At 64.7% G+C, this 57,671-nt stretch carries 41 protein-coding genes; 23 read left to right on the top strand and 18 right to left on the bottom strand.

Going from position 1 to position 57,671, the window contains the following annotated elements:
* Nucleotides 1-801: 801 nt before the first annotated feature.
* The 4 genes from VGR67_07195 to VGR67_07180 all read left to right on the top strand — a co-directional run bounded on the left by VGR67_07195 (nt 802) and on the right by VGR67_07180 (nt 4,018).
* Nucleotides 802-1,416 carry a hypothetical protein gene (locus VGR67_07195; GenBank protein ID HEV8336181.1) on the top strand — a complete coding sequence of 205 codons (615 nt, stop codon included), beginning with the start codon at nt 802-804 and terminating at the stop codon, nt 1,414-1,416.
* Between the two features lie 91 nt (nt 1,417-1,507).
* Nucleotides 1,508-3,145, top strand: a complete 1,638-nt coding sequence (locus tag VGR67_07190; GenBank protein ID HEV8336180.1) for a PPC domain-containing protein — start codon at nt 1,508-1,510, stop codon at nt 3,143-3,145.
* Between the two features lie 240 nt (nt 3,146-3,385).
* Complete coding sequence (locus VGR67_07185) at nt 3,386-3,616, top strand: hypothetical protein (protein ID HEV8336179.1); 231 nt, start codon at nt 3,386-3,388, stop codon at nt 3,614-3,616.
* Between the two features lie 9 nt (nt 3,617-3,625).
* Nucleotides 3,626-4,018 carry a hypothetical protein gene (locus VGR67_07180; protein ID HEV8336178.1) on the top strand — a complete coding sequence of 131 codons (393 nt, stop codon included), beginning with the start codon at nt 3,626-3,628 and terminating at the stop codon, nt 4,016-4,018.
* A 19-nt stretch (nt 4,019-4,037) separates the two neighbouring features.
* Here the strand turns inward: VGR67_07180 and VGR67_07175 are convergent, their stop codons facing one another.
* The 4 genes from VGR67_07175 to VGR67_07160 form a co-directional block, all read right to left on the bottom strand.
* The gene (locus tag VGR67_07175; GenBank protein ID HEV8336177.1) at nt 4,038-6,161 is read right to left on the bottom strand and encodes a protein kinase; all 2,124 of its coding nucleotides are present in this window, start codon (nt 6,159-6,161) and stop codon (nt 4,038-4,040) included.
* Between the two features lie 102 nt (nt 6,162-6,263).
* Nucleotides 6,264-7,046: a DUF4097 family beta strand repeat-containing protein gene (locus tag VGR67_07170; GenBank protein ID HEV8336176.1), complete on the bottom strand. Its 783-nt coding sequence runs from the start codon at nt 7,044-7,046 to the stop codon at nt 6,264-6,266.
* Nucleotides 7,043-7,741: a zf-HC2 domain-containing protein gene (locus tag VGR67_07165; GenBank protein ID HEV8336175.1), complete on the bottom strand. Its 699-nt coding sequence runs from the start codon at nt 7,739-7,741 to the stop codon at nt 7,043-7,045. Before VGR67_07165 ends, VGR67_07170 begins: the two co-directional genes overlap by 4 nt.
* Entirely contained in the window at nt 7,738-8,295 is a 558-nt protein-coding gene (locus VGR67_07160; GenBank protein ID HEV8336174.1) for an RNA polymerase sigma factor, read from the bottom strand. Before VGR67_07160 ends, VGR67_07165 begins: the two co-directional genes overlap by 4 nt.
* A 451-nt stretch (nt 8,296-8,746) precedes the next feature.
* Here VGR67_07160 and VGR67_07155 point away from each other — a divergent pair, with 451 nt between their 5' ends.
* The 11 genes from VGR67_07155 to VGR67_07105 all read left to right on the top strand — a co-directional run bounded on the left by VGR67_07155 (nt 8,747) and on the right by VGR67_07105 (nt 27,357).
* Nucleotides 8,747-10,336 (top strand): amino acid permease, encoded by a 1,590-nt coding sequence (locus VGR67_07155; protein ID HEV8336173.1) that lies wholly within the window; start codon nt 8,747-8,749, stop codon nt 10,334-10,336.
* 23 nt (nt 10,337-10,359) lie between these two features.
* Nucleotides 10,360-11,898 (top strand): amino acid permease, encoded by a 1,539-nt coding sequence (locus VGR67_07150; GenBank protein ID HEV8336172.1) that lies wholly within the window; start codon nt 10,360-10,362, stop codon nt 11,896-11,898.
* Nucleotides 11,899-12,792: 894 nt separating this feature from the next.
* Nucleotides 12,793-13,758, top strand: coding sequence for an IS630 family transposase (locus tag VGR67_07145; GenBank protein ID HEV8336171.1), 966 nt, complete (start codon nt 12,793-12,795; stop codon nt 13,756-13,758).
* 79 nt (nt 13,759-13,837) lie between these two features.
* Nucleotides 13,838-16,492 (top strand): protein kinase, encoded by a 2,655-nt coding sequence (locus VGR67_07140; GenBank protein HEV8336170.1) that lies wholly within the window; start codon nt 13,838-13,840, stop codon nt 16,490-16,492.
* 163 nt (nt 16,493-16,655) lie between these two features.
* Nucleotides 16,656-19,325 (top strand): protein kinase, encoded by a 2,670-nt coding sequence (locus VGR67_07135; GenBank protein HEV8336169.1) that lies wholly within the window; start codon nt 16,656-16,658, stop codon nt 19,323-19,325.
* A gap of 104 nt (nt 19,326-19,429) precedes the next feature.
* Nucleotides 19,430-19,663, top strand: coding sequence for a hypothetical protein (locus tag VGR67_07130; protein ID HEV8336168.1), 234 nt, complete (start codon nt 19,430-19,432; stop codon nt 19,661-19,663).
* A 185-nt stretch (nt 19,664-19,848) separates the two neighbouring features.
* Nucleotides 19,849-20,151, top strand: a complete 303-nt coding sequence (locus tag VGR67_07125) for a BrnT family toxin (GenBank protein ID HEV8336167.1) — start codon at nt 19,849-19,851, stop codon at nt 20,149-20,151.
* On the top strand, nt 20,120-20,437 hold the full coding sequence (locus tag VGR67_07120; GenBank protein HEV8336166.1) for a helix-turn-helix domain-containing protein: 318 nt from the start codon (nt 20,120-20,122) through the stop codon (nt 20,435-20,437). The genes VGR67_07125 and VGR67_07120 overlap by 32 nt, the downstream gene beginning before the upstream one ends.
* Before the next feature lie 81 nt (nt 20,438-20,518).
* Nucleotides 20,519-23,086 carry a hypothetical protein gene (locus VGR67_07115; GenBank protein ID HEV8336165.1) on the top strand — a complete coding sequence of 856 codons (2,568 nt, stop codon included), beginning with the start codon at nt 20,519-20,521 and terminating at the stop codon, nt 23,084-23,086.
* 564 nt (nt 23,087-23,650) lie between these two features.
* Nucleotides 23,651-24,025: a helix-turn-helix transcriptional regulator gene (locus VGR67_07110; GenBank protein ID HEV8336164.1), complete on the top strand. Its 375-nt coding sequence runs from the start codon at nt 23,651-23,653 to the stop codon at nt 24,023-24,025.
* Nucleotides 24,026-24,198: 173 nt separating this feature from the next.
* On the top strand, nt 24,199-27,357 hold the full coding sequence (locus tag VGR67_07105; GenBank protein ID HEV8336163.1) for a VIT domain-containing protein: 3,159 nt from the start codon (nt 24,199-24,201) through the stop codon (nt 27,355-27,357).
* Nucleotides 27,358-27,459: 102 nt separating this feature from the next.
* On the opposite strand, the gene VGR67_07100 is transcribed toward VGR67_07105, so the two are convergent.
* From VGR67_07100 to VGR67_07080, 5 genes are all read right to left on the bottom strand, one after another.
* The gene (locus VGR67_07100; GenBank protein HEV8336162.1) at nt 27,460-27,585 is read right to left on the bottom strand and encodes a hypothetical protein; all 126 of its coding nucleotides are present in this window, start codon (nt 27,583-27,585) and stop codon (nt 27,460-27,462) included.
* A 5-nt stretch (nt 27,586-27,590) separates the two neighbouring features.
* On the bottom strand, nt 27,591-30,155 hold the full coding sequence (locus tag VGR67_07095; GenBank protein ID HEV8336161.1) for a DEAD/DEAH box helicase family protein: 2,565 nt from the start codon (nt 30,153-30,155) through the stop codon (nt 27,591-27,593).
* Between the two features lie 6 nt (nt 30,156-30,161).
* Complete coding sequence (locus VGR67_07090; protein HEV8336160.1) at nt 30,162-32,252, bottom strand: site-specific DNA-methyltransferase; 2,091 nt, start codon at nt 32,250-32,252, stop codon at nt 30,162-30,164.
* A gap of 139 nt (nt 32,253-32,391) precedes the next feature.
* Entirely contained in the window at nt 32,392-33,348 is a 957-nt protein-coding gene (locus tag VGR67_07085) for a GIY-YIG nuclease family protein (GenBank protein ID HEV8336159.1), read from the bottom strand.
* A gap of 58 nt (nt 33,349-33,406) precedes the next feature.
* Entirely contained in the window at nt 33,407-34,603 is a 1,197-nt protein-coding gene (locus VGR67_07080; protein ID HEV8336158.1) for an aminotransferase class I/II-fold pyridoxal phosphate-dependent enzyme, read from the bottom strand.
* Between the two features lie 221 nt (nt 34,604-34,824).
* On the opposite strand from VGR67_07080, the gene VGR67_07075 reads away from it, so the two are divergent.
* A complete protein-coding gene (locus VGR67_07075; protein HEV8336157.1) occupies nt 34,825-37,536 on the top strand; it encodes a protein kinase in 2,712 nt (903 codons plus the stop codon).
* A gap of 220 nt (nt 37,537-37,756) precedes the next feature.
* Here the strand turns inward: VGR67_07075 and VGR67_07070 are convergent, their stop codons facing one another.
* Nucleotides 37,757-38,914, bottom strand: a complete 1,158-nt coding sequence (locus VGR67_07070; protein HEV8336156.1) for a hypothetical protein — start codon at nt 38,912-38,914, stop codon at nt 37,757-37,759.
* Between the two features lie 439 nt (nt 38,915-39,353).
* Between VGR67_07070 and VGR67_07065 the strand changes: the two genes are divergently transcribed.
* Together VGR67_07065 and VGR67_07060 are read left to right on the top strand one after the other, a co-directional pair.
* Nucleotides 39,354-39,683 carry a metalloregulator ArsR/SmtB family transcription factor gene (locus tag VGR67_07065; GenBank protein HEV8336155.1) on the top strand — a complete coding sequence of 110 codons (330 nt, stop codon included), beginning with the start codon at nt 39,354-39,356 and terminating at the stop codon, nt 39,681-39,683.
* 103 nt (nt 39,684-39,786) lie between these two features.
* Entirely contained in the window at nt 39,787-40,704 is a 918-nt protein-coding gene (locus tag VGR67_07060; GenBank protein ID HEV8336154.1) for an SRPBCC domain-containing protein, read from the top strand.
* Between the two features lie 31 nt (nt 40,705-40,735).
* On the opposite strand, the gene VGR67_07055 is transcribed toward VGR67_07060, so the two are convergent.
* The 3 genes from VGR67_07055 to VGR67_07045 form a co-directional block, all read right to left on the bottom strand.
* Entirely contained in the window at nt 40,736-41,020 is a 285-nt protein-coding gene (locus VGR67_07055) for a HigA family addiction module antitoxin (GenBank protein ID HEV8336153.1), read from the bottom strand.
* 92 nt (nt 41,021-41,112) lie between these two features.
* Nucleotides 41,113-41,760: a hypothetical protein gene (locus VGR67_07050; GenBank protein HEV8336152.1), complete on the bottom strand. Its 648-nt coding sequence runs from the start codon at nt 41,758-41,760 to the stop codon at nt 41,113-41,115.
* Nucleotides 41,761-41,948: 188 nt separating this feature from the next.
* Nucleotides 41,949-43,280: a hypothetical protein gene (locus VGR67_07045; protein HEV8336151.1), complete on the bottom strand. Its 1,332-nt coding sequence runs from the start codon at nt 43,278-43,280 to the stop codon at nt 41,949-41,951.
* 88 nt (nt 43,281-43,368) lie between these two features.
* Here VGR67_07045 and VGR67_07040 point away from each other — a divergent pair, with 88 nt between their 5' ends.
* Together VGR67_07040 and VGR67_07035 are read left to right on the top strand one after the other, a co-directional pair.
* The gene (locus tag VGR67_07040) at nt 43,369-44,025 is read left to right on the top strand and encodes a DUF2585 family protein (protein HEV8336150.1); all 657 of its coding nucleotides are present in this window, start codon (nt 43,369-43,371) and stop codon (nt 44,023-44,025) included.
* Nucleotides 44,026-44,135: 110 nt separating this feature from the next.
* On the top strand, nt 44,136-44,708 hold the full coding sequence (locus VGR67_07035; protein ID HEV8336149.1) for a DUF2585 family protein: 573 nt from the start codon (nt 44,136-44,138) through the stop codon (nt 44,706-44,708).
* Between the two features lie 32 nt (nt 44,709-44,740).
* On the opposite strand, the gene VGR67_07030 is transcribed toward VGR67_07035, so the two are convergent.
* The 3 genes from VGR67_07030 to VGR67_07020 all read right to left on the bottom strand — a co-directional run bounded on the left by VGR67_07030 (nt 44,741) and on the right by VGR67_07020 (nt 49,586).
* On the bottom strand, nt 44,741-47,404 hold the full coding sequence (locus tag VGR67_07030) for a M14 family zinc carboxypeptidase (GenBank protein ID HEV8336148.1): 2,664 nt from the start codon (nt 47,402-47,404) through the stop codon (nt 44,741-44,743).
* Nucleotides 47,405-47,607: 203 nt separating this feature from the next.
* Nucleotides 47,608-48,996: a zf-HC2 domain-containing protein gene (locus VGR67_07025; GenBank protein HEV8336147.1), complete on the bottom strand. Its 1,389-nt coding sequence runs from the start codon at nt 48,994-48,996 to the stop codon at nt 47,608-47,610.
* Complete coding sequence (locus VGR67_07020; GenBank protein HEV8336146.1) at nt 48,996-49,586, bottom strand: sigma-70 family RNA polymerase sigma factor; 591 nt, start codon at nt 49,584-49,586, stop codon at nt 48,996-48,998. Before VGR67_07020 ends, VGR67_07025 begins: the two co-directional genes overlap by 1 nt.
* A gap of 193 nt (nt 49,587-49,779) precedes the next feature.
* Here VGR67_07020 and VGR67_07015 point away from each other — a divergent pair, with 193 nt between their 5' ends.
* On the top strand, nt 49,780-52,218 hold the full coding sequence (locus tag VGR67_07015) for a VIT domain-containing protein (GenBank protein HEV8336145.1): 2,439 nt from the start codon (nt 49,780-49,782) through the stop codon (nt 52,216-52,218).
* Nucleotides 52,219-52,324: 106 nt separating this feature from the next.
* On the opposite strand, the gene VGR67_07010 is transcribed toward VGR67_07015, so the two are convergent.
* Entirely contained in the window at nt 52,325-53,299 is a 975-nt protein-coding gene (locus VGR67_07010; protein ID HEV8336144.1) for a nucleotidyl transferase AbiEii/AbiGii toxin family protein, read from the bottom strand.
* A 192-nt stretch (nt 53,300-53,491) separates the two neighbouring features.
* Between VGR67_07010 and VGR67_07005 the strand changes: the two genes are divergently transcribed.
* Complete coding sequence (locus tag VGR67_07005; protein ID HEV8336143.1) at nt 53,492-55,555, top strand: fused MFS/spermidine synthase; 2,064 nt, start codon at nt 53,492-53,494, stop codon at nt 55,553-55,555.
* Nucleotides 55,556-55,564: 9 nt separating this feature from the next.
* Here VGR67_07005 and VGR67_07000 read toward each other — a convergent pair whose 3' ends face one another.
* Nucleotides 55,565-56,677 (bottom strand): hypothetical protein, encoded by a 1,113-nt coding sequence (locus tag VGR67_07000; protein HEV8336142.1) that lies wholly within the window; start codon nt 56,675-56,677, stop codon nt 55,565-55,567.
* 266 nt (nt 56,678-56,943) lie between these two features.
* Here VGR67_07000 and VGR67_06995 point away from each other — a divergent pair, with 266 nt between their 5' ends.
* A complete protein-coding gene (locus VGR67_06995; protein HEV8336141.1) occupies nt 56,944-57,537 on the top strand; it encodes a hypothetical protein in 594 nt (197 codons plus the stop codon).
* Nucleotides 57,538-57,671: the final 134 nt, after the last annotated feature.

Below are 57,671 nucleotides of genomic sequence, written 5' to 3'. Positions count from 1 at the left end.
TCTGTCAAGGACTGCGGCGACGGCAACCTGTGCACGCAGGACCTTTGCGATCCGGCGACGGGGCAGTGCGCCAATCCGTCCGTCGACTGCAACGATGGCAACGTATGCACCGGCGATTCGTGCGATTCGGCTACCGGACAGTGCGCGCGGACCTTCCTCACGGGAAGCTGTAGCGACGGAGATTTTTGCACGTCCCTCGACTCGTGCAGCGGTGGGAATTGCTTCGGTGGCCCTCCTCCCAACTGCCAGGACCCATTTCTTTGCACCCATGACTCTTGCTCCAATGATCTCGGTGGCTGCGTCCACTCCGCCGACAACAGTCTCTGCCCTTCGAACACCGCGTGCGCCACTTGGATTTGCAATGGGTCCACAAGTCCCGGAAGTATCGGCGGTTGCGGAAACACCCACCCCCAGGGTCCGCAGGAGTGTGACGGCAATCTTTGCACGATCGATTTCTGCCAACGCGGGGCGTGCATCGCAACCAATCTGTGCAGAGACACGAATCCCTGTACGACGGAGTCCTGCGATCCCGGCACCGGCATCTGCCTGCACATCAACAACGCCAATCCTTGCGACGACGGCATCGCCTGCACGACGAGTGACCAATGCAGCGGCGGCACTTGCCAGGGAACGAGCCAGAATTGCGATGACGGGAATGCCTGCACCGCCGACTCGTGCACCGGCACCGGTTGCGCCCACATCACTGCTTCCTGCGACGACCAGAACATCTGCACCACCGACTCGTGCGCTCCCGCGTCGGGGTGCGTCCATGAGCCCTTCGCGGGCCAGACCAGCTGCGGCGTGGGTGCCTGCCGCCGAAGCGTCGACTGTGTCGATGGAATTCCGCAGACCTGCGTCCCGGGAGCCCCGACCGCCGAAGTCTGCAACGGCATCGACGACGACTGCAACGGCCTGACTGACGAGAATCGCGTGCAGGCGGACTGCGTGATCAGCCCCTCGACGATGAATCTCAGCTCGCAAGGCGGCATCGTCTCGATGACCTGCAAGCTCCTGGACGTCTGCGATCCCGCGAACCCGGTGCCGATCTCCGGCTCGACCGTGAGCCAAGTCTACGTTTCAAGGGTCGATAGCGCCAATGATCCCGGCGACGATGTGACGCTGCCCGATCCTTCCACGCTTCCCTGTCCCGATCCGGTCCTCGGCTTCCTGTACGAGCGAGGGATCTCCGAGAACCTGGCGGCGCGGGACGTCTCCAATGCCAACGTCACCTTCAAGTTCAACCTGCCGGCCGACGGCGACTGCTCCACGCTGGACGGCAACCGGCAGGATATCGCCGCGCGGCTCGCGGCCGTTCCGGACAATACCAGCGCCACGATCTGCATCTCGGGCAAGGCCGGAGCCGCGGACTTCCAATCGTGCATGCTGGTCCTGGTGAAGAACAAGGGGCTGCGCTGAGATTCGGATCGGAACACGGAGCGTCCTCCGAAGGCCGGCTTCCGGACGTGTGACGGAGATTCCGTTCCGGAGCAAGAGCTTCAGGTGAGCGGTGAAGCGGTTCCTATTCGGGTTGCTCGCAGTCTGGATCGCGTTTCCTGCGTCGGCGGATCTACGCCGGGAGAAAGAGCCGGACGATCCGGCCTCTGCGGCCCAGCCCGTCGCGCCGCCGGCGAGCGTCGGCGGGACGATCGGGACGCCGGGGGACGTTGATCTCTACGCGATCAGGCTGGAGGCGGGGCAGACGATCCAGGCGGACATCCTGGCCCGCGGCTTCCGGGCCACTTCGGCGCCCGGCTCCGCGCTCTCCGCGGTTCTGCAGATTCTCGACACCGACGGGACGACCGTCCTCGCTCAGGACCAATCCCAGGGAGATTTCGACGACCCGAGCGTGGCATTCCAAGCCTCCCGCTCCGACAAGTACTTCGTCGCGGTCCGGGACCTCGACCCTTCCGCCGGCGGGCCGGCGTATCTCTACGTTCTCTCCCTGGAGATCGGCCCGAACGACGCCTTCGAGACCGCGACGCCGATCCTGCCTCCGGTCCTTCCCTCGATCGACGCGCTGATCAATCCCCCCGGGGATCTCGATTACTACGGCGTGGCCGGTGTGGCCGGCCAGGTCCTGACCGTCGACATCGATTCGGCGGTTTTCAATCCGGACCAGCCCGCGGCCAAGATCGTCCTGACAATCTTCGATCCGGGCCGGGCCCTCCTCGCCCAGGACGCCTACACCGCGTCCGATCCGAACGATCCCTTCCTCCAGACGACGCTTCCCGCCGACGGGGTTTACACGATTCTGGTGCGCGAGCTGCGCAGCTTCGTGGGCACTTCCAACACCTTCTATCAAATGTCGGTGAGCCTCGGACCGGCTTCGGACGACGACGCCTTCGGCAACGGAGCTCCGATCCTGCTCCCGCGAGCGGTCAGCGGCGTCGTGAGCCCCTCGGCGGACGTCGATCACTTCCGGTTCTTCCTCCCCGCTGGAAGAACCGTGCAGGCCGATCTCGACGCCCGCCAGGACCTGGCCTCGTTGCTCCAGGGCACCCTGAAGTTCCACGACCCGAGCGGCCCCGCCGGAACGAACGCCTCGAGCCCGGACCCGTTCTTGAGCATGACGCTGGCGGCGGGAGACCATTCCGCAAGCGTCCAGGGGTCCTGCGCGGGCTCAGGCTGCCTTGCGGAGGACTCCTACTATCTTCTTTATCTGGACGCGGACGACGACGGCGATGGCCGGTTCCTCCCCACCGACAACTGTGCCACCGTCTACAATCCCGCGCAGATGGATGCCGACGGGGACGGCGTCGGAGATGCCTGCGACAACTGTTCTCTCTTCAATCCGGATCAGCTCGACGCGAACGGTGACGGGCGGGGCGATGCGTGCGGCCCGTGCAATCCGCCGCTCGAGGTCGCGACCAATCTCGTCTTCGTCGACAGCCAGACCCTCTCCTGGTCATCCTCGCCGGGCGTCGACTCCTACAACCTCTACATCGGATTCATCGTCGGCGCGTGGAGCTTCAATCACATTTGCCTCGCGCCGGGACTCCTTTCTCCCGGGGCGACCGACAGTTCGTTGCCGCCCGCCGGCTTCGCCTATTACTACCTCGTCTCGGGAAGCAACGTCTGCGGCGAAGGGTCTCTAGGCGTCATCTCCGCCGGTCAACCGCGTCCCAATCCATCCCCCTGTCCCTGAATATCACGAGTCAAAAGGAAGACTTGCGCATTGGCTACAAGAAACCGTGACGGCGGCGTTTGGTTCGGCCTTGGTCGGCTTCATCTCCTGTCACCGTAGGCGATTGCATATTGCAGGGTGGCGCTTTCACGCGTCGGCGCCGTGACGGCGCCACAAGGATCGGACCCGTACTTGTGAGCCGAGTCCGGGTGATCTATAAGGTGGTTTGCCGAAATGACGGCTCCGTGGGAGACAATCGGAATGACCGGTCCGAGGGCGCGCGTGGTGCTGAAGCGGGCGGCGATCGGGATCGCGGCCGTCCTGTTGCTCGTCCTCGCCATCGCGGCGTACGAGATGCTGGGGCCGCGGACGACGCCCGAAGGCCAGCCGCCGCTTCTGGAGCTGAGCGCGAAGAACCTGGCCGAGTTCCGGGAGCGCTTCAACGGCGCCGCCGGCGATCGGCGGGTCCTCGCGCTGCTGTCCCCGACGTGAGCCACCTGCGTGCGGGGGGCCTCCGCGCTTCAAGACGTTCTCGGGCAGGTGAAGGAGAAGGACGTCCGCGTCTTCGTCGTCTGGGAGCCGGTGATCGTCAGCGACGTCGCGCCGCCGATCAACCGGGTCCTCTCCCGAATCCCCGATCCCCGCGTCACGCAGTACTACGACAAGTCGCGGCTGCTTTCCAGCCTCCTCGTGAAAAACGCCCGGGAGAACAAGGGCTTCCTCCTCCACGGCGAGGAGCTCGACGCGGACGCCGTCATCTGGGATTGCGTCTTCGCCTTTCCTCCCGGCGCGCGCTGGGAGGAGGATCCGCCACGCCCCAGCTTTTCCGGCTGCACCGTCGTCGAGGCCGCCGACGCTCTGCGCGCCGCCCTCTCGGCTCATCCGACATCCTGATGTTGGGCTGGTGCAGACTTCAGGGAACCGAAGGGGGGGCGACCGAGGGCGGCGGGGTGGGAAGCGCGCCCGCCTGCGTCGTGCGCTTCTGGAAATCCGCGAGGATCGCGGCGGCGTCCTTTTCGAGGCCCAGCTCCTTGAGATGGCGGACGAGCGCGGAGACAGCCAGCGCGTCGTTGGGGTCCTGATCGACCGCCTGATGCAGGATCCGGATCGCCTCGAACCGGCTTCCTTCCTGGGCGGAACGAAGCTCCGCCTGCCAGAAGAGAGATTCCGGATCGTTCGGATAGCGTTCGGTCAGCTTTTCCAGGAGCGCCGGGGCCTTCGGGTCTTTTTGCTCATGGAACGCCGATTGGATCGCCTCCGAGAGAATCAGGTCGCGCTCCGGAAGCTTGTCACCCTGGGTGGCCGCGCGGCCTATCCATCGCACTCCCTCTTCCCGCTTTCCGGAAAGCATCAGGCTCATCCCCAGCCGGAGCTGGGACGGCGCGAAGTCGGGATCGGCCGCGAGCGATCGGCGGAACGCATCCGCCGCCTCCGGAAACTTCGTCCCCTGGTAGAACTTCATCCCTTCGCTGAAGAGCCGATAGGCGTCGGGTGAGGAGGTCGCGACGGTCGGGAAGCTCGCCTCCTTCGGACCGCCGACTTGCAGCCCCTTCTTCAAGGCCGTTCCCAGCTCATCGGCGATCTTGAAGATTTCCTTCCCTTCGGCCCGGTGGGCCGTGACGACCTGGCCCGTGGCGGTGTCGTAGGCCTGCACGTCGACCCGATAGCCTCCCTCCGTCTTGAAGATGCTGCCGTTGACGACGACGCCGGCGCCGGCGTAGCGGCCGAGCTGCGTCCTGGCGCTTTGGTCCAGATCTTTCACCTCTCCCTTGCCGGCGGCGGAGAGGAGGTCGGCGAGCCGCTGGCTGGAGATCACCTGGAGACCCGGGACCCGGGCCAGATCGGTGGTGAGCATCTCCGGAAGCCCCTGGCTCAGCCAGTCGACGCGCGGGTCGCCGCTCCGGTTGGCGAAGGGCGTCACGGCGATCCGGGATCGATCCGCGGGCGCCAGAGAGGCGCGAGACGGAGGCCCCGGCAAGAGTCCCGCCTCGATCTCCGGCTCCGGCCCGCGCGGCCGGTAGATGAAGAGGCTCGCCAGGATCAACGCGGCGCCCCCCGCGACGATTGACGCGTTGCGGATCCAGTGGCTGGGCCGGCCGGGGCGGACGGCCGCGGTCGCGGCCCCCTGCGAAACCGCCGGCGAAGGCTGCCGCCAGCTCCCCGAATCGCTGTCGCGTTTCAGGGTCCGGAGGTCGAGCGCCAGATCGGCCGCCGTCTGATAACGGTCGCGCGGATCTTTGGCGAGGCACCGGGCCGCGATCCGGTCCAGCTCCGGGGGCGCGTCGGGCCGCAGCGAGCCGATTGAAGGAGGTTGCTCGTGGACGATCGCGTGGAACGTGGCAAGGAGGTTCTTTCCCCGGAACGGCGAGACGCCCGTCGCCAGCTCGTAAAGGAGAGTCCCGAAAGAGAAAAGATCGCTGCGCGCGTCGATCGCTTCTCCCTGGATCTGCTCGGGGCTCATGTAGGCGAGCGTTCCGGAGACCTGCCCCTCGCTCGAGAGGTTGCGCGAAAGCGTCAGCGCCTGGGTGAGCTGCGCCATCGGGCCGGCCCCCGAATCCTCGCGCAGCGCCATCCGGGCCAGGCCGAAGTCGAGGATCTTGTAGAAGCCGGAGTCGGCCGCCATGACGTTCTCGGGCTTCAGGTCGCGATGGATGATCCCCTTGCGGTGGGCGGCGCTCAGCGCCTCGCTCACCTGCGCCGCGCAGTCGATCACCTGAGGCAGGGGCAGGCGCCCGCCGAGCAGGAGCTCCCGCAGCGTCTTCCCCTCGACGTATTCCATCGCCAGGAAGATCGTCTCGCCTTCGTGATGGATGTCGAAGAGGGTGGCGACGCCCGGATGGCTCACGGCGGAGGCGGCCCGGGCCTCGCGCTCGAAGCGCGCCAGCCGTTCGGCGCTGGCGGTCAGGTCCGGCCGGAGGACCTTGAGCGCGACTTCGCGCCCGAGGCGGGTGTCCTCGGCGCGATAGACCGCGCCCATCCCTCCTTCGCCGAGAAGGGAGAGGATGCGGTAATGCTTGAGGGTGGTTCCGGTTTCCACGCCACGTTCCTGTCTCGGGACGGCCGCCGGACTCCGGCGGGGCTCCATGATAGACCAGGCAGGGTGATCGGGGGCCTTCGTCGCGGGCGGCCTGCCGGCGCGCTATTCCTTGCGGATCTTGATCGGGCCGCTGAACGAGTTGATCTTCACGCGGGCGCCGCCGGAGCCGAGCGTGAAGTCGAGGCTTTGCGCCGGCAGGACCGAGCTTCCTTTCTCCGGCTTGCCGCCGAAGTCGCTGTGGATGCTCCCCGAGAAGGTCGAAGCCTCGAAATCGGCGCTGACGTTGGCGGGGAGGCGCAGCACGATCCCGCCGCTGACGGTGTTGAACGAGAAGCTCCCGCCCGAGCGCAGCCGAAGATGTGCCTCGATGTCGCCGGAGACCGTGTTGGTGTCGAGGCTCTCGAGCGAGGCGCCGTCGTCCACGACGATGGCGCCGCTGACGGTGTTGAGCTTCGCCTCCTTCGGGCTTCCCTGGACCTCCAGCTTGCCGCTCACGGAGTTCAGGTCGATCCGCTCGGTCAAATCGGAAACCGTGATCGGCGCGCTGACCGTCTCGATCCTCACGCGGGCCCCGCGCGGGACGCGCAGCTCCAGGTCCGACCCTTCGACGTTGTGGTGGTCGCCTTCCTCCTCGAAGTCGACCTCGATCTTGAGGCGGTCCTTCCCGCCGGTGATCTCCAGCTTCTGGCGATCGTCGCCGAGCGTTCCGGTCAGCTCCATCTCCGACTTTTGCCAGCCGGTGACCTTGACGGTGCCGGCGATCAGGTTCAGCTCGATCAAGGCGTCGGAGGCGACGTTCCGATGCTCGTTGACCGCCTCCCCGGCCCAGAGCGTTCCTGCCGCGAGCAGGATGGTCAGCAACATGGCGGTCAGGGCGTGCTTCACGATCGCTTCTCCTCTCCCTCCCGCGCCGACAGGCGGACCGCCTGCTGCAGGAGCTCGAATTTGGTCCGATAAAGTCTGGCGATGGCATGCTCGTCGACGGAATGGCCGGGATCCACGGCGGCGGCGCGATGGACCTGGCGGATGGCGCGCTCGACGATCCGCAGGTTCTCCTCGAGGATTCTCAGCTCCGGGGACCGGCCGGCCCGCCGCTCGCCGAGCGCGGCCTCGAGTCTCTCGGCGGCGTTGCCGTATTCCGCTTCGACGCGCCGCACCGAGGCGAGCGCCACGGAAGGGCCGGGCGGGGCCGCCGGGACGGGCGGGCGGGCCGGCGCCGCAGTCCGGCGCAGCGCCACGACCGCGCCGAAGGCGATCAGGACGAGAGCCAGCGCCCCGGTGAACGAGAGGCCGAGCGGGCGCGCTCCCCAGCTCCATCCCGGGATGAAGGGGAAACGGGCGGACACCCCGCCGCGGCGGGGGGGCAGGGAGCTGCGAATCGCCGGCCAGAGATCGCGCGCCGGCTCGGTGCTCCGAGGCAGGTTGTCCGCCCGCTGCCGAAGCGAGCGCAGGGCCGAGAGCTCCGCCCGGCATCCGGCGCATTCCTCCAGGTGCTGCTCGACTTCCTCGCGCTGGCGCGACGTGAGAAGCTCGTCGAGATAGTCGTTCAGTCGCTCTTCGAAGCGAAGACAGCTGGTCATGATCCGAGCGCCTCCCTGAGCAGCCGGCGGGCCCGGTGGAGCTGGGCTTTCGAGGTGCCGGCGGAAAGTCCCAGGAACTTCCCGATCTCCTCGTGCCGGAACCCTTCGACGTCGTGCAGCACGAAGACCTGCCGGGCGCCGGGCGGAAGCTTCTCGATCGCCCGATCGAGATCCAGCGCCAGGCCGGCGGGCGCGGCCGCGGCTCCGACCTCCGGCAGAATTCCGTCCTGGGTCACCGCTTCCCTCCGAAAGCGCCGCCTGAAGGACCGGTTGTCCGCCAGGACGACGTGGATGGCGATCCGGCAAAGCCACGCCTCGAAAGGCCGATCGTCTCCGCACGCGCCGAGGTGTCTCCAGGCGCGCAGGAAAACCTCCTGGGTCAGCTCCTCCGCCCGCACCGCGTCGCGGGACAGCCGCCGGCAGAGGCCGTGCACCCGTCCCACGTGGCGCCGGTACAGCGCCTCGAAGGCGGCCACCTCCCCGCGCTGCGCCTCGCCCAGCAGGTCGACCATCGCCGTTGCCTTCTCCTGAACGCGGTCGGCAAGAGCCTGCATCCTTTCCCACTCCGGCGCAACGCAGCCAGCGCTCATCTTATAAAGTGCCCGTGACGGTCATAGGGTTGGAAACTTTCTGCCAACCAGGACGATGGCGGATATGAAAAGGGCCGTCTGAGAATAATTCAGACGGCCCTGAACTTCGAACTTTGTGACGCTTCGCGGCCAGTGGTTGACGAGTCGCTCAACGGTTAACCCTATCAGGGATGTTAGCGAAGCTCGACCCGGCGGCGGCGCTCGAGGCCTGAAGGGCGGGGCATGGGTGCCCATCGGTTGAACGCCGGGGCCGCCCCGGCCGTCCTCGCCCTTGACGCGGGCCGCCGAAGCCCCGCGCTTGCATGGAATTCCGTTGCATGGGGCGCTAAGTTAGGCTAGGCTGAGGCGTTTTCCACCGGTCGCCGAAAGGGACCGTGGCTCCATACGGCTCCATACCCCCTGTGGAGAGCCATTCATGCAGACGGCCGCCGCCCTGCCCGTCACCGACAAAGCGACGGGGTTCATCCGGGGTCTCGGGCTTCTCGACTCCACCATGATCGTCGCCGGGTCGATGATCGGCTCCGGTATCTTCATCGTCTCGGCCGACATCGCGCGCCAGGTCGGCTCCGCCGGCTGGCTCCTCATGGTCTGGGTCGTCACCGGCCTTCTGACCATCGCCGCGGCCCTGTCCTACGGCGAGCTGGCCGGGATGATGCCGCAGGCCGGCGGGCAGTACGTCTACCTGCGCGAAGCCTATTCGCCGCTCTGGGGGTTCCTCTACGGCTGGACGATGTTCCTGGTGATCCAGACCGGCACGATCGCCGCCGTGGCGGTCGGCTTCGCGCGCTTCCTCGGCGTCCTCGTCCCGGCGATCTCCCCGACTTCCTGGATCATCGAGCCGATCGACCTGTCGCGCAATTACGCCGTGAGCCTCTCGACCCAGCAGCTCGTCGGGATCCTGAGCCTGATCCTCTTGACCTACCTGAACACCCGCGGCCTCAAGCTCGGCAAGATCATCCAGAACCTCTTCACCTTCACCAAGACCTTCGCGCTCGTCGCCCTGATCTTCCTGGGGATCTTCGTGGGGCGCAACGCCGCGGCGATCTCCGCCAACTTCTCGTCGATGTGGACCCCCGTGGGCGCCGCCGAGATTCGCCCCGACTTCTCCTTCGTCCCGGCGCTCTCCGCCGGCGCCGGCGCGCTGGGCCTGCTCGTCGCCTTCTGCGTCGCCCAGGTCGGCTCGCTGTTCTCCGCCGACGCCTGGAACAACATCACCTTCACCGCCGGTGAAGTGAAGAACCCGCGGCGCAACATCCCGCTGTCGCTGGCGCTCGGGACCGGCCTGGTCATCACCCTCTACGTCCTGGCCAACGTCGCGTACCTGTTCACGCTGCCGCTCGCGGGGATCCAGCAGGCCCCCGACGACCGCGTCGCCACCGCCGCGCTCGCCGTCATCTTCGGCGCCGCCGGCGCCGTCATCATGGCCGTCGCCATCGTGATCTCCACCTTCGGCTGCAACAACGGCCTGATCCTGGCGGGCGCCCGCGTCTACTACGCTATGGGCCGGGACGGCCTGTTCTTCCGCGCCACCGGCCGGCTGAACAAGAACCACGTCCCCGCCGTCGGCCTCGTCCTGCAGTGCGTCTGGGCGTCGCTCCTGGTCCTGCCGCGCACGCGCCTGCGCGACGCCTCGGGCGCGCCGTTGCTCAACGAGGCGACCGGCGCGGCGATGTACGGCAACCTCTACAGCAACCTGCTCGACTACGTCGTCTTCTCCGTCCTGATCTTCTACGTCCTGACGATCGCCGGCCTGTTCGTCCTGCGCCGCAAGCGCCCCCAAGCCGAGCGCCCCTACAAGGCTTTCGGCTACCCCCTGGTCCCTATCATCTATATAGCTGCCGCCCTGGTCATCATGACCGTCCTCATCCTCTATAAGACCCAGACCACCTGGCCCGGGCTGGTGATTGTCCTGACCGGCATTCCCGTTTACTTTGTATGGAAGAGCGTCGCCAAGAAAGCCGGCCTGCAAGCCGGGGCCGCCACCGCCGAAGAATCCGGGATCTGAACCGCACCCGTGGGAGCACCCGCATGCCATCCAACTATTTCAAGACGAAACCGCTGAGCCTGCTCCTGGAGGAGATGCGCGGCGAGAACCGCCTGCGCCGCATCCTCGGCCCCGTCCAGCTCACCAGCCTGGGGGTCGGCGCGATCATCGGCGCCGGGATCTTCGTGGCCACCGGCGCCGCGGCGCACAACGTCGCCGGCCCCGCCCTGATGCTCTCCTACGTCGTGGCGGGCATCACCTGCGTCTTCGCGGCGCTGTGCTATGCCGAGTTCGCCTCGATGGTTCCCGTTGCCGGCTCCGCCTACACCTACGCCTACGCCACGCTCGGCGAGCTGCTCGCCTGGATCATCGGCTGGGACCTGGTTTTGGAGTACGCCGTCGGCAGTGCCACCGTGGCCACCGGATGGTCGGGCTACTTCCAGAACGTCCTGCAGAAGATCGGCGTCCAGCTCCCGCTGGCCTTCCGCGAGTCACCCTGGCGCTACGACGCGGCGACCGGCAGCTTCCTCCACACCGGGTCGTACTTCAACCTGCCGGCGATCGTCATCGTCGCCATCGTCACGGCGATCCTGGTCAAGGGGATCTCCGAGAGCGCCTCGTTCAACGCCACGATGGTGATGATCAAGCTCGCCGCCGTTCTCTTCGTCATCGGCGTCGGCGCCTTCTACATCAACCCGGACAACTGGCACCCCTTCACCCCCTACGGCTGGACCGGCCTGAATTTCTTCGGCCACCACGTGTCGGGGCAGACCGACCCGCAAGGATCGCCGCTCGGCATGCTCGCCGGCGCGGCGATCATCTTCTTCGCCTACATCGGATTCGACTCCGTCTCCACGCACACCGAGGAGGCCAAGAACCCGCAGCGCGACGTTCCCATCGGCATCGTGGCCTCCCTGATCATCTGCACGATCCTCTATATTCTCGTGGTGGCGGTCCTCACCGGCATGGTCCCCTACAACCAGCTCGACATCAACGCCCCCGTCAGCCGCGCCTTCCAGCAGCAAGGGATCGGCTGGGCCGAAGGGCTCATCGCCGTCGCGGGCGTCGCCGGCATCACGTCCGTGCTCCTGGTCATGATGCTCTCCGGCCCCCGCGTCTTCCTCGCCATGGCGCGCGACGGCCTGGTGCCGCGCGGCTTCTTCGGCGACGTCCATCCGAAGTTCCGCACCCCGTGGCGCTCGACCATCCTGATCGGCGTGTTCGTGGCGGTGATGGGGGGCCTGTTCCCCATCGATGCGCTCCTCCACCTGACCAACATCGGCACCCTGTTCGCGTTCGTCGTCGTCTGCGCGGCCGTCCTCATCATGCGCCGCCGCTACCCGAACCACGAGCGCCCATTCCGGTGCCCGATGGTGCCCGTCGTTCCCATCATGGGGATCCTCTCCTGCTCGCTGCTGATGTTCTCGCTGCCGACCGCCAACTGGTGGCGCCTCTTCACCTGGCTCGCCCTCGGCCTGCTGATCTATTTCTTCTACGGCCGCCACCACAGCGTCCTGACGCGCGTCAAAGGCGGCACGATGCCGGTCTCCGCGAAGGACATCGAGCCCGTGGCGGGAGGGTAGTTGACGTAGGCCCCGAAAAGTGATAGAGATTACACAAACGATATCCGCTAAGGCACAGTGGGGTCGATATGAAATCTCGTATCCTCTCCTTTGCATCAGCAGCATTGTTCCTAGTAGCTGCTTCCGGTCCTCTCGCCCAGTCCAAAAACATCAACCCCCCGAGTCAAGTGCCAGGCGCACTCATTGTCATAGATGGGATGGAGGTAAGGTACAAGTTTGCCAAGCCTATCTCGATCACGGAGAAGTTTGCTATAGAAGAGTCGATACGGCACTTCGCGGATCGATTCAAAGTCTGGGCATCAGAACAAAAACCCAGTAGCCAGCAAGATTACGAAAGTATCGCATCGTGGCTGCGTGTTGGACAACGGATCAATGATGCCGTGTCGCTTTCTGGTTGCGCCCTCAAGGATGATCCACTCGGATACTGCGTTGTTGTTGTCCCGTCGGCGGAGACCATAAGGAGTTCACGGAATCCTTCATTCAAGGGTAAGAGAAATCTCGCCTTGGATCCTGAAGGGGGCTGTAGTTGTACGGTTTGGGCAAAATTTAGACAGTGTTCCGGTATATGTGTACCGGTGGGAACGATGGTGTGCTGTCGAAATACCGATTGTCCGATGGGATGCCAGGGTTGGCCTGCCGTATGCTCTACCACGCACCATGCCTGTCCTCTGAATAGCTCGTGCCCCACGCCACTTTGTGAAGAATAGGATAGTATCGTCTTAACGCTTCGCGACTTCTCTGAATCGTTCCTCGAGAACAATTGCTTCTTACTAATCGGAGCATAATATACTGGGCATTTGGCCCGAGGCATTGCGAATCAAGGACGCTCGTTCTTTGTCATCGTCGGCTCAGGAAGATCTCCGAAAGCGGGTGATTCGTGCAGTTCGGGGAGGAATGCGCCAGGTCCAAGCGGCCTCCGTGTTCAAGGTGTCACGCGCCTCGGTCAACAAGTGGTCGCGGCTCCACGAAGAGCAGGGGTCGAAGGGACTGACGGGTCGGAAGCGCGGTCGACCGGCTCGACCTCGACTCGTGGTCGAGGATCGCTCTCGGGCGATTCGAGGGATCATCGGAAAGTGTCCGGACCAACTCCGGCTGCCCTTCGCGTTGTGGACGCGGGAGGCGGTCCAACAATTGCTGAAGAATGAGTTTGGGGTAGAGGTTTCGGTTTGGACGGTCGGCCGGTACTTGAAGGCGTGGGGCCTGACCCCGCAGAAGCCGGTTCGACGGGCCTTCGAGCAGAACCCCGCGGAAGTGCGCCTGTGGCTTCGGACGGAATACCCGGCGATCGAGCGCCAGGCCAAGCATTTTGCGGCCGAAATTCACTGGGGCGACGAGATGGGATTGCGATCGGATCACCAAGTCGGCCGTTCCGATGGCCGTCGTGGAAGGACGCCGGTGATTCCCGGGACGGGCCAGCGATTTCGCTGTAACTTGATCTCGACGATCACCAATCGCGGTCGCCTCGCCTTTATGGTGTTCGAGGAAGGGTTCACGGTGAAAGTGTTCCTGCAATTCCTCAAGCGGCTCATCCGCCACGTCAAGCAGCCGATCTTCTTGATCGTCGACCGCCATCCCGTGCACCGCGCTGCGGGAGTCAAGCGCTGGCTTCTGAAGCACGAAGCCAAGATCCGGATGTTCTTTCTCCCGAGCTATAGCCCGGAGTTGAACCCCGATGAAATGCTGAACCAAGACGTGAAGAGCAAACGCCCTCGGTCGAAGACGACCCTGGAACAAGACGAAGCTGATGGGCGACGTCCGCGGATACCTGCGGTCGACCCAGCGTCTGCCCGATCTCGTGATGAGCTGCTTCCTCGAATCGCATGTTCATTACGCGGCGTGAAAACTGTCGCCTATAAGTAACACCTTCGGGGCGAATCCGGCTCTCCGCTGACAAAGTTGTTGAGGTAAGCGTTTTGCCATTGAAGTGCGGAGAGTTGGCTTGATCGGCAAGACCCTCAACCATTACCGCGTCATCGAGAAGCTGGGGAGCGGCGGGATGAGCGAGGTGTATCTCGCCGAAGACACCCGCCTGAACCGGCGCGTCGCCCTGAAGATTCTTCCCTCCGACGTGGCCTCGGACGCGGCGCGTCGCGGCCGCTTCGAGCGCGAAGCGCAAGCCGTCGCCGCCTTGAACCACCCCAACATCGTCACGATCTATTCGGTCGAGGATGCTGAAGGCCTCCACTACATCACGATGGAGCTGATCCAGGGGCGGACGCTGGCGCAGATGATCCCCGCGAAGGGGCTGCCGCTGGCTAAGTTCTTCGATCTCGCCGTCCCCATCGCCGACGCCGTCAGCGCCGCGCACAAACGCGGCATCACGCACCGCGACCTCAAGCCCGACAACATCATGCTCAGCGACGACGGGCGCATCAAGATCCTCGACTTCGGTCTGGTGAAGCTCACCGAAACGGCGGGCGAGCCGGTGGCGACGAACCTCCCGACCAACACCCTGACCTCCGAAGGGAAGATCCTGGGGACCGTGGCCTACATGTCCCCGGAGCAGGCCGAAGGCAAGCCGGTGGATCAGCGCTCCGACATCTTTTCCCTGGGCGTCGTCTTCTATCGGATGGTGACCGGCCGGCAGCCTTTCCAAGGCGACACGCGGATGTCGGTGCTCTCCTCGATCCTGCGCGATACGCCCGCCTCCGTCACCGACCTGAACCCGGCCCTTCCGCGCCACCTGGGCCGGATCATCAAGCGGTGCCTCGCCAAGAATCCCGACGAGCGCTACTCGACTGCCCAGGATCTCAAGAACGAGCTGGCGGAGCTGCGCAAGGAGGAGCAATCGGGAGCGGGGGGGCCGGCCGCCGCGGCGGGCACGCCGGTGCAGCCATCGAGCAAGATCCTTCTCACCTTCGCGCTCGTGGGCGCAGGCCTCCTCGCCGGAGCGGCGGTCATTTATTTTCTGATGCGCCCTGCCGGCCGCGCCGGAGAATCCGCGTCCGCTGTGGTCCATGGGAGCTTCGCGCAGCTCACCGATGAGCCCGGAGAAGAGCTGTTTCCTAGCCTGTCGCCCGACGGGAGGATGGTAGCCTATAGCTCCCGTGCCTCCGGCAACTGGGACGTCTATGTCCAGAGCGTCTCCGGCCGCAACGCCGTCAATCTGACGAAGGACTCGACCGCCGACGACACGCAGCCGGCCTTCTCTCCCGACGGCCAGAAGATCGCCTTCCGGTCCGGCCGCGACGGAGGCGGGATCTTCGTGATGGGAGTCCTGGGGGATTCCGTGGTGCGCATCACGGGCGAAGGTTATCGACCCGCCTGGTCGCCCGACGGCGCGGAGATCGCCTATGAGATCGAACGATGGGCCAACCCGGCCGGGCGCAACACCATCAACCCCCTTTGGGCGATCAACGTCGAAACGAGGCAGAAGCGGAAGATCACCGCCGGAGACGCGGTCCAGCCGGCGTGGTCGCCGCACGGCTGGCGCATCGCCTATTGGGGCATCCTCGGCAGGACCGGCCAGAGAGATCTCTGGACGATCCCCGCCCAGGGCGGAAATCCCGTCCGCGTCACTGAAGACTCGGCCCTCGACTGGAACCCCGTCTGGTCTCCTGACGGCCGCTTCCTCTATTTCATCTCGGATCGCGACGGAAACATGAATGTCTGGCGCGTTCCAATCGACGAGGCCAGCGGCGAAGTCCGAGGATCCTTCCAGCCCGTGACGCAGGGCGCGACCGGAGCCGCCCGGGATCTGTGCCTCTCCGCGGACGGCAAGCGGCTCGTCTATTCCTCCGCCTCCAACCGCCAGAACATCCTGCGGTACCCCATCGAGCCGGGATCGGAAACAGTGCTGGGCGAGCCCAGTTGGGTGACTCGCGGATCCGAAGCGGTCGTCAACCCGGACCCCTCTCCCGACGGAGAATGGGTCGCCTACCAGACTGTAGTGAACCAGGAGGATATCTTCATCGTGCATCCCGACGGCACAGGCCGCCGGCAGCTTACGCACGATGCCGCCCGCGATCGCACGCCGAGGTGGTCTCCCGACGGCAAGAAGATAGCGTTCTATTCCAATCGCAGCGGTTCTTACGAAATCTGGACCATCAATCCGGACAGCAGCGATCTGAGCCAGCTCACCGCCTCGAAGATTTCTTTCGTGTTCCCGATCTGGTCGCCCGACGGCTCGAGGATATACGTGAGCGACCCCCGGGGCGATGGAGGCGGACTCATCAGCCCGAACCTCTCGTGGCGCGAGCAGAAAATCGAGCGGCTGCCTCCGCACGGAATGGGGGATGGAAGCTTCGTCGCCTGGTCCTGGTCGCCGGATGGGACGAAGCTCGCCGGCATCATCTTCAGGGGAGGGAAATACAACACCGGCATCGTCGTCTATGACTATACGACCAGGAAGTACACCCGCGTCACCGATCGCGGGACACTTCCCACCTGGCTCAACGACAACCGCCGGCTGCTCACGACCGACACGGCGAGCAAAGTATACCTCGTCGATTCCCAGACGAATTCAATCAAGCCGATCCTCTCCGTGGCCCCGGACAACGTCGATATCTTCAGCATGCGGGTCAGCCGCGACAACCACCTCTACATCGTACGCATCGACCGCCAATCCGATCTCTGGATGCTGACGCTTCAATAAACGGGACGCCCGCTTTCCCTCGCCGGGTCGTCGAATCTGCGCTCACGCCGGCCAACGAAAATCACGCGACCGTCGCGGGGGGCTCGATCTGCAGGAAGCCCTGCCTGATGCGGACTTAAGGTAGAATGCGCGAAAAGTCGGGCGATGGGTGCGGAGTCGTGAATTGATCGGTAGGACCCTCAACCACTACAAAGTCATCGAGAAGCTGGGAAGCGGCGGGATGGGCGAGGTGTATCTCGCTGAGGACACGCGCCTGAACCGGCGCGTCGCGCTGAAGATCCTGCCGTCCGCCATGGCCGCCGACCCCGAGCTCCGCGGCCGCTTCGAGCGCGAGGCCCAGGCGGTCGCCGCCCTGAACCACCCCAACATCGTCACCATCCATTCGGTCGAGGAAGCCGAAGGCCTCCACTACATCACGATGGAGCTGATCCAGGGACGGACCCTCAGCGAGATGATCCCCGCGGAGGGGCTGCCGCTGGCAAAGTTCTTCGACCTCGCGATCCCGATCGCCGACGCCGTCAGCGCGGCGCACAAGCGCGGCATCACGCATCGCGATCTCAAGCCCGACAACATCATGGTCAGCGACGACGGACGCATCAAGATCCTCGACTTTGGGCTGGTGAAGCTGCGCGAGCAACCCGCGGGGGAGCCGATGGCGACGAACCTTCCGACCGCCGAGCTCACCGCCGAAGGGAAAATCCTGGGGACCGTCGCCTACATGTCGCCCGAGCAGGCCGAAGGCACGCCGGTCGATCACCGCACCGACATCTTCTCCCTCGGCGTCGTGTTCTACCGGATGGTGACCGGCCGGAGACCTTTCGAGGGCGGCAGCCGGCTATCGATCCTCTCGTCGATCCTGCGCGACGCTCCGGTCTCCGTCACCGACTTGAACCCGGCGCTGCCACGCCACCTCGGGCGCATCGTCAAGCGCTGCCTCGCCAAGGATCCCGACGAGCGCTATCAGACGGCGCAGGATCTCAAGAACGAGATGGTGGAGCTGCGCAAGGAAGTGCAGTCGGGGACGAGCGAACCCGCCCTGCCGGCCGCCACGGCGGCGCCGGCGGTGCGGCCGAAAGCCTCGCGTGGACTGCTGTTCGCGCTGGGCGCGGGCTTGGTCGGGGCAGCCCTCCTCGGCTACTTCCTGCTGCGCCCCGGAAACCCGGCCGGTGAATCCCCGGCACCGCCGGTCCTCCATGGAACCTTCACCCAGCTCACCGACCAACCCGGCGAAGAGGTATTCCCCAGCCTGTCGCCCGACGGACGGATGGTCGCTTACGCCTCACGCCCCGTCGGGAATTGGGACGTCTTCGTGCAGAGCATCTCCGGGCGCAATGCCATCAACCTGACGAAGGACTCGGCCGCCGATGACTCGCAGCCGGCCTTCTCGCCCGACGGGCAGAAGATCGCCTTCCGGTCCGACCGCGAAGGAGGCGGGATCTTCGTGATGGGGGTCTTGGGGGATTCCGTCGTGCGGCTGACCGACGAGGGCTACCGCCCCGCCTGGTCCCCGGACGGGAGCGAGATTGCCTATGAGCTCGAAAGGTGGGTCGATCCCCATGGCCGCAGCACCATCGACCCTCTTTGGGCCGTCAACGTCGAGACGCGCCAGAAGCGGAAGCTGTCGGACGGCGACGCGGTCCAGCCCGCCTGGTCGCCGCACGGCTCCCGCATCGCCTATTGGGCCGTGGTCGGAGCGAGCGGCCAGAGAGATCTCTACACGATCCCGGCGGTCGGCGGCCAGCCGGTGCGCGTCACCGAGGACGAGGCCCTCGACTGGAGCCCCGTCTGGTCCGCCGACGGGCGGTTCCTCTATTTCATCTCCGACCGCGACGGCAACATGAACGTCTGGCGCGTGCCGATCGATGAGAGCACCGGCAAGATCCGTGGCGCCTTCCAGCCCGTGACCCAGGCGGCCACCGGCACGGCCCGGGACCTCCGCGTCTCCGCCGACGGCAACCGGTTGGTCTACGGCTCCGCGGTGGTCCAGCAGAACATCCAGAGGTACTCCATGGATTCGCGCACCGAGAAGGTGACGGGCGATCCCGTCTGGATCACGCGCGGCTCCGAGAACGTCGCCTCCCCGGAGCCTTCGCCCGACGGAGAATGGGTGGCCTTCCATCTGGTTGGCAAGCAGGAGGACATCGTCATTTCACGCGCCGACGGCTCGGCGCGCCGGCAGCTCACCCACGATGCCGCCCGCGATCGGATGCCCCGCTGGTCCCCCGACGGCAAGAGAATTGCGTTCTATTCCGATCGGAGCGGATCCTACGAGATCTGGACAGTCAACCCCGACGGCAGCGGCCTGAGCCAGATCACCCAGGCCAAGACCATTACTTTGATGTTTCCGATCTGGTCCCCCGACGGCCAGAGGATCGCCTTCCGCTCCGGCAGCGAAGGCGTCGGCATCTTCGATCCAAACCGCCGGTGGACCGAGCAGAAGGTCGAGCCGCTGCCGCCTCACGGCATGGGCAAGGGAACCTTCGTCGCCTCGACCTGGTCCCCCGACGGCTCGAAGCTCGCCGGGGTCATCTACCGCGGCACCGATTACAACACCGGCGTCGTCGTCTACGACCTGACGTCCCGCAAGTATTCCCGGCTCACCGATTCCGGCAGCTTCCCCACTTGGCTGAACGACAGCCGCCGGCTGATCATGACCGATGGGGAGGACAGAGTTTTCCTCCTCGATTCGCAGACGAAATCGATCAAGCCGATCCTCTCGGTCGCCCCCGATCGCGTGGGGCCCTTCAGCCTGCGCCTCTCCCGCGATAACCGCGGCCTCTTCCTCGTCCGTGTCGATCGCCAATCCGATCTCGTGATGCTGACGCTGCGGTAGCTTTACCCTCCAGAAAAGCAAGATCGTTCTAGATCCGTCGTCGAGCTCGGCATAATGTCGAAGGCCGAGTCGAACCTCTAACCCCCCATCTTGGAGAGCGCACCATGACCAAGCTCAAGCTCGCGATCCTGGTCCTCCTGTTCGTGGCGGTGGCGGCGGCGACGATCCAGTTCTTCGCTCCGGTGGCCGAGGCGAAGAACTGTCCCAGCGGCGGAGGATGCGGCTGTGGCACGGCCTACGCGCCCGTGACCTGCCACGGGTGCCGGTACACCAACATGTGCCACGCCCGTTGCGCCGGCTTCTCGGACAACGATTGCAAGACGCTGAGCCCCCAGTAAGCGCTTCCCGTTCCCCCAGTTTCTTCCTCATCCAGGCCGGCGCCCCGCGGGGCGCCGGCTCGGGTTTTCACCAGCACGATTCCGTGATCCCGGCGGCCATGGCCCCCTGAGCGGCCCTCCTGCGTGATACCAAGCAAGTAGAGTGGAATAAGCCATTGACCTAGTATGTCAATGGCGTATACTATCTGCATGCGCTGCGAATTGAATGGGATCCCGCCAAGGACAGACTCAATCGCAGGAGACACCACCTTTCGTTCGAACAAGCGGCGGAGTTGTTTCGAAGCGGTGGTGACTACCTGGAGATCTACGACGAAGAGCACTCTGGCCAAGAGGACCGTTTTGTCGCCTTGGGCCGAATCCGACAGGGAGTCATCGTGGTGGTCTACACCGAGCGTGAGGACGACGTCGTGCGGATTATGAGTGCGCGCATGGCGACCAAGAAGGAGCGCCGACGCTATGGAGAATCGGAAAGGAAAGGACATGAGTGATGACATTCGTGAATTGACCGACCGGGATTTCGCCCGCGCGATTCCGAGGAAGCAGCGCGAGCGTCTCCTCCGCGGGCAGCTGGCCGGTGGCGAGGACGTCATCGCCCTTCGACGCTTTGTCGGCCTGACGCAGCGGCAGTTTGCCGACGCTCTGGGAATCAGCATCCATACCCTGCGCAACTGGGAACAGAACCGCCGGAATCCCGAGGGACCGGCATTGGCGCTGCTGCGCATCGCCGCGCGACACCCTCGCGTGCTTCGCGAAAACCTGGCGGCTGCGGTTTGAACCGAGACATTTCCGTAATCCCGGCAGCCATGGCCCCCTGAGCGGCCCTTCTCCGTGATCCCTAGCAAGGAGGGAATTGCCATGGGTATTCGGGGACGTCGCTGCCTCACCTGTATCCTGAGGTGCGTTTTGACCGCCGGCGTGACGGCCGGGCAGGTCTTCGGACAAGTCGCCAGGAGTGGGAACCTTCGGCCTTCGGCGCTCGTTCAGATCGCGGCGCCGGGCTTCGAAGGGGAGTCGCTGGTCCGGGATTCCAAGGCCACGGCGGGCCAGGTCACGGCGCAGCCCATGAACGGCTTCGGCGCCCAATGGTCCTCCGGCGAGCAGCTGCTGTGGACGGGCGCGGGGCCGGGCGCCGAACTGACGCTCAAGCTCCCGCTCTCCCGGAAAGCCACCTTTGCGCCCTGGATTGCCTACACCCTCGCCCCCGATTACGGCGTCTACGCCGTCTTCGTAGACGGGACGGAGGTCGGGCGCATCGACGGCTACGCCCCGAGCGTGATGCGCCAGGCGCAAGCGCTCAAGCCGCTCGACCTGGGGCCGGGGACGCACCTCGTGACGCTCCGGCTGCAGAGCCGGAACGGCAGGTCCAAGGGCGACTTCGTGGGGATCGATCGGATCGAGCTGCACTTCCCGTCGATGTCGGCCGGCGCCGCCGGCCGCGCGGCGGGCGCCCTGGCGCGGCGCTCCGCGCCCGGCACGGGATCGCTGATGCGCAACGCGCCCACCGCGGGAACGATCGCCAACGGATCGGTCATCAGCAGGCCCGTTTCACAGCCCGCGGCCGCCACGGGTCAAGGCATCCAGACGGGACAGCAAGAGTCGCGCACGGCCCCGACAACGGGCTCGCTCATCGGCGGACAGGGGATTCAAAAAAAGGGGACGGCCGCCGCGGACATGACCAGCGCTCCCACCCGCACGTCGGTCTCGAACATCGCCAACGCTCCCGTGAAGGCCGCCCCGAACCTGGCTCTGCCCCCGAACCGCCGGGGCGCTCCACCGAACCGCAAGCGCCCCGTGTACACGCAGCGCGAGCGCCTCGAGCGGATCATGGCGGCCGCCCCGGCCCCCGATCCGCTGCTCGCCGCCGTCGTCCACACCATCGACCGCGGCCTGATCGGCGCCCCCGGCGGGAAGACCGCCTTCGACGTGGCGTTCAGCAAGACGCTCGCGAAGCACCCGGAGGTCAGCAAGCAGATGCTCGCCGGCTTCGTCGCCGACTACAAAGCGGTGTCCGAATCGGCCAAGATCCGGGCGATCCCCGCGACCATGCGGAATCTCGATCCGGCCCATCCCCTCGATGTGCAGCTCGTCAAGAAAGAGTTCTCGCTCGTCCCGGCGGCGCAGTTCCTGAAGGCCCCGGGCTCGTCCGGCAATCAGATGGTCGCGCCGAACGCCAGCGCCCTGATGAACGCCGCCATGCAAGTCCAGATCACCGGCACCACTCCCGACGTCGGGCAGGGTTACGACCCCGGGCAGAGCGTCACGCTCATCGGGCGCAACTTCTCGCCCGACAAGAGCCTCGACAAGGTGACTTTCTATCAGGTGCTCTCGGACGGCTCGTCGGGAGCCTTCGGCCCCGGCACTCCCGGCGCCGCGTCCAATACCGCCATCTCCCTGAAGCTCCCCGGCAGCATGACGCCCGGCAAGTACGAGGTCGAGGTGAGCGTCACGGTGGGGACGACGAAGCGGACCAGCAACCGCTACCCGGTCTTCGTGCGCGTGCCGCCCCCGCCGCCGCCGGCGATCACCGGCCTGTCGACCCCCGGCCGTCCCGGCAAGCAGGTGATGATCCAGGGAGCGCGCTTCGCGACGTCGATTCCGAAGCCGCTGTTCATCGCGTTCGTGCCGCAGGATGGGCAGGGAATCTTTCCCTCCGCCTGGGGGAACAAAGTCACCCTTCCCACGAACGAGACCGCCGTGGTCGCCGATTTCAAGATCCTCGGCGACACGCAGGGCGAGGTCATCCTTCCCGGCCTGCTCTCCGGCAAGTATCGCGTCGCCCTGCTCAACCTGATCGGCCAGCCGGTGACCGAATGGGCCCTCTACGACGTCAGCCCCTCGGTCTACCGCGCGGAATTCACCCAGATGCACTGCGTCGACGAATCCGATCCGGAGAGCATCGTCGGCGTCTTCTCGGTGAACGACGAGCTGGTCGCCTCGTGGGTCGTCGTCGCCGACGAGATGGGCTGGCTCAAGTCGTCCACCGACTACACCGGCTTCGACGACGGCGAGGACGACTGGTTCAACAGCACCGACAAGTCGGTCTTCCCCGTCAAGGGCGGCTCCTCCGAGGTCCGCCGGCTGCTGGCCATCTCGACGACCCTCTACGAGTGGGACGCCGGCGACGCCGCCTCCGCCAACAAGGTGATCGGCTTCATCGGCGATCTGGCGCAGAACATCCTCACGGGCGTGGGCCAGGTCGAGGCGGCCCTGGTCGTCAAGCTCATGGTGCCGCTCGTCCAGAAGCTCGTCGTCTGGCTCGGCGGCGACCCCGACAATCTCGGGACGCAGAACCTCGCCTGGACCGGCCAGGAGCTGATCAACTTCACCGGCACGGCGGCGAAGTTCGGCGGCAAGCTCAACTTCAACAACGACGACGATACGGGGAGCTACTGGCTCAAGTATCAAGTCTTAAGGGTCGAATAAAACACGCGGGGGAGCGGCCACCATCCTCCCCTCGGTGGTGGCCGCTCCCCGGCTCACCCTCCGCGAATTCTTCTTCCAGCCTGCACGTTGAGACCGTAGAGACCGGGGTAAGGTGCGGGATACGCAACCCCCATCCTGGTACTGCCCGAACCCCGAGGCCAATCGAGACGACTCCTTGACGGCCTGAGTTTCCGCACCTTGTATGGCTATGGCCTGCTGCGCTATGAGAGCTCGCCTTACGCGTCGGCGGGATTTTGCTTCTACGGAATGGAGATCAGGAGGTTCGAGATCGCGGCCCAAAAGCCCCGCGGGATCTTCAACATGAAAGCCCGCTCCGATCCGTCATGCGCCACGCCCGGCCGGCCGCCCCGGCCGCGCCCGCGCCGCACCTTGTAAGAAGCTGCGATTGTAGACTCGAAAGAGCGGCCGGCCCAGGGATGGGCACGCAAGGTGATACATTGCCTGAAAAGCCAAGAATTCTTCAACATTGCCCTTGACTCTCGTTACCTTTGTTGTATATTATTTACAACGTTGTAATGGTGATACAGCAAGGAGGTGCAATACATGTCTCAAACCACAACCTTCGGCGATTGGCTCAAAACCCGCAGGATCGCGAAGAAGCAGACGTTGCGAGCATTCGCACACCGAGCGGGAATTGACCCAGGAAACCTGAGTCGATACGAGCGTGGCGTCCTGGCCCCACCGCAGGACGCTGTAGTCCTGGAGCGCATAGGGAACGCACTCGAGATCCGGAAGAACACAGAGGAATGGCGAGAGATGGTCAGCCTGGCAGCTGTCGGAGGGGGGAGAATCCCGCCGGACATCACGGGCGATCCAGATCTTCTCAATGCTCTTCCCATTCTTTTCCGAGCGATGAAGGGCAAGAAGCTCACTCGCGAGGATCTGATCCGTCTCGCCAAGAAGATTCAGGAATCCTGATCCTGGAAGGAAACTCCCCTCCTAATTCTCATTGGTTCCTAGGCTGCGGTGCGCATGCCGCTCCCGGCGCGGGTTGGAGACAGCACGCCGCGTCATTTCTTCCTCCCTCCTTCTAGACTCTGCGCGTACATTGACAACGGGGGATCAAACTCACTGGCCTGGGAGGTGCCGCCATGAGACGAATCCCCGTTCTCGCCCACGCAGTCGTTCTTCTCGCCCTCTTCCTCATCGCCGCCCCTGGCGCGCTTCGAGCCCAGCAAGGTCCCGCCACCCAGCCTGGTGAGTCGACCCCGGCTAATCCGATCCCCGGCGGAGAGCTTCGCGCCACGTCCGAAAAGGGCGAGACCAAGCCCTTTCCTCTCAAGCACACCGACGTCCATGCCGAGATCACCGGCAACGTTGCGCAGGTCCGCGTCAACCAGGTCTTCCAGAACCCGTACGACCATCCCATCGAAGCGGTCTACGTCTTTCCGCTGCCGCACAAGGCGGCCGTGGACGACATGGAGATCCGCATCGGCGACCGGGTGATCCGCGGCGCCATCAAGAAGAGGGAAGAGGCGCGGGCGCTGTACGACGTCGCCCGGCGCTCCGGCCGGACCGCCGCGCTCCTCGACCAGGAGCGCCCCAACATTTTCACCCAGTCGGTCGCGAACATCCTCCCCGGCGAGGAGATCGTCGTCAGCATCCGCTTCTTCGACGTTCTCACCTACGATTCCGGGTTCTACGAGTTCGTGTTCCCGATGGTCGTGGGAGAGCGGTTCATGCCTGGCAATACAGGGCCGAGAACATCCGCTCCTTGGGGTCAGGAGAGCGGGAACATCTGTACTGACGTTCTCACACTCGCCGATGTTGCCGGTGCCTCTGGCGATTCTGAGACCGAGATCGCCCCAGAGGCCACGGACGAACTCGACGCAGAAGACGACTCCGATCCCGACAACGACCTTGACACCGATGATGACGGCACGGATGACCCGGCCGACGTCCTCCGCGGGGCCACCGCTCCCGGTGCCAGCGCCCCCGACACCGCCCGGATCACCCCGCCCGTCCTAGGCCCCGGCGAGCGCTCCGGCCACGACATCGCCCTCGAAGTCCAGCTCCAGACCGGCCTGCGCCTCCACGACCTCGCTTCGACCTCGCACGCCGTCGACATCGACAACCCCGCTCCCGGCCGCGCCACCGTCCGCCTACGCCAGGAGGACTCCATCCCCAACAAGGACTTCGTCCTGCGCTTCCGCCTCGACGGCTCGGCTCCCGAAGTCACCGTCCTGCCGCACCGCGCCACCGCCGGCGACCCCGGCTACTTCCTGATGTTCATCCAGCCCGAGCTGCAGCCCGCCCACGCCCGCATCACCCCCAAGGAGATGATCTTCGTCGTCGACTGCTCCGGCTCGATGAGCGGCGAGCCCATCGAGAAGGTCAAAGAAGCGATGCGCTACGCCCTGGAGAACCTGAATCCGCTCGACAACTTCCAGATCATCCGCTTCGCCGACAACGTGGAAGTCTTCGCTCCGGATCCCGTCCCCGCGACCCCCAGCCACGTGGCGCGCGCCCTCGAATACGTCGACGAGCTTTCCGGCAACGGCGGCACGATCCTGCTCGACGGCGTCGAGGCGTCCCTCAGCTACCCGGAGGATCCCCAGCGCCTCCGGATCGTCTCCTTCATGACCGACGGGTTCATCGGCAACGAGGACGAGATCCTCGCCTACCTGCGCGAGCACCTGGGCGGCGCCCGCCTCTTCTCCTTTGGCGTCGGCAGCTCTCCCAACCGCTACCTCCTCGACAAGATGGCGGAGTTCGGCCGCGGCGGCGTGGAGTACCTGCCCCTGAATGAAAATGCCGGCGAGTCCGTCCGGAGCTTCTACGACAAGATCCGGAACCCCTACCTGACCGACCTCGAGGTGAACTGGGGCGACTTCAAGGTCTCCGACGCCTATCCCGCGCAGCTCCCCGATCTCTTCCTCGGCAAGCCGATCGTCCTGATGGGACGCTACGATCAGGCAGGCGCTGGTGACATCACCCTACACGGCAAGCTCGGAGGCCAGCCCTACGAGCGCCGCCTCACGATTCAGCTCCCGGAGCGCTCCGACGGAGGCGAAGCTATCGCCTCCCTCTGGGCCCGTTCGAAGATCGAGGAGCTGAGCAATCAGCTCATCGGCAATCCAAATCATGAGCTCGTCGAGGAGATCACGGATGTCGCCTTATCCCACCGCCTCGTGTCCGCCTACACCTCCTTCGTAGCGGTGGAAGAGCAGCCCCGGACCGAGCCGGTAGAGCCCGAACAGGTCAAAGTTCCTCTCGTGATGCCCGAGGGGATGAAGGAAGAGCCTGTGGCGAGCACCGATAGCGCAGTCGCTGGCGGTGTCGCCGGCAGCGTGGTAGGAGGCGTTGAGGGTGGTGTTGTTGGAGGCGTTATCGGCGGAGTTCTAGGAGGAGTCCCCGGCGGTGTTCCTGGACAAGGGTACGCAGAAACTGTAACCGTTGCGGCTCAATCGGAAGTCATTAGCACTTCGAGTGCGTCGGTGGCAACCACTGCCAGCGCTGCCTACATCTCAAACCTGCCCGTTATGGCTCGAGACTACCAGGACGTCCTGACCCTGGCTCCTGGCGTCACTGAGATAGAGAATAGCGGCAGCCCCAACATCCACGGCGCTCTCGACACCGAAGTCGTAACGCTTGTGGATGGGGCCGACACGACGGATCCCTTTTCCGGACAATCCTCATCGAACATTAGCGCGAAGGCTTTGGCGGAGATCCAGGTCATCACCTCCGGCGCCACCGCGCAATTCAGCCGCGCGACCGGAGGATTCGTAAAGATCGCTAAAGGTCGCAAGGGGATCCCCGGTGCCAAACAAGCCGTCCGCCACGGCCCCTTCCCCACCCTCTGCCGCCTCGCGGCTCCGCAAAAGAGCTACCACGTCGGCGAAAACATCGCCCTCTACGTCGCCATCAAGAACATCTCCCCCAAGACCGTCAAGATCCCCGCATCCTTGTCGGTTTTCGACGGAACGGCGCTCTTTCGAATCCTGGACGACGAATGGAACGCAATCACGCCACAGCCAGCCTATGTTAAGGGCCCTGCGAAGGTGATCTCTGGGAAGGAGGTAGGCTCCGCACAGCCGGCGAACCCTGGGAAGAATATGAACCCTGCGAGGATGACGAGCTCGAGCAAGAAAAGGGACCTTCAGCCCGGGGAGTGGATCGTATTCAAGATCCTCCTCAACGGCAAGGGCGGTTATCACCTCGATCGACCCGGTCTCTATCACCTCGTCCTTCTCGGCTCGCACCTCGGCTTCCCCGATACTATTCAGCTGACGCTGAGGATTGACGAGTGAGCGTGGAGGGGAGTTAGAATATAGGTAGCCAAAAGGATGGACGCAACGCAGATGACGTTCGCGCGACCAACCGAGCGCGAGCGTGGCCGGCCGAGTTTGGCATTAGGTCAGCACCGTAGCGCCGTCCTGCACGGCTTGCCCGATGTCGTAGGCGCTAATGTAGTCGCCGCAGCTCGACCGTGTATTGGAGTCGTGCAGTTCGATCGGCGTGGCTAAGAAGCTAATCACTACCCCTAGCTCGCAGCTTTCGTCATGGAGACATCCAAGTCAGAGCGAAAACCAACGGCGTCTCTGCTTCTGAGCTTCTGGAAGAAGACGTTGAAGCTCCTCGGCGAAATCATGTTGAACTGATAGCGAGTCGATATCTTGACCTTTTCGAGCCATTGGTTGAGTCGCTTGAAATGATCAGTCGCGTATTCGTGCTTCTTAACATTGTCGGCCGAAGGATCGGCGATCTCCTCGTCGCCCTTGATCTCGACAACGAAGATGCGATCGTCCTGCTTGATGAAAAAGTCGGGAGCAAACTCTCCGCGCTTTGGCTTATTGCCTTTCTTCCAAGCATATTCAATCACGTAGAACCCGACCGGTGTATTTTTCAGCCAGGCATTGAACGTATGGGCGTTATCCCGACTGACCAGCAGGCGAATGAACTTTCTTTCCGGCGTTGCATCCGCAATGGCGAGATTTAGCGGAGTCTTGAAGTCCGCGGTGTTACTGACTTCCTCACGCCCACCTCGGAAATCACCATCAGGGTCCTCCACCTCGCGGAAAAACTCCTTCTGCTCGTCAACGAGAGTGCTAGCGCAGCCGGGAGGGTAGAACACTGTTTTGGACCCGCGACGCAATTCGGCAGCGCTACAGCTTTCTGCTTGTCGTGTGGAGGTGTTCTCATACAGCAGCGCATTGGGCGACAGCTTGTAAACGACCCGCTTCGCCGCCTTACGCCGTAGTGTGCCCAGCGCCTGCAGAAACTTCTGCCTGTTGTCATCGGTGATCTTGCCTGTCCTGACGTTCGCGTGCCTGAGCGAAGCCGTAACGACCTCCTCGCACACGGCCCGTGGGAACCTCTTCGCATAGCTAGTTCGATCCTTCGGGTCATCGGCATCCTTCGATTCGTCATCAATCGACTTGAGCCGCTGATACATCTGCTCAGCGACTTCCTCGACCGTCCACGTTTTGTGACGAATCGTCGTCTTGAAGGTCACGTGCTCTTCCGAAACGGCGCGCTCGAACCCAACTGTGACATCCTCCGTTTCCACTTGCGTGGGCAAATCAACATAGCCACCCTCGAACAGCCTATATTCCCCCTTTTTGGCATAAGTCGTAGCATCCTCTTCACGAGTGTAGTCGAGATTGTGTAGGTCGAAATTGTGAGGCGATGCCGCACTGACCGTAGATGTCAGCCGCCGCTCGATCTCCAGAATCTCATTCACCAGATGCTTGATCCGATTTGACCACGAATCGTGGTTGAATACCGTCACAACTGGGTCCTCACCCTTCCAGCCATCTGGCCGACGCAAGCCGCGACCAAGCACCTGAGCAACGAGCAGCTTGCTGTTAAAGGCGCGCTCTTCGTGCGGAACGATTTGGAACACATTCTTTACATCCCAGCCTTCGCTGAGCATTGAGACCGATATGATCCACTCCACCTTGCTCGCGGGACTGTCCACCACCCGCAGCCTGGCAACATTGGGCTGATGCTTCGCCGCCGAGGTCACGCACAGGACCTTTGCCGCCGCCTGGTCAGACTTGAGACTCTCCCACTCTTCGAGGAAGCCCTGCAATTCCTCCGCGACCCGCTCGGCATCGGCGATTCCTTTCGTGACGACGATCGTCAGCGGCCGAATGCCCCTAGCCTTGAGTTTCTTCTTCCAGTCCTCGTGTCGGTTGTAAATCAGTTGCCACTTCTCCTCCGGTTTTTCGGCGGCGGGCGGGAGTTCGTCCACATACTCCACCCTCTTGACGAACTTCTCCTCGATGGCCTGCCTCAGCGAGTAGCGATGAACCACGTCGGCAAAATAATCGTCTCCCACGTAGCATGTTCCAGAAACGCCCACTACCATCCTGAACCCATAGTCGGGATCTTCGAGGAACTCCTTCCATCGTTTGGAGGTCGTCCCGGACTCATTGACGACGTGATGTGCCTCGTCGTTGATCACGGCTACCCGGGCGCCCTTGCCCTTCAAACTTTCGCGTATGGAGGACTTGGTATTCTCCAGAATGGCATGGTAGTTCTCTACGCAGATTGAGCCATCCACGATGCTTTCCGATGCGTTGATAATCTTGGGCGTCCCGAATCGCGCGCCGTCGGGGAGGGCATCTCGAAGATCGCTGTTGCCAGCCTTCTCCCTAAACTTCTTCAGAAGGCCGTCCTCGATCGTGTTCGATGGGCAGAGCACGAGTACGCGATCGGCCGTTCCTTCGGCTAGTAAGATCATCGCTAGCCCATAGAGGACATAGCTCTTTCCAGTCCCCGTCGCCTGATCGACAGAGCAGGCTAACTGTTCAGGCAACTGAAGCTGCTTCTCCATGCCCGCCCAAGATCCATAGCGCTCCTGCAGCTCCGCGTTGTCGTCGAAATTCTCCTTCGCAAGTTCTCGAAGGTTGGTGTATTTGCCGCCAAGTAGGAAGCGTAACGTCGCGCGGATGGCCTCTTTTTGGTATTCCCTATAGCCGCAGAGCTCGTCCAAAAATGCCTCGTACTTCCCCTCGTTCCATGTCTTCGGGTCGATGTTGTCGGTCACCTTCAGGAGAAGGTCCTCGTTCTGAAATGTGCGCTTATCACCTTTGCTGCCCACGGTGGATTACTTCTTCGCTTTCTTTGGCGCCCTCTTGGCGGGCTTTGCTGCTTGTGCGAGACCCAGACCAAACTTGCTGGCGGGAATGACGTCTCGTGCCTCATTGCCGTAGATGTCCACGAACACCGCCATGAGCTGCTTGCCGACCGATTCGAGCGGAAACCGCACCTTCCAGTTTTCTTTCTGTATCGGCCCAGCGTAATATACCGCGTCGACGTCGAATACGTTTGATTCCGTGTCGAAATCAAAGTCAAGCATCACCATCGAAAGCGTCTCGCGATTAGACTTCTTGGTGGAGTCCCGGACAGCGGCTTCGCTCTTGAATGTCTTGATGTGGATCACGCCTTCGCTGAACGGCTCGCCCTTTTGTCCTTCTGCCGTGGCCACGTAGTGCAAATCGGGCGAGCGAATGAAATCGAAGCCAACCGCATCCACCGTGTCGTTGACTGCCAACTCGTCCACAGGTTGTTTGAGCGCCGTGAACTCTCGTTGGTGAAGTTCGTGGATGATCGAATAGGGTATGCGCAAAGCGAAGTAGCGCACGCCGTCCAGCGTCAGGTAGTCCTGCTGGAAATCGAAAACCAGCGCGGGTGCAATGATGAAAAGGCGGCCGCCCACCTTCGATCCAAGGGCTTCGTGCAAGCTTTGCACCGTCTCTTCGTCGATCCTCACACCGGGTTGCTTCTGATAATTGAACACCAGCACGCTTGTCCCTCTAAGGTAGCCGTCGAGCTGGATGCCGCCGATTCTATGAGCCTCGTCTCGACATTGAAACAATTGCAGTGCGAAAAAGCGCCACGCATCCCACGACAACGATCGGAGCTTTGAGAAATCGTAAAGACCGGCGTTGTAGAGCCCAAACGCCTTGGGCTTAAGGACTTCGCCTTGGTTGCCAATCCCGGACAGCAAATTGAGCATCCGTTTTTGGATAGTGTAAACGGCTAGTTTGCCGCAATCGACGCCAACCCATCGCCGACCCAGTTTCTCTGCAACGGCACAGGTCGTTCCTGATCCCGCAAATGCATCTAGAACTAAGTCGCCAGCGCGAGAGGACGTAGCGATTATGCGAGCAAGTAATGATTCTGGTTTCTGTGTTGGATAATCCATGCGTTCAGCGGCCTGGGAATTTACTGGATTGATATCCAGCCAGACATCAGCGGGAGAAACCCCAGGAAGATCGTCCACAAAACGCTTGATGCGTGCTACGCCCTTGTTTGTGTAGTAGAGAAGATTATCTTTTTCATATTGCTTCATGGTTGTTTCCGGACATCGCCATGTCCGAAAGATGCCCTTCCATTTGTATGGGTAGCCACCCCCTTTCAAACCTGTGCCGATGAGGTTATCGTCGGCATATCTCTTTCCCTTTCTCGGTCCGGTCGTCTCGATGTGTTTATAGCGCCCTGCAACATAGTCTTCGGCGTAGGGCCGATATTGAGAATTGAAAGGTGTAATCTCTGATTGTGCGTAAAAGAGGATAGAGTCATGAATGTTGGCATATCCACTCGCGTCGCTATGGGCAGATGTTCGCTTCCATATGATCTCACTTGAGAATCGCGATTCTCCAAACAACTCATCCATTATAATCTTGAGATAATGAAGTTTCTTTGTGTCTAAATGGAGATATATGCTGCCATCGTCTGCCAGTAGTTGTTTCAGTAGGACGAGACGCCTTCTCATAAATTCGACAAAAGCGGCGCCTTCGATCTTGTCTTGGTAAGCTCTTTGATCCTTCGAGCCGCTGAAATCTCGTTTTGTGGCGAACGGTGGGTCAATGTAGACAAGCCTAACTCCAGGCGTTCCATCACCGTTGCAGAGTCGTCCTTCCCGCTTCATCTCAAGCAGGGTCTTCATCACCTGCAAGTTGTCGCCAAAGATAAGCATGTTGTGCCATCCGTCTCCGTTCTCGCCGAACGTGCGAACCTTTTGAAGGGGCACGGCAATAGCGTTGGCAACTATGTCTTCCTCGCGTTCCTTCCCGTAATAGACGAGTTCGTATTCGCGTTTCTCTGGTGGGAAGAGGATTCGCACCCAGTCTGCCGAAAGCACCTCGCCTTGTTGTAATCGGCGGATGATTTCCTGGCGTTGTTCATCGGTCATTGCAGTCACTCTTCTGTGACAATAGTGAATACCTTCGGGATGCTCAGGGAGCGAGGCAAAGCAGTTCCAGTTATTTCAGGCTCCACTTCCTGCTAAGCCAAGAGTGAATTCTACCCCGAGATCCATAGGGGCTTGTGGTTTAAGTCGAGCGCGCCGAAATGACTGACAGAGACCGACCGAATAGTTCGACAACCCGCTTTGCGGAGAGCAGGCGTGCGAGGCTCGTATACCGCGGTCCTTGCATTGATCCTTGTGGTGCGTCGGCAAATGGAATCGGTCTCGGAAGCAGCGTGGCGGGCTCCGCGAACACAAGCTGGTATTTGTTATCGTCACCGTAGGGTTCGATTCGTTTCACGCGAGCATAATGGGTGATTGCGGATACCGGTGCAGATTGATATGCCGCGATGTACTTGATCTTGGAGAGCATTCCGCCACCAATGCGGATCGCATGCCAGCAGTTCTCACCCAGGAACACCTTCCTGAATCCGTCCTCCTGAGCTGGCACGACGACTGCATCCCTCTCATCAGATGGGTCCGTCATACCCCGCATTGTCGGGGGACCCGTCCCAGGCGTAGCGACCGGAGTAGGCTTCTCGAACACGCGAACGCCTAGGAGTGGGAGAATCCGGAGCATCTCTCGCAGAAAACCCAGCGTGTCGGCACGCTCAGACTCCGACAGTCCGGGCTCTCTTGGCTGGTTCGCGTTATCGAGGTGGCAACGTTCAGCGTTCTGCGCTCGCTGAAGCAGCGCGTGTTCTAGCCACGTGATGTGGGCACGATTCAGAGCGTTCGCGTTGGAGACGAACGCGTATGCCCAGTGCCAGAAGTCCTTTGTCGCGTAATGTGATTCGATCCTCGCGCCGATCTCGTCGCCTTGACCTACGTAGATCGTCGGGAGCTCATCGTCGGTACCTTCCGCTGTACCAGTGAGAATGTAAACGCCCGCTCTTTTGAACTCCGAGCGTCCGGCCACTTTCGGCCAGGCCGAGCGTGGTAAGGCGATACCGACGCCGGTCCAATTTAGGAGTTCGACAATCTTCACTCCCTCCGGGTCACCTTCCGGAACGAACACTCGTATTGTATACGGCTCAGCCATATTCTTCTCCGCTCAAGAGTCGCGGCGCACTAAATGGTTTTCAGGAGCTGTTTTGGCGTCATGACCGAATCGAAGTGGATGTGAGTCTATGCGGTGCACGAGTCGGGGTCCGACGATTGCGCAGTCGGGGGATTAAGGTGTCAATCTTCCCCAACCCCTTCGCCGTATACTCCACCGGACTCCCGTACCCAATCCTGATGTGCTTCGGCAACCCGCACTGATCTCCCGCGACGATCAGCACTGACTGCTCCTTACGCAACCTGTCCACCAGCTTGATCGACCCAATCGGCAGGCGATACTTCAGGAACGCAATCGCTCCTGCCTGCGGGGGCGTGTAATCGAAGAGATCTCCATGGCTCGCAATCCACTTCTCCAGCGGTGGCAGGTTGGTCCGGATGATCGAGTAAGTGCGCTGGAAGATCTTCTCCCTCCGCGCGGGCTCCATGGCGATGCGGGCGAGGTGGTCGCTGACGATGGAGGGGGCGATGGTGGTGTAGTCGCGGTGGGTCCAGATCGCCTCGATGGTCTTAGGAGGGCCGACGACCCAGCCGATGCGCAGGCCGGGGAGGCCGAAGGCCTTGGAGAGGCCGGAGGTGATGAGGACGCGCGCATAACGTCCGTAGAAGGTTGGCGTGGTGGTCCCGGAGAGCTCGGCGCCGCGGTAGATCTCATCGGCCACGATCCAGGCGCCGGCGCGGCGGGCGATCTGGACGATGGCGTCCATCTCCGCCTCGGTCAGGATGGCGCCGGTGGGGTTGTTGGGGTTGGTCACCAGGATGATGCGGGTCTTCTTGGTCACGGCGCGGCGCAGGGACTCCACGTCCAGCGCCCAGCGGGTGGCGGCGCCTTCCTTGCGGCGGACGAGGCGGAAGAAATCGGCGCGCTCGCCGTAGATGCGGGCGAGGCCGGGGGTCTGGAAGTAATTGGGGATTTGCAGGGCGACGCGGTCGGTCTTCTCGAGCAGCGTCCAGAAGGAGGCGTAGTTGGCCTCGGCGCCGCCGTTGGTGACGATGACGTTCTCGCGCGTGGCGCCGGGGTAGAACAGGGCGATGAGCTCGCGCAGCTTCTCGGTGCCGTTCGACTGGCAGTAGCCGAGCTCGGTTGCGAGCAGGCGCTCGGTCGAAAGCGCCGCCGGCGAGCCGTCCAGCAGCTCATCCAGGCGCATCGGGTGGACGCCGGACTCGGAGAGGTTGTACTCCACGTAGTTCTCGTACGTGGACTGCATCCGCTCCATCTTGAAGGTCGGGATGCGCAAGAGGCCTCCTCGGTGACGGGGCGGGCCGCCCGCCGCGGCGCGGGAGACGGTCGTCCGGGTGCCTGGGTTGCCGTGGCCTGGGGGTCAAAAAGGGCGGACAAATACTATCAAGAACCGGCGGGTGGAGGGAAGCGGACGCGGGCTCTCCGGGGAGGCGGGAGGTGGTTTCAGCTTATACTGCCTCGCTACGCGACGCCTCGCCCGTAGGGATGGCCGAAACGATGAGCTTGAACGCCGGAAAAAGGCTTGGGCCTTACGAAGTGCTCTCTCCGCTTGGCGCGGGAGGGATGGGCGAGGTCTATCGGGCGCGTGACACGCGCCTGGGGCGCGAAGTCGCCGTCAAGGTCCTGCCGCAACACCTTTCGTCGAATCCCGAAGTCCGCGCCCGCTTCGAGCGCGAAGCGAAAACGGTCTCGTCGCTCAACCATCCGCACATCTGCACGCTCTTCGACATCGGCCGAGAGGGCGGCACCGACTATCTGGTGATGGAGCTGATCGAAGGCGAGACGCTGGCGGAGCGTCTCGCCAAGCGGGCGCTGCCCACGCCCGAGGTATTGCGCATCGGCGCCGAGATTGCCGACGCGCTGGACAAGGCGCACCGGGCGGGGGTGGTGCACCGCGACCTCAAGCCCGGCAACGTGATGCTCACGAAATCGGGCGCCAAGCTGATGGATTTCGGCCTGGCGCGCGCCACCGGCCTGGCGGGAGGGGACAGCGGCAGCGGCGTCTCCATGACGGCGCTCACGCAATCGCCCACGATGGCCCAGCCGCTCACGGCCGAGGGGACGATCGTGGGAACGTTTCAATACATGGCGCCCGAGCAGCTGGAAGGAAAAGAGGCGGGGGTGAGCGCCGACATATGGGCGCTGGGCTGCGTGCTCTACGAGATGGCGACGGGCCGGCGGGCCTTCAGCGGCGCGAGCCAGGCGTCGCTGATCACCTCCATCATGGGCTCCAAACCCGCGCCTATTTCCCAGGCGGTGCCGGTGTCGCCGCCCGCGCTCGACCGGCTGGTGGAGGCCTGTCTCGCCAAGGACCCGGCCGACCGGATTCAGAACGCGCACGACTTGAAGCTGCAGCTCGACTGGATCGCCGAGGGCGGCTGGCAGACCGGTGCCACGAAACCGGCGGTCAAGGGGCGCCCGCTTCGCGAAGTGGTCGCCTGGGTGGTGGCGGCGCTGGCGGTCGTGGCCGCCGGAGCAGCGGTTTTCGTAGCCACCCGGACGCCTCCCGAGCCGCCTCTTGCCCAGGCCCTGCTGGAGCCGCCGCCGGGCGTGCTGTTCTCGTCGAGCACCGACAACCCGCTGCCCCTCGCCATTTCTCCGGATGGCTCGACGATCGCGTTTTGCGCCCGCAACGGCCAGGGGCCCGACCTGCTCTGGGTGCGCTCGCTGGGAGCGGCGGACGCCCACCCGCTCGCCGGCACGGAATCCGCGCAGGGACCGTTCTTTTCTCCGGATGGGAAATCGCTGGGGTTCTTCGCCAACGCCAAGCTCAAACGGGTGGATGTGGCGGGCGGCCCGGTGATCACCCTGGCGGACGACGTGGACCCCCGGGGCGGAACCTGGAACCGGGCCGGCGACATTCTGTTCACCAGCGGGGCGCTCGGTCCGGTCTCCCGGGTCTCAAGCGAAGGCGGTCCGGTGACCGCGGCGACCACCCTCGACGCCGCCCTCACGGAAAAGAGCCACCGCTATCCGCACTTTCTTCCGGATGGCCGGCACTTTCTTTACCTGGCTCGTCACGGCGCCACGGCCGGCAGCGGTGAGGCACCGACTATCTACGCCGGTGAGCTGGGATCGAACCGGCGAACCGAGGTGCTGCACGTGGCGTCCAACATCATCTATTCGCGCGGACACTTGATCTATGTGCGCGGCACCGTGCTGGTGGCCCAGCGATTCGACACAGCCGCGCTGAAGATTGACGGTCCGGCCGTCCCTCTCGTGGACGAAGTTCGCATCGACAAACGATTCAGCCGGGGGGTCTTCGCGGCCTCCGAGAGCGGCGTGCTCCTCTGCATGACGGGGAGCAACCAGACACGCACGCAGCTGCGCTGGCTCGATCGCTCCGGGCGGATCCTGGGCGACGTCGGCGAGCCGGCGGATTATACGTACGGCGGCACGCCGAGCATCTCACCGGACGGGCGCAGCGCCGTGCTCTCCATCGCGAATCCGGACCACGGCACCTCGGACATCTGGCTGGTCGATCTCGAGACGGGCCGCCGGAACAAGCTCACCGTGGATAACGCCGACCATCCGCACGTCGCCTGGCTCTCCGACGGCAAGTCGGTTGCGGTGCCGACCAACGGTGCCGGCAACGCCAAGCTGGATGCGCTCAGCATCGATGGGACCCGATCCTGGCCGATCATCGACTCCAAGTCCGATTTCATCTGGCCGATGGCGTCCTGGCGCGACGTGCTGCTGTACTGGCCGGAGGATGCGGCGAAGCCATTCGACGGCGAGCTCTACTCCATCGCCGCCGCGGGCCGGGGGAAACCCACGCTGTTCGCCAAGATCAAGTCGGAGGATTTCTTCCTCAGCGCCCAGTTTTCTCCGGACGGTCGCTTCGTCGCTTACACTGCCGGGGAGACGGGCCGGAACCAGGTCTACGTCGCGGCGTATCCTCAGCCCGGAGGTCGCTGGCAGGTTTCGCAGGGGGGAGGACGGCAGGCGCGCTGGAATCGAAACGGCCGCGAGTTGTTCTACATCGATCCCGGCAATTTCCTGGTGTCGGTGGAAATCATCCCGTCGGCGGCGGGCTTCCAGACAGGCTCGTCCCGCAAGCTCTTCCAGTTTCACGGCGCTTCCGGGCTCTGGCCCTACGACGTGGCGCCCGACGGCAACCGCTTCCTGGTGACCGTCCCTCGCGAGGAGGACCTCGCCTCACCCGTGACGCTCATCACCGACTGGACGCGCAAAGCGAACCCCCGGTGACGCATTTCGCCTGGAGTTCGACTCGTTCAGGCGGTCCACCGCTTCGGAAACGGTGACGGACTCCTGGCCGGCTTCTGGAGCCGCAGCATCCCGGCGCGCCGCTCGACGGGCGAGGCTACGCCTCGCTTGGATGTAAATCGGCAGCGCCTTTGCGACCTGATAAGAAAAAGGGGCGGGCCCGGCGGCCCACCCCTCGCGCGCATGACGCTGCCGTGCAGGGTCAGCGCTTGTAGTAGATGCCTCCATTGACGATGACCACGTACTGGAATATGCCGGTGGCGGGATCGGGGGTGTAGACCCAGTCGGCGATGGCGGCGCCGAACGGCAGGCCGTTGGCGGTGTACTTCGACCAGGCCGCGCCGATCTTGGATTCGATGTTACGCGTGTACAGCCCGTCCCCGCCGCTGGTTGGCGCCCAGCTCCCCACCACGTTGCCCAGCGTCCATCCCAGCCGGTCGTCGCGAATCGTGGAGCCGCAGCAGGTGGGAATGCCCTGGTTGTCGGGCACGAACGTCTGGGCGAGATCGGTGCTGCGGTAGACCGCGGCGTTCACGGTGGGATCGCCGTTGGTGACGAAGATGTGGGTGAAATTCTTGTTGATGTACTGATTGCCGCTGCAGTCGATGCCGGCGTCCATGGCGCGGGCGGTCGGCCAGGTCAGCGAGCGGGCCCAGGTGACGCCGCCGTCGCGGCTCACCCACAATCCGCCGGCGAGTCCCCCGCGGTCGGGTCGGGCCGCGGCGACGACCGTCAAGTTACCGGTGCCGCCGCACTGCATGCCGTGGTTCACTGAGACCGCGTCCAGGCCCGGCTGCACGAGCGTCCAGGAGCTGCCGCCGTCGGTGCTGCGATAGAGCCCGCCGCCATTGAGCGCCTCGGGATCGAACGTGGCGTAGAATTCGTTGCTGCCCCACACCCAGTCCACCATGTAGATCCACCCCAGCACGACACCGTACTCATTCACCGGGAAACCGTTGGTGAGGCGCTCCCAGGTCACCATGGTCTCCGAGTAGGTTCGCCAGATGCCGGCGCTGGTGGCGGCATAGATGGCTGCGCCGGGCCCGTTGGAAAGGTCGAAGATGGTGGGTTGGCTGTAGCCTGGGTAGGTGATCCCCACCTTCGAGAAGCTGGCGCCGCCGTTGCTGCTCCGGTAGACACCGGCGCAGAACTGGTTCTGCGACTGCACCGCGGCGAAGACGTAGCCGGTGTACCCCTGGGTCGCCAGATCCACCACCGTTCCGCAGATTCCGGTGGCCAGGTTCCACTGCCCCGGCGTGCCTCTGGCCGCGTGCAGATCTCCCGACCACGACCCCAGCACGACCGCCACCACGGCCATCGCCGCCACCGCCAGACGCCTCACATGTCTCGCTCCGCTCATGTCGGACCTCCTTCGGACCGAAAGGTCTCCCGCCGCTCACCGTCTTCGGACGGAGAGCCGGCGCTCGAGTTTTTTCCCTTCGGATGTCTATTCAGGAAATCGGCCCGGGAGTTCCCGGTTTCTTGCCCGGCGGGTCGGCCGAGCTCGAGCGCGGGCGAAGAGCAGGGCCAGAAGGCCAAGCTCCACGTCCGCCAGACGTTCCACGCGATGACGCCTGAGATCGAGCAGGCCACCAACCGATCATCCCAGCCTTCACTTCAAGCAGGTACATGTAACCCGCCCCATCTGCTCCGCACGGGTGGCGCTGGGGTATCGAGCCCTTTGCGTCCGTGAGGCGGTCGCGAATACATCGCCGAGCCGCGTGGACCACCGACGTCCATGACGGAGGCCCAGCAATCGATACTTGACAGCCGCGGAGCCTCCTCGTATATTTCACCATATGGTTAACTATAGCGCGCGGCAGCTCGACCTCGCCTTCGGCGCCCTGGCTCATCCGATCCGCCGCGGCATCCTGGCGCGTCTCGCGGCGGGCGAGGCGACGGTGTCGGAGCTGGCCAGGCCGTTCAAGGTCTCGGCGCCGGCGATCTCGAAGCACCTGCGCATTCTGGAGGAGGCGGGATTGCTGACGCGGCGCAAGCAGGGCCGCGAGCATCATTGCCGGCTCGAGGCGAAGCGGTTGCAGGAGGCGGAGCGCTGGCTCGAGCGCCATCGCAGGTCGTGGAACGACCGGCTCGACGCCTTGGAGCGCTACCTCAAGGAGAACCCATGAGCGGCCTGGGCAAGAGGGTGACCTCAAGCAGAACCGGCCCGGGGCAGGAGGCCGATCTCAAGCAAGACGGTCCAAAACGAATCTGAACTTCACGGAGAGAAAGATGAGCGACACGAAGACCGGTGCCACCACGAACACTTCGGATCGGGAGCTCCGCTTCACGCGGGTCATCGACGCGCCGCGGGAGCGCGTCTGGCAGGCGATCACCAATCTTGACGAGGTCGAGCGCTGGTGGGGACCGAAGGGCTTCACGACCAAGACGGAGGAGTTCGCGTTCAAGCCGGGGGGCGTCTGGCGGCACATCATGATTGGCCCAGACGGCGTCGAGTATCCGAACCTGACGCGCTTCGAGGAGATCGTCCCCCCGGAGCGCATCGTCTACACCAACGCGGGCGGGCGAAAGGGGGCCAAGGGAGAGAGCTTCCGGGCCACCTGGTCCCTGAAGGCCGCCGGCGGCGGGACCGAGCTGACACTCCACATGGTCTTCGCCACGCCCGAGGCGCGCGAGCACGTGGTCCAGGAGTACGGCGCGATCGAGGGCGGCGAGGAGACTCTGGGACGCCTGGCCGAGCATCTGGACAAGAAGCCGGCCTTCGAGCTGGTGCTGGAGCGCGTCATCGATGCGCCGCGCGCCCGGGTCTTCGAAGCATGGACCAAGCCGGCACAGATGGCGGAGTGGTTCGCGCCCAAGCCTTACAAGCTGATCATCGACAAGATGGACTTCCGGCCGGGCGGCAGCTTCAGCATGGCGATGCGCGGCCCGGACGGGAAGGACTTCCCGTTCACCGGGACGTACCGTGAGATCGTCCCGCCGGCGAAGCTGTCCTGGACGGGCGAGTTCGAAGGCGGTCCCGCCGGCCAGATGTCGACCGTGGTCACCTTCGAGGAGCAGGGTTCAAAGACCAAGCTGCACGTCCGCCAGACGTTCCACGTGATGACGCCGGAGATCGAGCAGGCCACCAAGGGCGCCAAGGCGGGCTGGACGATGACGCTCGACCAGCTGGAGGCGTATTGCTCGTAAGGCGACATTCCCAGCAACCCAGCCGCTTCCCCTAGCCGGCCTTCCGGAGCTTTGGGACGCTGCGGGTCGGATGTGCCTTGGCCAGGTCATGGTTGGTCTGGAGATTGACCCAGAACTGGGGGGTCGTGCCGAAGGCTTGTGCGAAAAGCCACGCAGTCTCCGGCGTGATGCCGCGCTTCCCGCGAATGATTTCATTGATGCGCTGCACGGAGACCCCGATGTGCTCGGCCAGCTTGACTTGTGTCAGACCGAGCGGCGCCAGGAACTCCGTTTGCAGAACCTCGCCCGGATGCGTCGGAACTCTGCGGCTAGAGATAGCCCGATTTCGATAATGACAGCTTCGCTTGTTAGCGCACGGGTCACGAACGCTACCTTCGGGCGATTCGTGCGCCGCGATACGGCCTCTGTCTAGTTGATCGTCACCTGCCCCAAGCCGACGTGGGCGTGGAGGCGGTAGCGACCGGGACCTTTGCGCTCGAAGGAGCGGAAGAACCCTCCCTTGGAGACGTCGAAGGCGGCCGCCTCGACCTCGCCGGTCATCACCGATGCCTCGACGTGGGCGTAATCTCCGGCCCTGCCGAGATCGACGTTCAGCTCGCCGGCGTGCAGCTCCAGGTCCTTGTTGCCCGTGATGTCTTCCACCCGGAGCTCGCCCGCCGCCATCCGCACGTGGAGATGGGTCTGCCGGGGCACCTCGATGGTGATGCGGAAGTTGTCGTGCGTGCAGCCATCGACCTCCACCGTCCCCTCGGAGCCAGATGTCTTGAGGCTAACCTTGACCCGGCTGTTGTCTTTGGGGCCGTCGTAGCTGACCAGGACCCGGTTCTTGTCGACGCCGATGATCTCCACGCCGCTCGAGCACAGGTCCATCTTGAGGTTGCCGCCGGAGGGGAAATCGACCTGGACGGGCTGTTTCCCGACCTCTTCGACCTCAGTATTAGCATGGCTTGCAGCAAGCGCGCCGGTGGTGGGGAAGAGCAGGGCCAAGGCGACGATGCCAAGTAGGGACGGTAGGGCAAAGGGGAGCGTCTTCAAGGTGATGGGCAGCTTCTTCATGGACGAACCTCTTAGGGCCAGACTTTTCACGGGCAGACTTTCTCATTGAGACGCACGACGGCAGATGACCGGGAATACGGAGATCAGCGCGGGAAAGTTCCATCATCTTGGTGGCTGATAATCAACCATTACACGGTTGATAATCAACCAGGGAAGCCGGGAAGGAGGAGGCGAGTACCGAGCCTTGGCTACGGGCAGGGGGGAGTGCCGGCGTCCAGCGTGTCACGGGGATCGGGGACGAAGCCGCTGTCGCCGTAGGTTCCTAATCCACAGGCGTTCCGGCCGCGCACCAGATAGTAAGCTGCCTGGCCGACCGGCGGCCCGGGGCGCGAGTCGGTGAAGGGGGTGTCGGCCAGGGAATTGGCGAGGCAGCCCGCCCGTCCATATCCGCGATCGAAGACCAGCTGGGAAATCGCTCCGCTCAAGAGGTCGTAGAGCGCGCCGGCTCCCACCACCGGATCGAGACTCGCCCAGGAAATCGCCACCGCCCCGCCGCCCGCCTCCGTCACCCGCAGGCCAAGCGCCTCCGGAGGAGCCGCGAAGGTTCCCGGATCCGACGGAAAGCAGTCCACGAACCAGCGCGCCGCCGTCGGATCGGTCTTGAAGAAATCGAGCAGGAGGCCGGCGACCTTGTTTCTCCCCAAGGTCGAAGGATGGGTGCCGTCGGTCGGCTGGAAGTCGTCGCAGGCCCAGGTGAGCCCGTCGCTGCGCGGGGTGAGCCCGTCGGCCCAAAGATACGGTCCCCAGGAGAGCCAGGGCGCCATCACCGGCCCCTTGGCGGGATCGAAATTGAGCGCCGCGCTGCCGTTGAGCTGCTCCTCGATGAGCCACTTCACCGAGAAGGCCGACTGGTAGGCGTAGGGCTCCGGGTTCAGCGTCGAGCTCGCGTATCCCGCGTAGGTCCGGCTCGAAAGATAGACGCTGCGGGTGTTGGGATAGCGCGACTTGACGATCTGGACGATGGAGCGCAGCTCGTCGCGAAGGATCTGCGCGTCCAGCGGAAACGCCTCGGTGGGACCCACCCGCGCCTCCTTGAGCCAGACCGCCTCCACCTGCAAAGGGGTCACGCCGGCGTTCGCGAGCTTCTGGTCGACGTGCGTCCAGTAGAGTGCTCCGGGATTCGAGATGATAGTGGCATCCTGCCCGCCCTCCGCCGCATCGACGACGACCAGCCGCGAATTCTTCACCGGGTCGGCGTCGGCGAGCGGCTTGAACGTGCTGAACTCCTGCGTCGTGTTGGACATGCCCACCGACATCAGGACGATCTTGCCGTTCGCGGCATCCGGCAGTCCCTGCGGATCCAGGAGCATGACGCGCCCCACCCGATCGAGAGCCTGCTCGTGCGAGGCGGGGCGCGCGTTCGAGCCTCCCGGATAGAGGCCCCCCTCGAACCCCTGGTAGGTGCCGGGCCCCAGGTCGTTGAGCGGCAGAAATCCCACGGAAGTCCCGCTGCAGTCGGCAGCGGAGAGTGACCCGTGGAAGAGGATGAAAGCCGTCAGCGCGAGGGCTCTTCTAAACATGATGTCGATTCATATACCGCTTGACCCTGGAATTTGCAAGGAAATGCCGCCGACGTCGATTCTGGCTAGAATAATGATGCTTATGCCTATGAGCTCTTTCTACCAAGTATCAGTTATCAAAGCCCATGCAACAGGCTGGCCTGAGACCGGCCTGCGCCGCGCCCTGAGCTTCCTGAGAAGCCATCGGTGGATCGTCCTCGGCGCCATCGCGGTGCTGGTGCTGACGGCGGCCGTCGAGACGTCGATGGGGCGCTCGCCATTGGGACCGGACGGCCGGTTCGGCTGGTGGGACGGCGACATCTGGAGCAGCGGGAACTCGCAGCGGGTGATGGACGTCTATTCGTTCTCGCACATCGTGCACGGGATCCTCTTCTTCGCCGGGTTGTGGCTGGTCGCGCCGCGGCTTCCGCTTCGCCGCCGGCTGCTGATCGCGCTGCTGCTCGCGGCAGGCTGGGAAATCCTCGAGAACTCGCGGCCCGTCATCGAGCGCTACCGCGCAGGGACGATCGCTCAGGGCTATATCGGCGACAGCATCCTCAATTCCTGCAGCGACATCCTCATGATGGCGCTCGGCTTCCTGTGCGCCTCGCGGATGCGCCTGCGGACAAGCGTGGCGGCCATCGTCGTCCTGGAGCTTTTCTGCCTCTTCTGGGTGCGTGAGAACCTGACGTTGAGCGTCCTGCGGGTTCTCCACCCCATCCCCGTCGTCCAGGCCTGGCAGTCAGCTCGGCACGTCGTACCCTGAACACTTGCGCGCTTGAAATGTGGTAATGATGCTTGTGCCTATCGACCCCGCTTCACCTATCAAAGCCCATGCACCAGCCTGAGCCCGGCCTGCGCCGTGCTCTGAGCTTCTTGAGAAGCCACCGGTGGATTGTCCTCGCCGTGCTCGCCGTGATCGCGCTGACGGCGATCGTCGAAAGATCGATCGGACGCTCGCCGCTGGGGCCGGACGGAAGGTTCGGATGGTGGGACGGCGACATCTGGAGCAGCGAGAACTCGCAGCGGGTTCTCGACGCCTATTCCTTTTCACACGTCGTGCACGGGATCCTGTTCTTCGCCTTCCTGTGGCTCGTGGCGCGGCGGCTGCCGGTGCGCTACCGGTTCCTGATCGCGTTGCTGATCGAAGCGGGGTGGGAGATCCTCGAGAACTCTCCGGTGATCATCAACCGCTACCGGGAGGCGACGATCGCCCAAGGCTACGTCGGCGACAGCGTGCTCAATTCGTGCAGCGACGTCGTGATGGTGGCGCTCGGCTTCCTGTTCGCGTCCCGGATGCGCCCCTGGGTCAGCGTCACGGCGGTCCTCGTCATGGAGGTCGTCTGCCTGATCTGGGTGCGCGACAACCTGACGCTGAACGTCATCATGCTGGTCCATCCCATCGAGGCGATCAAGGCCTGGCAGTCAGCCGGCCACCTCACGCCTTGAATCGCCCCTCTTGATTGTTTCCCCACAACTTCCTACGGGGCCGTCGCTTTCGCCGAGGTGATTCTCGGCATGAGCAGGGCGTTGAAGATCAGCTTGGAGGTGGAGGGGGTCGAGCCGCGGAAGTTGGGGGAGAAGGTGTAGAGGACGAACTGGCCGCGGCCTTTGCGGGCCCAGACGCCGGCGACGGTGTTGGCCAGGAGCTTCTCGTTCTCGGCGAAGCCGGAGAGGAGGATCTCGGTCTCGGGATGGCTGACGAGGACGCGGCGATCCATGTCGGGCCCCGGCACCGACGTGCGAAACACCGGCTTTCCCTGGAAGAAGTAGCCGCCCTCTTCCGGCATCCCCCAGGTCAGCGGGCTGTCCTGGGCGAAGCGGGCGCGCATCCAGGAGCCCGGCACGGCGAAGCCTTTCTTGCCCAGCTCCTTGGCGACGTTCTCGACGGGGAGCTGGAATTCCTCCCCCTCCGCATCTTTCTCCTTGCCGTGCTTGATCTCCTGGACCCCGAGGAAGAGATCGCAAGACTCTCCCCAAGCGAGAATGACTCCGCCTTGTTCGGCGAACGCGATGAGCTTCTGCATCCCCTTCGAGCCGATCCCCTTGCGGAACTCGGGCGGGAGATCGGGAATCGAAACCTTCTCGTCCTGCTTGAAGTGTCCCTCCATCAGCTCTTCCTTGCTGTTGTTGGGGAAGACGATCAGATCGTAGCCGGCCGCGAGGTCGAGCTTCTCGATCTCGCCGGGGTGCACGACCTTGTAGGGGACTCCGTAAGTGTCGAACAGGAAGCGGGTCCATCCCGCCTCCATGTCGTGGAAGTAGGTTTCGACGAGCGCGACGCGCGGCAGCTTCACGGGGTCGAGCTTCCCGCCTGGGTCGGCTGTCAGTACGACCGGAGGCACGGCCACCTTCTCTAGGAGCGCTTCCGTGGGGGTGCCCGTCCCGCCGCGGACGATGATGGTTCCGGCGGGAAGAGGATTCCCGCCGGCGCTCGCCGGAGTCGTCGTCCGGCTAACGGAACGTCCGGTCGCCAAGGCGAGGAAGGCGGCGCGGAACGCTTCGTTCTCGTCGGGCCGGAACGCGATCCCCCAGGTCCCGGCCGGCAGCCGCGACGGGCGGTTGCCGAGGGTGAGGGGAGTCTGCAAGCTCTGCCACGCTGCTTCCATCTCCGGCAGCCGCGCGCCCACGGCCTCCGCCGCGACGCCGCGATGCAGCGGCAGCGACCAGCTCGTGATGTCGTAGGGGCGGATGATCTCGCCGTCGGGCGTGTAGTGCCGGATCGGATAGCGCTGCTTCTCCATCACCTCCTGGATGAAGGGACGGAAGGGCTGCGCCAGAGGCACGACCACCGAGCCCGCCTCGAACCGCCGGCCGCCGGCGGCGACTTCGTGCGGCAGGTGGAACAGCCGCACGCCGTGCTCGGCGAGGAGGTTGACGAGATTGACCCATTCGCCGCGATCGCGCTGGCTCGGCGGCAGGACGAAGTAGTAAGGCGGCTGGCTCCGGCCGCGGGCGACTTCGCGGCGGCAGAGATCGTTCTGGAAGCGCAGGAGGTCCAAACGATTCTCGGCCGCGGTGCGCAGCAACGACCGGAACGACGACAGCTCGTAATTCACCGCGTCGCTCAGCCGCCACCATCCGCCCGGCCACGGGTCCGGCATGTTCACGCTCTTCTTGTACTCCGACAGCCCCTTGCCTCCGCCTTCCAGCTCGTTCGGCTCGATGTACACGGGCGAGGCGCCGTTGGGAGTGGCGTTCTCGGTCAGCAGGGCGATGCTGTTCTTCCAGAGCGCCGTTTCGGTCGAGCCGGGCCAGTAGTTGTCGAACTCCCAATGCTGCGAGACGCCCTTGAGGCCGTCGTGCGCCATGTCGCGCGCCATGTTGGTGCCGAAGACGTTGATCCAGCTCCAGACTTCCCCGTCGACGTTCTCGGCGATCGGATCGTGGTTGGGAGGGCAGTAATAGCGCGGCCCGGCCGAGCCCATGCCGTGCTTCTCGACCATGACTTGCGGGAACCATTCGGTGGAGTACAGGCGCGCGATGGCGCGCGTGTCCTCCTGCGAGAGGGTGACGTAGTCGCGGTTGTTGTCGTGGCCCACGTAGCGGTGGTAGACGCGCGGCAGCGACGAGCCGTCCCAGGGCGTCCCACGATACTTGTGGTAGTTCTCCACCACCATGTCGAGGCCGTCGGGATTCTGGGAAGGCACGATCATCCAGACGGTTTCCTCGAGCTGGCGGACGACGGCGGGATCGCGGGTGACGGCCAGCTCGTAGGCGTAGAGAGGAAAGGACTGGGTGGGCGCCATCTCGTCGGCGTGCATCGACAGCGTCGCCAGGAGAAAGACGCGGCCTCGTTCGGTGAGCGCGGTGCGCTCCGTATCGGGGATCGACGGATCGAGCGCCAGGCGCTGGTTGATCTCGCGCAGGCCGTCGAGCCCCGCGATGTTCTTTTCGCTCGAGATGAAGGCGACCATCATCGGCTTGCCCTGGGGCGACGTGCCGATCCGACGAAGCTCCAGGCGCGGCGAGGCTTTATCAAGCGCTTCCAGATACCCGAGGAGCTGCTCGTAGTCGATCAGGCGCCCTTCGGCGCCCGGCTGGAACTTGAAATAGGCTTCCGGGGTGGGCGGGGCCTCCGCCTGAGCCGGCGAGGCCAAGAGGACGCCGAGGATCGCCGCCAGGAACCACGCCTTCGCGAACATGCCTCCTCCTTGTCGCAGCGCCGGCCCCTCCCGGGGGTCGGGCTCGCGGGGGGATTCTAAGAGATCTGAGGCGCTTTTAGCGCACCGCCGGAGTTTCCGGCCATTATTTATCGAACGTTGCCGGGAGGATTAGGTTTCGGGTGATCGGCGATACCGATTGCAGCGTCCAAAGCCGGCGGGCAAAGCGGGGAGTTTACAAGCCGTCAGGGAGTAGGACTCGGTCTGCCGGGGATCGGGCCGCAGCGTTGCTCGAGATTCGGGCGGAAGCGCGTCCAGACCGCCTGGCGGATCTCGGCTTCGAGATCGAGGACGGAGCGGGAGGCGGCGACTTCGGGGGAGTCGCCGTACTGCGCCTTATAGATGATGCTTCCCTGCGAGTCCCGGAGCGTCAGGGTCTTGGACCGGGCCCCTTTGTCCTGCTGGGAAGCGTCTTCGGGCGCCTCGGCCCGGGCCGCGGACGCCCCGATTTCCCGGGAAGCGGCGCGGTTGAAGAGGGCCTCCAGCTCGAAGGGCGCCACGAGGTTGCCTCCATCCGCCGGTTGCGTCGCGACGTTCACCGAGCAGGCATAGCCGCGCTGCACCAGAGTGATCACCCCTTCCTCGGAGAGGGTGACGGTGGCCTCCGGCGTCTCATAAAGAAGCGAGCGCGGGCCGGGGGCCGGAGCCTCGAGAAGCGCTTCGCGCCCGGCGTCTGCCTTCGCCTTGGCCATCTCCCGCGCTTCTTTCCCTCTTGCCGGATAGTACGTCTTGCGCGGGCGGCCGGAGAGGGGTTGTGCCTCTCCATACCCAGGTCCGGCTCCCATGGCGGTGCCGGCCGGCGGCGGGGCGTTGTCCGGCGGCTCCGAAGGCTCCGCCGTCGCCGGGGGCGGTTGAGGTGCCGGGGCGCGGCTTCCGCCGGCCGCGCCCTCCGTCTGCAGGGCGTCCTCATAGCCCTCGGCCCGATCCGGGCTCGCGTCGCCGTCGGTCTCCTGAGCTTCGTTGAAGCTCTCCTCCTGCGAGGCCCGCCGCTCGTCCGGGCGCGCCTTCTCGTCGGCCATCGACTCTTGCTTCTTGGCGGTCTCCGGCGAAGTCTTCGAATTAAGCCGGTTCAGGTCCTTCCCCAGGTGGACCATGATGGCGTCGGAGTTTTCCTTCTCGGCCAGGGAGGTCCCGCTTACCCCTTTGGCCTCGGGAGGCGAGGAGGGGGTCGCGGCAGCGCCGTCTTGCACGGCATCCTGGTCTCTGAGAGGCGGGGACGCCGGCTGCGGCATCTGCTGGCGCACCGCCAGCCAGACCAGTGTGGCGACCGCCACTCCGGCCGCGGCCAGGGCGAAGGGGCTCCTCCAGAAGGGAGTTCGGAGCCGGTCGCGCTGGCTGCGCTTCGCGGCTTGTTCGATCCGGTAGCGAATCTGGGTGGCGAGATAGGAAGGCATCGGCGGCGGCTCTTCGGAGGCCACCGAGGTGGAAAGGGCGCGAAAGTCGTCGACCAAGTCGCGGCACAGGACGCAGTCGCGCAGGTGCTCCTCCACCCGGACTCTTTCTTCGGGGTCGGCGGCCCCGTCCAGATAGGCGGAGATCGCCTCGGTCGGATGGAGGTCTTCGGGCGGGCCCATCACCCCTCCTCCTGCACGCATTCCCTCAAGGCGAGGCGGGCGCGCGCCAGGCGCGAGCGCACCGTCCCCAGGGCGATTCCCAGGATCCGGGCGGTCTCCTCGTAGGAGAGAGTCTCGACGTCCCGCAGCGAGAGGACCGCCCGAAAGGACATCGGCATCTTCTCCAGGCACTGGCTGACCCGGCGCATCAGCTCACGGGTCTCGAGCGTGCGAAGCGGCGAGGCGGTCTCCGAAGCTTCGGCGCTCCGGAAGCGCTCGCCCGCGAAGCCCGTCCAGGGGTCCGAGACGCGGCGGATCCGCTCGGCGGCCTTGTCCCGATGGTTGAGCGCCCGGGTCACGGCGATCCGGTGCAGCCAGGTCGAGAGGCTGGACTCGCCTCGGAACTCGGGAAGCGCCCGGTAGGCCGACAGAAAGACTTCCTGCATCACGTCCTCCGTATCTTCCCGATGGCGAAGTATCCGCCAGGCGACCTTCCAGAGCCGGGGGAGGTACTGCCGCACCAGGCTTTGAAACGCGTCGGCGTCTCCCAGGCGGGCGCGGCGGACGAGCTCCTCCTCGGAATCGGGGCTCACCAGACGAAGGTTTCGCATGCCCTCAAGAATGCCACGTCTGCGGGAAAAAGTCCCGGAGCTTCTCATCGAGAGATGAGACAGCTCGAGCGCCGGAAAGTTCCCGAGAACCCCCCCAAAAAAGACGATTGGGAAATGGGCGGGTGACGGGAACTTTTTCCGGGCGCGGCGGTCTCACGAGCAGGAACCAAAAACGTTCGAAGAAGGAGGAGACATGACCGCGTCCGGTACCCGCAACCTGCTCCGCATCGTTCTGCTGTGCCTGCTCGCCTTGCCGCCGGGCGGGGGAGCGCTCGCTTCCGAGCCGCGAGGGCCGCGCCTCGCCGGCGCCAGCGAGAATCAAGACCCGTTTCTCCTGAAGTCCACCGACGTGAAGGTCGTGATCACCGGCCCGGTGGCGCACGCCGTGGTCACGCAATCGTGGGAGAACCCGAACCCCTATCCGGTCGACGGCCTCTACATCTTTCCGCTGCCCGCCGGCGCCGCCGTCACCGACATGAGCCTGCGGATCGGCGATCGCCTCATCCAGGGCGACATGAAGCGGCGCGCCGAGGCCCGGGCGATCTACGAGCAGGCCCGTGCCGGGGGACGGGTGGCGGGGCTGCTGGATCAGGAGCGGCCGAACGTCTTCGCCCAGCAGGTGGCCAACATCATTCCGGGCGCGCGCGTGCAGGTGATTCTCTCCTTCGATCATGAGATCCGCTGCGAGGACGGCGCCTGCGAGTACGTCTTCCCGACGGTCGTGGGGCCGCGGTTCATCCCTTGCCGCCAGACCGATCCCGGAAAGATCGATCCCCCCGTCGTCGTCCCGGATCAGGTCACCGGGCAGCGGCTGACGATGCGGGTGGCGCTCGACGAGGGGATCGAGATCCGCGACCTCCGGTCGCCTTCGCACCGGGTGGGCATCACGCAGGAGGACGAGAAGGCCGCCCAAGTGAGGCTCTCCGACGAGGACGGCCGCGGCGCCGCCTTGAACCGCGATTTCCGCCTGCTCTGGCGCCTGGGCGGGGAGGCGACCGAGATGGGGATCCTGGCGTGGCGGAATGCCTCCGAGGAAAGCGGGCCGGGCGTGTTCACGCTGGTCCTGCAGCCTCCGGCCGAGCCGGGCGACGAGGAGGCGGCGCCGCGCGAGCTGATCTTCGTCCTCGACTGCTCCGGCTCGATGATGGGCGTCCCGATCGAGGCGGCGAAGAACGTCGTCCGGAAGGCGCTCGTGGCGCTCCGGCCGGGAGACACGTTCCAGATCGTCCGGTTCTCGGATCGGGCTTCCGGGCTCGGCCCGGCTCCCCTGGCCGCGACGCCCGAGAATCTCCGGCGCGCCCGGATCTTCCTCGATTCGCTGCGGGGCGAGGGCGGCACGGAGATGATCTCCGGAATCCGGGCGGCGCTCGCGCGGCCCGCGGATCCGGAGCGGCTGCGCATCGTCGCGTTCCTCACCGACGGCTACATCGGCAACGAGAGCGAGATCCTCGGCGAGGTCCGGCGCCTGCTCGGCGGCGCCCGGCTCTTCTCGTTCGGGATCGGCTCCTCGGTCAACCGTTACCTCCTGGAAGGACTGGCCGAGGAGGGGCGGGGCGAGGCGGCGTTCCTCGCGCCGCGCGAGACTCCCGACCAGATGGTGGAGCGCTTCGTCGAGCGGATCGAGACGCCCGTCCTCACCGACATCCGGATGACCTGGAAGGATCTGGAGGTGGAGGATCAGGAGCCGCGGAACATCCCCGATCTCTTCGCTGGCTCGCCGCTCGTCGTCCACGGCCGTTACCTCCGCCCCGGCACCGGCCTGCTTCGTCTGGAAGGAACGTCGCACGGGCTGCGCCGCGTCCTGCGCCGGGTCGTCACGCTGCCGGCCGAAGCGGCCGATCACGAGGCGCTCGGGCGCCTCTGGGCGCGCGCCCGGATTCATCGTCTGGAGCGCGAGCTGCACGACGGGGCCCAGCCCGAAGTGGTCGAGGCGATCACCAGGCTCGGCCTTCGCCACCGCCTGATGACGGCCTACACGTCGCTCGTCGCGGTCGACAGCGAGGTGTCGAACTACAGCGGGTCCTCGACGGAAATCAACGTGCCCGTCGAGATGCCGCAGGACGTCTCCTACGAGGGGAACTTCGGCGTGGCCGGGAACATGACGGGGTTCGTGGCGCGCCAATCGTTGATGGTCCAGGGGTATGGGGACGCCAAGGCGCAGGCGCCTCCGGCCTCGACGGGTGCGGGGGTTCCTTCTTCCTCGCCTCGAGAGACCGCCAAGGCCGAGCCGTATCTGGACAAGCTCGGGAGGAAGAGAAAGGACGGATCCGGAAGGGAGAACGCCGGCGGCGCCGCAAATGACAGCGTCGATCGCGAGGAAGGGGACTCGTCGCGGTCCTTCGAAAGCATCACCGTCGTGCTCCCCGGCGGGACCGAGCTTAGCGTCGAGAGCGACGGGGAGCTCTGGCGGACCCAGGGGAAGAGCCGGACGCTGGTCGCGAGCCTCGCGGCCCGCGAGATGGCGGAGCTCAGAACCCTTCTCGCCGCAGCGCGCCCCGAGACGTGGACGGGCGGCGGCTCAGGCGGGCGGATCGTCTTCGCCGGCGCGGGCATGGCGCGGGCCGCGTCGCTTCCCTCGGCGAACCCGGCCATCCAGGCTCTATCCGACTGGGTTAAGCAGCACGCTAAATAGCGGGCGACTCTTCCCAAGGGCAAATACGAAGGATGAGTTGGGGGTCCCGATCCTAAACAGATCGGGGCCCCTCCTCACTCTTTTTTTCTACGGGGTCTGTGACGCGCTACGGGGCGGGCGACTCGCCCGAGGGCGATTCCGTGGCGGAGACTTTCGGGACGCGTGGCGATGCGAGGAGCGCGGAGACGTGCGCGCCAAGACGCGTGACGACCGTCTGGTAGAGCGGCACCTCGGTCGAGAGCGACTTCAGCGCCTTGTCCCACCCCGCCTGGACCTTCGCAAGGAGCGGCTCGGGGAAGAAGCTCTCCGGCCCCTGAAAAGACAGGTTTCCGCTGCGGCACTTCTCGCGCAGCAGCGCCGGGAAGTCGGGGACGTCCAGCCGCCCTCCGAAGGCTTCCAGCACTTTCCATAGATCGTAATAATCGAGAATCCGTCGATCGATCGCCTCGCTCTTTCCGGCGGCGCCGTGCTCGAGAATCGCCCGCAGCTTCTCCGCGACGATCTCGTCCAAGGAGCAGACGAGGACCTGCAGCTCGATCGTCTCGCCGTAATCGTGCCGGATGGGGCGGGAGGCGCAGGGCGTCAGCAAGATCTCGTCCATGGTGATGCGGGCGATGACGGGCGGGGCCTCCTTCTGCCATGGAAACCGCGCCGTGATCTCGAACGCCTTCTTCTCCTCGCGCGAAGCCCGGCGGCCGCCGGGCTCGCAGTGGATTTGAACGGAAGTATAGGGAGTGAGCATCCGGACGACGTTCGACGTGGCCTCCAGGATCGCCTGATCGAGCGCCGGGCCGGCCGGAACCGCGCCGACCGCGGTGAAGTCCATCTCCTCGGTGAATCGGTAGCCGGGGAAATACGACTTCCGCAGCGCCGCTCCTCCGTTCAGGACCAGCGTCTCCTTCAGGGAGGGGACGCTCGCGATTCCCGCGAGGATCCAGGACATGACGTAGTCGCGCTCGGCGACTTCCGGAGCGAGACCGGCGCGATCCGATTCCGCCCGCAGGCGCGCCTGCAGCGGCTTGATCTTCACGCGGTCCGCGCCGGCCGGCAAAGGGACGACCTTCGGTCGGTTCCCGGGCACGCATTCCTCCACATCGGCAAAGACGCCGGGACCTGGGTTTCGAGAGGGACGGGTGCAATAGAGTAGCCGACAACGGCTCCGAGTTCCAGATCGGGGAGGATTTTCCCCCGGAAAGGCGCGCGGGCAGCGCCTCGGGGCTGGATTGACAAATGGGACGGCCGGGCGTATCTAGGACGACTCATCGAGGTCTCTTTGCGCCGATACGCCGTCACCATATTCCTCAGCGCCTTCCTGCTATTCCAGATCCAGCCGCTGATCAGCAAGGTCATCCTCCCCTGGTTCGGGGGCGGGACCTCGGTCTGGACGACCTGCCTGCTCTTCTTCCAGGTGGCGCTGCTTGGAGGCTACGCCTACGCGCACTGGTCGAGCAGCCGCCTGAAGCCCCGCTCCCAGGCCGTCCTGCACCTGGCTCTGCTCGCCGCGGCCATTCTGCTGATGCCGATCCTGCCGGGCCCCGGATGGAAGCCGCCCGATCCCGGACGTCCGACGCTGCGGATTCTCACGCTTCTGGGAGCGACGATCGGCCTGCCCTATTTCATGCTCGCCACGACCGGGCCGCTGCTCCAGCGGTGGCGGTCGCTGGCGATGCCGGGCCTTTCACCCTACCGGCTCTACGCGCTCTCGAACGCCGGCTCGCTCCTGGCGCTGCTGACCTACCCCGTCGCCGTCGAGCCGCTGCTCTCGCTGCGCGCCCAATCGCTCGCCTGGTCCGCCGGGTTCGTCCTGTTCTGCGCCGCCTGCGTCCTGTGCGCGGCATCGATCTGGAAAGGCGCGCCTTCGGCGCCGGCGGCTCAGGAAACCCGCCGGAGCGCGGCGGCGCGGGACGCAGGCGCGCCGCGCCTGGCCGCGAAGATCCTATGGCTCCTGCTGGCGGTCAACGGCTCGCTCATGCTCCTCGCCGTGACCAACCAGATGTGCCAGGACATCGCCTCCGTTCCATTTCTCTGGGTAGTGCCCCTCACGCTTTACCTGGTCTCGTTCATCATCTGCTTCGAGAGGGATCGCTGGTATTCGCGGAAGGTCTTCTGGACGCTGGAGGTCGTGGCGGCCGGTGCCATGGTGTGGGCGCTGATTCGCGGCCCGGCGGCCGACGTCCTGACGCAGGTGTCGATCCTGTCGCTCGGTCTCTTCGCAGCCTGCATGGTGAGCCATGGAGAGCTGGTGCGGCTGCGGCCTGCGCCGGAGTACCTGACCTCTTTTTATCTGATGATCGCGGCGGGCGGAGCGTTGGGAGCCGTCTTCGTGTCGCTGATCGCGCCGGCGATCTTTCGATCCTATCTGGAGCTGAACGTGGGGATATGGACCACCTTCGTGGTGGCCCTGGTGGCCTATCTTTACAGCTCCTCCGCGTCGGCGCCGAAGTCCGGCCGGGCCCGCTCGATCGCTTTCGTCACGGCGGCGGTGTCGGGCGTCGTCGTGTTGAACGCCGTGCTCACCCTTCAGGCGCTGGCCGACCTGCTCGCCTACAACGTCGCCTTGCGCAATTTCTATGGAGTGCTCAGGGTGCAAGAGAGCGATCGGGGCGACCCTCTCCGGCATCGCCTCAGCCTGTTCCACGGCCGGGTCAGCCATGGCTGGGAGTTTACCGACGATTCGCTGCGGCGAGCCCCGACCGCTTACTACGGCGAGAACAGCGGGGTCGGCCTGGCGCTGCGATATTTTCCGCACGAGAAGCCGCTGCGGGTGGGGGTCGTCGGGCTCGGAGTCGGCACCGTCGCGACGTACGGGCAGGAGGGGGACACTTACCGCTTCTACGAAATCAATCCCGACGTCGGGCTGCTCGCGGAGTCGCAGTTCGTCTACTTGCGCGACAGCAGCGCCAGGCACGAGATCGTGCCGGGCGACGCCCGCCTGTCGCTGGAGAGGGAGCGGCCACAGGGCTACGACGTTCTCGTCCTGGACGCCTTCAATGGCGATTCGGTACCCATACACCTGCTGACCCGGGAGGCTTTTGGAGCTTACCGGCGGCATCTCGCGAAGGGAGGCCTGATTGCAGCCAACATCTCGAACCTCCACGTCGATCTGCGTCCGGTAGTGTGGGGCGTCGGGGAGGATTTCGGGTACCGGCCTCTCATGGTCGACTCGCCGGGAGACTGGGAGGGAAGGGTCAGCGCGGCGACCTGGGTGCTGCTCACCCACAACCAGGAATTCCTGAACCGGAAAGAAGTGCGCCAGGCGGCGGCCGCCGCGCCGCCGCGCCGGGTCCTCTGGACCGATTCCTATAGCAACCTCTTCACCCTCCTCAAATGGCGGTGAGCGGAGCCGTCACGCCGGAACCAGTCTCTCCAGAAACGCGGCGAACCCCTCGAAGGCGAAGGAGCAGCGCGAGAAGAGCCGGCGGTAGCGGCGCTCCAGCACGTGCCGCTCCATCAAGGTGGCCGGCATGCCGACGACCGTCACGTCGCGGCTGCGGTGGCCGAAGGCGCGCGCCAGCATCGATCGGATGAGGTAATCGGCATCGGGCAGCGAGTAGCCGACGATCACCAGGCGGCTGGAGCTCTGCAGCGCCCGCTCCGCCCGCGTCCACGTGTCCCGCAGGACCCGGTGCTCGTAACGTTGATCGAGGCTCGGCCCCACGAGGACCGCCTCGTAGGGCGACGTGCAGCGCTCCATGCAGCACCGGCCCAGCGCGGGATCGTCGAGGAGCGTCAGCGCCCCTTTTCCTTCGAGCAGCGTGATGTCGAGCTCGTCGCAGCGCGGGCAGTATAGCCAGTTGAGCGAGCCGTTGAGCTTCAGGAGCGGGATTCTTCCCCTCCGGACGATCTCCTGACTGTCGGGGATGGCGCGGTAGTGGTGCATCTCGTCGAACCGCCCGGCGTGGAGGTCGCCGCGGCGCTGCACCGCCTCGCGGACCGGGAGCCCGTAGTTGACGTTTTTCGGAGTTCGTCCCAGCAGGGCGTTGTCCATCACGATGTCGTAGTTGGTCGACAGGAGCGTGGTCCCGGCCTCCGGTAGCGCCCGGGCGAAACGTCGCGCGATTCTTCCCTGGCCCTCGCCGATCGCCCTGGCGATGACCCTGCCAATCGAGGCGATCAGGTGCCCCCGGACTTCGATCAGATGCTCGCGCGACCTTCCGGCGGGAGAAGGAGCGCGGCCTGAGAGCGAGGCATCGATGAGCGTGAAGACGTCGTCGATCCGGGGTCGCTCCGCCGCTTCGGCCCCCGGCCGCACGCATTCTTCCCCGAAGACGTCCGCGAAGAAGGTGACGAGCAGATTCGCGGCGAAGCCGCTCTGGATGATTTCGTGGAGCAGCTCGTCCATGAGGGGAATTTCGGGATAGTCGGCTCGCGTGGCCCCGGCGCCCAGGAAATAGGTCGTCGGAGGCGCGGCCGTCGTGATGAGCCCGTCCGCGGGTGGGTGGGAAATGGCGCGGTGCATCCTGCGGGACCTCGGAGCCAGCCGTGTGGCGGCGCTCCCTTGATCGAATATAGGGCCGCGCCAGGGCATTGCAAGCCGCCGGCCGCGCGGGCCGGAGGTTTCGTCGGATTTCAGGCCGCGGGGCGCGGGCGCCGTGCGTGAGCGTCATCCTTTTGTCGTTCCTCGAGGCCGCGGGCGTCCATCGCGGCGTCACCGGCCATCTTCCGGTGTTGACAGCCAGGACGCGCGGCCTATCTTCTGCACCTGGGGTTTCAACAGGAGGTGTCATGCAACCCAGTGCCGCGACCGCTCATGCTTCCTCTTTGCCGAGATGCAACCGATGCAACACCGAGCTCGGCGCCACGCAGGACCGCGTGCAAACGACCGAAGGGATCCTGTGCCCTCCCTGCGCGAACAATCTCCAGGCGGAGCGAACCCGGGACATCCAGGCGCAGGGCCAGGACGTCAACTATCCGATGGCGCTGCTCGGCGCGCTGCTCGGCGGCACCCTCGGCGTCCTCGCCTGGTGGTTGATCACCGTCTGGACCAATACTGCATTCGGCCTCGTCGCGATCCTGATCGGCATCGCCGTCGGCAAAGGGACGACGATGCTGGCCGGAAACAAGCGCTCCCGGGGACTCCAGATCCTCTCCTTGATCGTGGCCGGGTCCGCTTTCTTCTACGCCAGCTTCCTGGTGAACCGCAGTTTCATCCAGCAGGCGCTGGAGAAGGAAGGGAGGGAGATGGCTCTCGCGATCCTCCCGAATCCCGCGACGATGGCTCAAGTGGTCGCCCTGAACTTCGACGTCATGAGCGTCCTGTTTCTCGCCATCACGTTGTGGGAAGCCTGGAAGATCCCGGGACCGGCGAAGCTTCCCTAGTGTCGCGTCTCAAAAATCATGTTACATTCGGCCCCCGATCCATCCCGGCTCGCCGCGTTGCGCCTCGCTTGCGTACCGCCTTGGGTACGCGACGCTCTGGCGCGCCTTGCGATCCGGGCGCCTCGGCGACCTCG

The organism is Candidatus Polarisedimenticolia bacterium, assembly GCA_036004685.1.
In the GTDB taxonomy this organism is placed as follows: Bacteria; Acidobacteriota; Polarisedimenticolia; order Gp22-AA2; family AA152; genus DASYRE01.
This window is presented reverse-complemented; position numbering and strand designations above follow the sequence as displayed.

Bases quoted from the DNA above. Each gene is read 5' to 3' on its own strand.
- VGR67_07185 (HEV8336179.1), top strand. From the start codon at position 3,386: ATGACCGGTCCGAGGGCGCGCGTGGTGCTGAAGCGGGCGGCGATCGGG.
- VGR67_07165 (HEV8336175.1), bottom strand. From the start codon at position 7,741: ATGACCAGCTGTCTTCGCTTCGAAGAGCGACTGAACGACTATCTCGAC.
- VGR67_07160 (HEV8336174.1), bottom strand. From the start codon at position 8,295: ATGCAGGCTCTTGCCGACCGCGTTCAGGAGAAGGCAACGGCGATGGTC.
- VGR67_07155 (HEV8336173.1), top strand. From the start codon at position 8,747: ATGCAGACGGCCGCCGCCCTGCCCGTCACCGACAAAGCGACGGGGTTC.
- VGR67_07150 (HEV8336172.1), top strand. From the start codon at position 10,360: ATGCCATCCAACTATTTCAAGACGAAACCGCTGAGCCTGCTCCTGGAG.
- VGR67_07145 (HEV8336171.1), top strand. From the start codon at position 12,793: ATGCGCCAGGTCCAAGCGGCCTCCGTGTTCAAGGTGTCACGCGCCTCG.
- VGR67_07130 (HEV8336168.1), top strand. From the start codon at position 19,430: ATGACCAAGCTCAAGCTCGCGATCCTGGTCCTCCTGTTCGTGGCGGTG.
- VGR67_07120 (HEV8336166.1), top strand. From the start codon at position 20,120: ATGGAGAATCGGAAAGGAAAGGACATGAGTGATGACATTCGTGAATTG.
- VGR67_07115 (HEV8336165.1), top strand. From the start codon at position 20,519: ATGGGTATTCGGGGACGTCGCTGCCTCACCTGTATCCTGAGGTGCGTT.
- VGR67_07110 (HEV8336164.1), top strand. From the start codon at position 23,651: ATGTCTCAAACCACAACCTTCGGCGATTGGCTCAAAACCCGCAGGATC.
- VGR67_07105 (HEV8336163.1), top strand. From the start codon at position 24,199: ATGAGACGAATCCCCGTTCTCGCCCACGCAGTCGTTCTTCTCGCCCTC.
- VGR67_07090 (HEV8336160.1), bottom strand. From the start codon at position 32,252: ATGACCGATGAACAACGCCAGGAAATCATCCGCCGATTACAACAAGGC.
- VGR67_07085 (HEV8336159.1), bottom strand. From the start codon at position 33,348: ATGGCTGAGCCGTATACAATACGAGTGTTCGTTCCGGAAGGTGACCCG.
- VGR67_07075 (HEV8336157.1), top strand. From the start codon at position 34,825: ATGAGCTTGAACGCCGGAAAAAGGCTTGGGCCTTACGAAGTGCTCTCT.
- VGR67_07070 (HEV8336156.1), bottom strand. From the start codon at position 38,914: ATGAGCGGAGCGAGACATGTGAGGCGTCTGGCGGTGGCGGCGATGGCC.
- VGR67_07065 (HEV8336155.1), top strand. From the start codon at position 39,354: ATGGTTAACTATAGCGCGCGGCAGCTCGACCTCGCCTTCGGCGCCCTG.
- VGR67_07060 (HEV8336154.1), top strand. From the start codon at position 39,787: ATGAGCGACACGAAGACCGGTGCCACCACGAACACTTCGGATCGGGAG.
- VGR67_07050 (HEV8336152.1), bottom strand. From the start codon at position 41,760: ATGAAGAAGCTGCCCATCACCTTGAAGACGCTCCCCTTTGCCCTACCG.
- VGR67_07045 (HEV8336151.1), bottom strand. From the start codon at position 43,280: ATGTTTAGAAGAGCCCTCGCGCTGACGGCTTTCATCCTCTTCCACGGG.
- VGR67_07040 (HEV8336150.1), top strand. From the start codon at position 43,369: ATGAGCTCTTTCTACCAAGTATCAGTTATCAAAGCCCATGCAACAGGC.
- VGR67_07030 (HEV8336148.1), bottom strand. From the start codon at position 47,404: ATGTTCGCGAAGGCGTGGTTCCTGGCGGCGATCCTCGGCGTCCTCTTG.
- VGR67_07025 (HEV8336147.1), bottom strand. From the start codon at position 48,996: ATGGGCCCGCCCGAAGACCTCCATCCGACCGAGGCGATCTCCGCCTAT.
- VGR67_07020 (HEV8336146.1), bottom strand. From the start codon at position 49,586: ATGCGAAACCTTCGTCTGGTGAGCCCCGATTCCGAGGAGGAGCTCGTC.
- VGR67_07015 (HEV8336145.1), top strand. From the start codon at position 49,780: ATGACCGCGTCCGGTACCCGCAACCTGCTCCGCATCGTTCTGCTGTGC.
- VGR67_07000 (HEV8336142.1), bottom strand. From the start codon at position 56,677: ATGCACCGCGCCATTTCCCACCCACCCGCGGACGGGCTCATCACGACG.
- VGR67_06995 (HEV8336141.1), top strand. From the start codon at position 56,944: ATGCAACCCAGTGCCGCGACCGCTCATGCTTCCTCTTTGCCGAGATGC.